Genomic DNA, 56,461 nt, shown 5'->3' with positions numbered 1-56,461 from the left:
GTTGTCTTCGCCCGGGCCCATCACCGTCTCCAGGAAATCCGCCGGACAGCATGGCAACCGGGGGCGGCGCTGCCAAGTCGCGCCCACCGCCAGCCAGCCCGGAAAAAAAAGAAGGCCCCGTTTCCGGGGCCTTCCAGGTACTACGTCAAGCTTGGATCAGAACGTCTGGGTGTAACGCAGGTACACGGTGCGGCCGTAGGCGTCGTACAGGTAGAAGTTCCACGGACGGCCGTCGAACGGCACCAGCTCCGGATAACGATCACCCACGTTGGTGGCGCCGATCGCGATCTTGCCGTTCCACGGAGCCGACCAGGCCACCTGGACGTCGTTGGTGGCGTAGCCGCCGACCTGGCTGGTCGCCGAGCTTTCCTGGCCAGCGATGTAGTTGATGTTCCAGGTGAAGTTCCAGTCGCCGAAGGCCCAGTCGTTGGCCAGGTTGGCGCGCAGGTCCGGGTAGCCCAGCAGGCCGGAGTACTCGATCAGCACGCCCTGCGGCGTGGTCACGTCGTACTTGTTGACCCAGGAAACGGTCAGGCGGTTCTGCAGGCGGCCGGCGCCGCCGAAGTCGAAGTCCGTGTTGGCACGGAAATCGATGCCGTCGGTCTCCAGGTCACCCGCGTTGGCGTAACCGGCGGTGATCTCGGTGATGCGGCCGTTCGGCAGGCGGACGATCTCCATGCCGGCCGGGATCGGACCGTAGGTGCCCGGATCGTTGTCGGAGTTGATGATGTCCTGGGCGCCGATCTGCGAGATCGTGTCCTCGACCGTGATGTTGTAGTAGTCCAGGCTCAGGTCCAGCCAGTCGACCGGGTCATACACCACGCCGACGCTGAACTGGTCGGACTGCTCCGAAGCCAGCGACGGGTTGGCGATGAAGAAGGTGTCGACCTGCAGCTGGCAGGTCGCCGGCTGGGCCAGCGCGGCGCAGGAACGCGGATCGTTGACCGGCTCGGCCGAGAAGGTCGGCGCCTGGGTCAGGATGTCCAGGCCCGGGGCGCGGAAGCCCTGGCCCCACGAAGCGCGGAAGGTCAGGTTGTCCAGCGGCTGCCAGCGGCCGGCGATCTTCGGCGAGAAGTCGTTGCCGTAGTCGCTGTACTTGTCGTAACGGCCGGCGACGGTGATGTCGAACGCGCTGGTGAACGGCAGCAGCCACTCGAAGTAGGCCGAGGTCACGTCGCGGCCACCGCCCGAGGAACCACCCGACGAACCCAGCACCACGCCCGCCTGCGACAGCGAGTCGTAGACGTCCTGGAAGCGGTCTTCGCGGTACTCGGCGCCGACCACGGCGTTGGAGATGCCGCCGCCCATTTCGAACAGGTCGAAGTTGACGCTGCCGAAGTACTCGGCGCTCTTGTAGAACGAGTTGCGGCCGATGGTGGCGGTGAAGCCCTTCACGGTCTCCTCGCTGGCACCGAACGGATCGGTGACCAGGTAGTCGCCACGGTCGGCGGCCTGCTGGGCGAGGCTCGAGATCACGTAGCCGTTGCCGACTTCGATGTACTTGTACGAGGTGCGACGGGCGCCGAAGTCCACCGAGATGGTGTCGGTCAGCTGGCCGGTGAAGCCCAGCAGGAAGTCGTTGTTGGTGGTGTCGGTGGTGTTGTCGCGGTTACCGGCCGCGGCGAAGCGGTGGTAGAAGTACGTCGGCAGGCCATCGCCCTTGACGACGTCGTTCACCGTGCCGTCGGAGACCTGGAAGATGCCCGGCACCGGCGCGTAGCGGCCGAAGGTCTCGACCTTGCTGGTGGTGGCGGTCATGTAGACCGTCCAGTCGTCGTTGATCTGGTAGTCGCCACGCACGAACACCGAGGTGTTGTCGACGGCGGCTTCGTTGGCGGCGACCGAGTTGAAGTCGAACGAACACAGCGAGACGCCGTCCGAGTTCGGCGGCAGGCTCCAGAAGCCGTTCGAGTTGCAGTCGAAGCCCGGGACCGGACGCGGGCCTTCCGCATCCCAGTCGTAGTAGTTGTTGCCGTAGGTCGACACGCCGCGGGTCTGGCCGCCGATCTGGTCGCGGGTGAAGACCATGCCGCGGCTGGAGTACGACGCGCCACCGATCAGGCGGCCACGGTCGCTGGAGGTACCGAAGACGGCGGAGACGTCTTCCAGGTCGCCGCCCTTGATCGCGGGCGAGCCGTAGCCGTAACGCAGCTCGGCGCCGTTGAAGTCCTTGCGCAGGATGACGTTGACCACGCCGCCGATCGCGTCGGAGCCGTACACGGCCGAAGCGCCGTCGGACAGGATTTCAATGCGCTCGACAGCGGCCAGCGGGATGGCGTTGAGGTCCGAGCCGGACGAGGCCGACATCGGGTTGGTCGGGGCGCGGCGGCCGTCGATCAGCACCAGCGTACGACCCGAACCCAGGCCGCGCAGGTCGACGGTGGCCAGCGACTGGGCCGAGCTGCCGGACTGCGGACGGAAGTTGCCGAAGGAGGCGAAGGTGCTGTCGCGCAGCACGTCGGCGACCGAGACGTCGCCGGTGGCGTCGATCGAGGCGCGGTCGATCACGATGACCGGCACGGCGCCTTCGATGTCGGCGCGCTTCAGGCGCGAACCGGTAACTTCGATGCGATCGAGGGTGGTCGCTTCTTCGCCTTCCTCGGCTTCCTGGGCGAAAGCGGCCGGGGCAACGACGGCGGTGGCAAGACCGGCCACCAGGCCGAAGCGCACCGCGTCGCTCAGCAGATTTCGGTTCAACTTCATCATTCTCTCTCCAGCTTTAAAGAGGGTCTCGGTACCTGTGCCGGTACCAAGGAGTGGGTTGCCGGATGGGGAGGGAGCCCGGTCCAGCTGTTCCGGACGTTATCAATTCCTTAATTTTGTCGCAAGCGCGTGTTATAGGCCCGCTTGAAACTATTCGGTACTTGCCGGTTTTTCTTTCCAATTCAAAAAGCTAGCCGCATTCGACAAGTGCCTATTCAGTTTGTGCTGCAGCCCAGCATGGTTTGCAGTGGTACCAAATGCTGCGCGTAGGTGCGCCACTGCCCCAGGTAGCGGGTGTGGATCGGCTCGCGCACCTGCACCGTGCTCGCCGTGCCGACCATCCCGCCCCGCGCCTTTTCGCCCAGTACGTCCCCGCTCCAGGGCAGGCCGCAGAAAGCAATTACGCGACGCGCCTGCGCCTCGGGGTCGGTGACCAGCGACTCGTAGCCCACTTCGAGGATCCGGCCGGGGAACATGCGCACCCAGTGCGACATCAGCCGGCGGTAGCGCAGGTAGTGGCGCGCCATGTCGGGCTGCGAATAGGTGTGCGGGTAGGCATCGCCGAACAGCGCCTTCAGGTTGGAGAAGCAGCTGTCCATCGGGTCGCGCTTCATGTGCACGATCCGCGCATTCGGCAGGGCCGCCGCGATCAGGCCCGCAAGCAGGAAGTTCGCCGGCAGCTTGTCGATGAAGTACCCGCGCCCGTCCGCGCGCCACGCGGCGTGCTCCATGTATCGACGCCCCAGCAATGCCGGGTCCACCTGCGTGGCGGCGTCGATCAGCGCCGCATCCGGATGAGGGCCTCCCATGCGGTCGCAGCACCAGCGCAACTGGCAGGCGAAATCGCGCAGCTCGCCGGCGTCGGCCACGTCGGGATGGGCGGCCAGCGTGCGTTCGAGCAGGGTCGTGCCCGAACGCGGCATACCGACGATGAACAGCGGTACCGGGCCATCGTCGGTATCGGCGCCCGTGCCGGCCGCGGGCGACCATCGCAGCAGTGCCTCGAAGAGCGCTTCCTCGGACTCCTCGGAATAGGCGACCTGCGCGCGCCTGGCCGCCATGCCGCTTTCGAGGTGCATCCATGCCGCTTCGTGCTGCCCCAGGTCGTCGAGCTCCTTGAACAATGCGTAGTGCACCAACGGGGCGAACGCATGTGCGTCACCCAGGCGGGAACGGGCAGCGCGCAGGCGATCGAGATGGTTGCGCTCGGGCGTCTGCCTGCGCAGCGTGGACAGCAGGCGCAGCGCGGGCATGAAGTCGGGCGCCCCGCGCAGGCAGTCCTCGAGCGCCTCCTCGGCCTGGTCGACCTCGCCGCAGTACATGCGCGCCAGGCCGATCAGGTAGTGGAGCCTGGGCGCGTCCATGCCATGCGCGTGCGCGCGCTCCAGGTGGACCCGCGCGAGGTCGTAGAACGACAGGTCGCACAGCATCCTGCCCGCGTCGGCGTGGGTCGACGGATCGTTCGAATCGAGGATGGCCGGGGACTGCAGGCAGCGCAGCCCCGCTTCCACCTCGCCCAGGTCGAACAGGCGGCGAGCCAGTTCCAGCACGAGTGCCGGCTCGGATTCGGGTACGCCGGCGGCAGCCAGCGCCTGCGCCGTCGCCGCGCGCAGATGGCCTTGTTCCAGGTCCAGCGCCAGCAGCCGCAGGCGCGCGGGAAACTCCAGTTCCCGAACCCCGAGCAAACCGCCGAACGCGGCCCGGGCCGCCTGCGCGCCGCTGCGTGCGGCCGCTTCCGCCCTGCGCCAGGCCTCGATCGATTGCGCTTGCATGCATGCCCCGCCCAGATCCCGGGGCATTATGTCAGCCCATCCGCTACTGCCGCAGCGCCTCGATGGGATCGAGCTGCGACGCTTTTCGCGCCGGGTAGTAGCCGAAGAACAGGCCGGTGGCCACCGAGAACGCGGCCGCCAGGGTGATGACCTTGCTGTTGAGTTCGATCGGCAGCTCGCTGTTGTACTGGCCGACCAGCAAGGCGCCGGCCACGCCGAAGGCGATGCCCAGCACGCCGCCGCCCAGCGACAGCAGCATCGCCTCGGCCAGGAACTGCCGTCGCACGTCCGACGGGCCGGCACCGACCGCCAGGCGCAGGCCGATCTCGCGGATCCGCTCCGTGACCGAGACCAGCATGATGTTCATGATGCCGATGCCGCCGACGATCAGCGAGATCGTCGCCACCGCGCCGAGCAGCCAGGACATCTGCCGGGTGGTCTGGGTGCGGGTGGCCACCAGCTGGGACACGTTGCGCACCTGGAAGTCGTCGGGGTCGCCGGGCTCGATCCGGTGCCGCTGGCGCAGCAGCGACTCCACCTCGCCCTGCACGTAGGCCAGGTCGCCGGCTTCGGCCACCGCCAGCGAGATGTCCATCACCGCCCCGGGCGGCAGCCCCATCGCGCCGAGCAGGCGCCGCCGCGCGGTATCCAGCGGCACCATCACCACGTCGTCCTGGTCGCGGCCGAAGCCGCTCATGCCCTTGGGCGCCAGCGTGCCGGCCACGGTGAAGTTGGTGCGGCCGATGCGCACCGTTTCGCCCACGCCGGTGCCGCTGCCGAACAGCTCCCGGCGCACGGTCTCGCCCAGGATCACCACCTTGTCGCCGGCGTACTGCTGCGGCTCGAACGCGGCGCCGTTCGCGACCTGCCAGCCGTTGATCTGCAGGAAGTCGGGCTGGATGCCCTGCCAGCTGGTGGACCAGTTGGTCTCGGCGTACACCACCTGGCTGCTGCCGCGCAGGGAGCCGGACACGTACTGCACTTCGGGGATCTCTTCGCGGATGGCCTCGACGTCGCCCTCGGTGAGGGTGAAGAAGCTGCTGGCGCTCATCCGCACGCCGCCCATGCTGCGCTGTCCTTGCGGTCCGATGTCCAGCTTCTGCGCGCCCAGGCCGGCCAGCTGCCGGTCGATCTCCGCCTGGGTGCCCTGCCCGACCGAGACCATGACGATCACCGCCGCGATCCCGATGATCACGCCCAGCGAGGTCAGCGCGCTGCGCATCCAGTTGCCGCGCAACGCGAACACCGCCGTGCGCAGGATGTCGAGGAAACTCATGCCAGCAACTCCGCATGCGAGGCTTCGTGCAGTTCGCCGTCGCGCATCACGCAGATGCGGTCGGCGTGCGCGGCCACGTGCGCGTCGTGGGTGATCAGGACCACGGTATGGCCCTCGTCGCGCAGGCGCTTGAACAGCGCCAGGATCTCCTCGCCCGTGCGGCTGTCGAGCGCGCCGGTGGGCTCGTCGGCCAGCAGCACCGGCGGGTGGTTGATCAGCGCCCGGGCAATGGCCACGCGCTGTTGCTGGCCGCCCGACAGTTCGTTGGGGCGGTGGTCCACGCGCGCGCCTAGGCCCACCGCTTCCAGCGCGGCGCGTGCCCGGTCGCGGCGCTCGTGCGGCGGCACCCGCGCATAGCCCAGCGGCATGGCCACGTTGTCCAACGCGCTCATCCGTGGCAGCAGGTGGAAGCCCTGGAACACGAAGCCGATGGTCTCCCGCCGCAGCGCCGCCAGCGCCTCGGCGTCGAGCGTGGCCACGTCCACGCCATTGCACAGGTACTGGCCGGCGCTGGGAGTGTCCAGGCAACCGATCAGGTTCATCAGGGTCGACTTGCCCGATCCCGACGGACCCATGATCGCGATGAACTCCCCGGGCATCACCGTGAGGTCCACGTCGCGCAGCGCGACCACCTCGGCCTCGCTCCCGGGGGAATAGACCTTGCCCAACCCGCGGGTGCGGATCACCGGGACCGCACTCCCGTCCGACACCGAGGCCATGGTCATTGCACGTTCGCCCGCTCGCCGGTGACCAGCAGGTCGCCGGCCTTCACCGCGCCGGCGATTTCGGTGCTGGTCCCGTCGCTGGCGCCGACCCGCACCTGCACCGGGACGGGCTGGCCGTTCTCCAGGCGGTAGACCGTCACCCGGCGTGCGCCGGCCAGGCCCGCCAGCTGGCGCTGCACGGCCTGGCGTTGCGCGTCGTCCAGGCTGGCGAGGAAGCCGGCGAAGTTCTGCTGGAAGCGTTCGAGCATGCGCTGGCGCATCTGCCCGCTGGCGCCGCCGCCCTGGCCTGCGCGCTGCATGACCATGCCCGGCGGCATCCCGCCGGCACTGCCACCGGCACGCTGTGCGTTCTGCGCCGCCGTTTCCATCGCCTTGCGCATTTCTTCCTGGCGCGCACGCGCGGCGGCGGCATCGGCATCGAACGCGGCCTGCTGCGCCGGCGTGAGTTCCAGCGTCGCCACGAACGTCGCCAGGTCGTCGATCATCCCCGTGCCGCCGCGCGGCCCGGCGGGCGCGGCGCCAGCCGGCTGGCTGGCCGGCTTGAAGCGCAGCGCGGCGTTGGCGACCTTGAGCACGTCGTCGCGGCGGCTGACCTCGATCTCGGCGTTGACCGTCAGCCCCGGCAGCAGGGTGCCGTCGCTGTTGTCCACGGCGACGACGACCGGGTAGGTGACCACGTTGTTGGTGGTGGTCGCGGCCAGGCGCACCTGCTGCACCTGGCCGCGGAACTGGCGGTCCGGGAAGGCGTCGACCGTGAAGGACACGCCCTGCCCCGGCTTGACCTGGCCGATGTCGGCCTCGTCCACGGCCAGTTCGATCTTCATCTGCGCCAGGTCTTCGGCGATGGTGAACAGCTCCGGCGCCTGCAGGCTGGCGGCCACGGTCTGGCCCGGCTCGATGCTGCGGGTCAGGACCACGCCGTCGACCGGCGAACGGATCACGGTGCGATCGAGGTTGACCCGGGTGGTCTGGGTCGAGGCGGTCTGTTGCTGGATCTGCGCGCGGGCGGCGGCGACCTGGGCATTGGCCTGGTCGAGCGCGGTGCGGGCGAGGTCGACGTCGCTGCGCGCGACCAGCTGCCGCTGCACCAGCTCGGCCTTGCGCTGGTAGTCGAGCGCGGCATTTCGCTGGGTGGCCAGGGCCTGCTCCAGCGTGGCCCGTGCGCTGGCGATCTGCGCATTGCCCTGCGCGATCTGGGCCTCGTAGGTCTTCGGGTCGATCCGCGCCAGCACCTGGCCCTGGGTCACCCGGTCGTTGAAGTCGACCAGGATCTCGGTCACCTGGCCGGAGATCTGGCTGCCGACGGTGACCGTGGAGGTTGCGCTGAGGGTGCCGGTCGAGGAAATCGCCACCCGGATGTTGCCGCGCTCCACCACCGCGGTGCGGAACGCACCTTCGTCGCCGGCGCTCCGCTGCTGCCTCCAGAATCCTATCCCCACGCCCAGCAGCACCAGGACGGCGATACCGGCGACGACGCGGAACAGCACGGGCCGCGATCGGCGGGCGTGCGGACGGGACGGTTGGCTCATGCGCGCATCTTGCAAAGGGGGACGCACACTCTAACGCGCGGCCTGGCGCCGGGTTGACCGGCTAAGCGCCGCCTGCAGGCGGCGGCTGCGGAAAGCGGACCGTCGCGACCGTCCCGGTATCCAGCGCGCTATCCAGCGCGATCTGCCATCCGAAGCGTTCGCACAGGCGCAGGACGATCGACAGTCCCAGGCCGGTCCCCATCGGGCGTTCCGGGGCGGCCCGGTAGAACGGCTCGAACGCCCGCGCCAGCGCCTCCGGCGCCATGCCGATGCCGGTATCGCTCACCTCGACGCTGTCGGGACCGATGGTGATGGCAACGGTGCCCCGGTCGGTGTAGCTGCAGGCGTTCCGCAGCAGGTTGCCGATGACCACGTGGAGCACGCGCGGCGGTGCGTACAGCTGCGGGCGCGCATTGCAGTGCACCTCGAGCTGGACCGGCTTGTCGCCGAGGAGCATGCGCGCGCTGTCGGCCTCTTCCTGCACGACCTCGCAGACGTCGAACCATTCGCTCTGCGGCTCGATGTCCGAGTCGCGCGCCAGGATCAGGAAGGCATCGATCACCGCCTCCATGTCGCGGCCCGAGCGCTGGATGCGTTGCAGGCTGCGCACCACCCGAGGCGACAGCGCCGGATCCTCGAGGGCCATGTCGCTGGCCACCCGGATCACGGTCAGCGGCGTGCGCAGCTCATGGCTGGCATCGCGGGTGAAATTGCGCTCGCGCTCCAGCTGCGCCTCCACCCGCCCGCCCAGGGAGTGCAATGCGCGCGCCAGCTGCCGCGCCTCGCCCTCCATGTCGGCAGGCAGGCGTTCGGGCGCCAGCGCGGCGATGTCGGGGTGGCGCGGATCCCAGCGCGACACCAGGCGCGCCAGCCAGGCCACCGGCGACACCATGCGCTTGGACGCCTTGTAGGTCAGCCAGGTGGCGCCGTAGATCGCGAACAGCGCCAGCATCGCCGGCAGCACCGCGAACCACAGCGCAACCCGGGTGGCCTGGTCGCGCAGGTAGACCAGGTACAACGTCCCGGCCTGCTGCTGGTCGACCCATACCAGCTGGCCGTCGGCCGCCAGGTCGTGGAAGCCCGGCGCCAGCGGGCGCAGGTGGGCCGGCAGCGACAGGTTCGAGTACCCCGCCTCGACCAGGTAGCCGCGCAGGGAGAAGTTGTTGGGCGGGGGTTGCGCCGGCGACGCCTCGTAGAGCTGCCAGAAGTGGCGGGCTTCGTCCTGAAGGGTGGCCTGGATGAAGCCGTACTTGAACAGGGTCGCGACGACGTAGAAAGCGACCAGGATCGCCAGGCTCGCCATGACCATCTGCACGATGAAGGCGATCCGGATCTTCCTTGGCAGACCGTGCGGCATTCGGGGTGGGCTGGGAGGTGGCTGCCGAGTCTAGGCAAAGGCGGATCGAGCCGGCGTGATTGTCCGGCCCGACCTGCGCATGGCGCCAGTCCCCGGCGGTGGCACCGGCCGCTTCGGCTGGATCAGTTCGCAGCCACCGGCTGGGCGATGTCGGCCACCCGGTAGCCCGCGCTCTGCACGGTATGCAGCAGCGGCCGGTCGAACGGCTTGTCGATCACCTTGCGCAGGTTGTAGAGGTGGCTGCGCAACGTGTCCGAGTCGGGCAGGCTGTTGCCCCAGATCTCGCGCTCGATCTCCTGGCGGCTGACCACGCGCGGCGATTCGCGCATCAGGATGGTCAGCAGCTTCAGGCCGATCGGCGACAGCTGCAGTTCCAGGTCGCCGCGCGTCACGCGCATGCTCACCGGGTCCAGCACGAGGTCGGCGACGGTCAGCACCTCGGACCCGACCTGGCGGCGCTCGCGGCGGATCAGCGCACGCAGGCGCGCTTCCAGCTCCTGGATCGCGAATGGCTTGGTCAGGTAGTCGTCGGCGCCATGGCTCAGGCCGGTGAGCTTGTCGTCCAGGGTGTCGCGCGCGGTCAGCATCAGCACGGGGGTGGACTTGCGTGCGTCGCTGCGCAACCGGCGACAGACCTCGATGCCGTCCAGCCGCGGCAGCATCAGGTCCAGCACCACCGCGTCGTAGCTGTTCTCGGCGGCGAGGCGATAGCCGTCCAGGCCGTCGGCGGCGTAGTCGACTTCGAAACCCCGGCTTTCGAGGTACTCGCCGATCATCTCGGAGATGTTTCGGTTGTCCTCGACGACCAGCACCAGCCCGGCGGTCTCTTTGCCCTGACGCATATCCCACTCCGTGTTTTCAGCTTTGTGAACCTTGCCGGTGCCCGGGTGGATGGCGTGTGAAGGCACTGCCTCGAGCGGGAGGCGCAAGCGGCCCTCCCGCGCACCGGTTCAGCCCGCGTTTCGGAATTGCGGAAGGCCGGCGCTACAGCAGCGGCTCCAGCGCGGACCAGGCGTTCTCGAGCAGGCGAGGCTGGGCCGCGGCGGTGGGATGCAGGCCGTCGGATTGCATCAGGCCGGGCTGGAGGGCCACGCCCTCGAGGAAGAACGGCACCAGTGCGACCCCATGCTGCCGGGCCAGGTCCGCATAGACCTGGCGCAGGCGCTGGCGGTAGGCCGGACCATAGTTGGGCGGAACATCGATGCCGAGCAGCAGCACCTTGGCGCCGGCATCCTCGGCCAGAACGGCCATCTTTTCCAGGTTGCCTCGCACCTGCGCCGGTGCCAGTCCGCGAAGGGCGTCGTTGCCACCCAGCTCGACCACCACCACCGAGGGCCGGTGCTTGGCCAGCAACGCGGGCAGCCGTACCAGCGCACCGGCGGTGGTTTCGCCGCTTATGCTGGCATTGACCACCTCGCGCGGCCGGTCATCGCGCGCGGCCAGCCGGCGGCCGAGCAGGCTGACCCAGCCCGAGCCCGCCGGTATGTTGTGCTCGGCGCTCAGGCTGTCGCCCACCACCAGCACCGGACCGGTGGCCGGACCTCTGGCACAGGCCAGCACCGGGGCCAGCAGCGATGCTGCCAGCAGCAGCCAGCACGCCAGCCGGCGTGGCCGCCCCGCGACCATGCCCCGCCAAGCTTCGATCATCCGCATCCTGGAGACTCCCATCGATACCCTGTCCACTACCGCCCCCAGCATAGCCACCGCGATCGCCGTGAACGATGTCGGCAAGTCGGTGGCCGGGCCGGAAGGAGAAGTGCGGATACTCGATGGCGTCGACTTGACCGTCGATGAAGGCGGCACGGTCGCCATCGTAGGCGCCTCCGGCTCGGGCAAGACCACCCTGCTCGGGCTGCTGGCCGGGCTGGACCTGCCGAGCCGCGGCAGCATCACCCTGGCCGGGCAGCGGCTGGACGCCCTGGACGAGGAGGCGCGCGCGGCGCTGCGGGCGCGCGAAGTCGGATTCGTGTTCCAGAGTTTCCACCTGCTGCCGTCGCTGACCGCCGAGGAAAACGTGGCGCTGCCGCTCGAGCTGGCCGGCCGCGAGGACGCGGCGCGGGTGCGCGAGGTGCTCGAGTCGGTCGGCCTGGACAAGCGGCGCCGGCATTACCCGCGCCAGCTCTCCGGCGGCGAGCAGCAGCGCGTGGCCCTGGCCCGCGCCTTCGTCGGCCGGCCACGGATCCTGTTCGCCGACGAGCCCACCGGCAACCTCGACCAGGCCACCGGCCAGCATGTCAGCGACCTGCTGTTCGAGCTCAACCGCCGCAACGCCACCACCCTGGTGCTGGTAACCCACGACCTGGCGCTGGCGCGGCGCTGCCGGCGGGTGTATCGCCTGGATGGCGGCCGCCTGCATGCGGTCGCGCCGCTTGTCGACGGCGAACAGGCCGGGGACCCGGCATGAACGTTCTGCGGCATGCGGCGCGTTCTCTGCGCCGTGAATTCCTCGCGGGCGACCTGATGACCGTGTTCGCCGCGCTCGCCCTGGGGGTGGCGGCGATGACCGCGGTCGGCACCCTGGTCGACCGGGTGACCCTGGCCCTGACCTCCAGCGCCGCCGAGGTCGTCGGTGGCGACCTGGGCGTGCGCGGTCGCGAGGAGCCGCCGGCGGGACTGGCCGACGAGGCCCGCCAGCGCGGCTTGCGCAGCGTCCGCATGGTCGCGTTCCCGAGCGTGCTGTTCCACGGCGAGGCCAGCCAGATGGCCACGGTCAAGGGCGTGAGCGAGGGTTATCCGCTGCGCGGACAGCTGCGCGTCGGGCACGACGCGGACGGCTCGGGTGACCAGGCCGCGGGAACGCCGGCGCCCGGCGAGGCCTACGCCGATCCGCGCCTGCTCAAGGCGCTCGGCGTGCAGGTGGGCGACGAGATCGAGTTCGGCAACGGCCGCGTGCGCATTACCGCAGTGCTGCTGGCCGAGCCGGACGCTTCCGGCGAGCTGCTGCAGATGGCCCCGCCGTTGCTGGTCAATCGCGCCGACGTCGATGCCGCCGGCCTGCTCGGCCCGGGCAGCCGCGCCTCCTACCGGCTGATGTTCGCCGGCGACGCCGCCGCCATCGACGACTTCCGCCAGTGGCTGCAGCCACGCCTGGACGGCCGCGCGCGCCTGGTCACGATCGAGGACGCGCAGCAGGGACTGCGCGGCGCGTTCGACCGCGCCGGACGCTTCCTCGCCCTGTCGGCGTTGCTCGCGGTACTGCTGGCCGGCGTGGCCACGGCACTGGCGGCCAACCGTTTCGCCCTGCGCCGGATCGACACGGTGGCGGTCCTGCGCTGCCTGGGTGCGCGCCAGCGCGACATCCTGGCGGCCCTGTCGCTGCAACTGCTGCTGCTGGCAGTCCCGGCCTGCGTGCTGGGCATCGGCATCGGCATGCTCGCGCAGATGGCGCTGGTCGAAGTGCTGGGCAGCCTGATCCCGGCGCGCCTGCCACTGCCGCAGGCGACGCCGGTCCTCAGCGGGGCCGGCATCGGCCTGCTGTTGCTGCTGGGCTTCGGCCTGCCGCCGCTGCTGCGCCTGCGCGGGGTCCCGCCGATGCGCGTGCTCAACCGCAGCTTCGCCGCGTTGCCCCCCACTTCGCTGCTCACTTACCTGGCCGCCCTCGCCGCGACAGTGGCGCTGGCCGTCTACGCCACCGGCGACCTGCCGCTGGCGGCCTGGATCCTCGGCGGCCTCGGCGCACTCGCGGTGCTGTCCGCGCTGGCCGGCATCGTGCTGTTGTGGCTGCTGCGGCGGGTGCAACGGCGGGTGGGTGGCGCATGGAAGCTGGGGCTGGCGGCACTGACCCGGCGGCGCGGCCTGGCCGTGGTGCAACTGGTCGGATTGTCTCTGTCGCTGTGCGCGCTGCTGCTGCTGGCCGTGGTCGGCCCGGGGCTGCTCGGCGAGTGGCGCGACCGGCTGCCGCCGGATACGCCCAACCACTTCCTCCTGAACATCCAGCGCGACCAGGCCGGCGCCGTGGAAAGCACGCTGCGCGGCATCGGCGTGGCCGATCCCGACCTGCAGCCGTTCGGCACCGGCCGGCTGGTGGCGATCAACGGCCGGCCGCCACGGCGCGAAGCCGACGATGGCGCTGACGGCGCCGGGGACGAGGCCAACCGGCCGGTGAATTTCTCCTGGCGCAGCACCTTCCCGCCGGCAAACACGCTGCTGGCAGGCACGTTCTGGAAGCCGGGAAGCACCGGCGCCGAAGCCTCGGTCGAGGAAGGCTGGGCCGGGCGCTACGGACTCGGCCTGGGCGACACGGTCACCCTGCAGCTGGGCGAGCAGGAGCGCACGTTCACCGTGACCAGCCTGCGCAAGGCCGATTGGGATTCGTTCCGGGTCAACTTCTTCCTGTTGCTCAATGCCGGCGCGGTCGGCGACGCGCCTTACAGCCTGATCTCCAGCTTCCACCTTCCGTCCGGCCGCACCGCGGCGCTGGCGCCGGTGGCCCGCGAGTTCCCGAACGTGTCGGTGCTGGAAATCGACGCGATCCTGCAGCGCGTGCGCGAAGTGATCGAGCAGGTGGCCCAGGCGGTACAGCTGGTGATGGGCTTCAGCCTGGCCGCCGGCGTGCTCGTGCTGCTCGCGGCGCTGCAGGCGACCGCCGGTGAGCGCCGCTTCGACAGCGCGGTGCTGCGCACCCTGGGCGCGCGGCACGGCCAGCTGCGCGGCGCGGTGCTGGTCGAATTCGGCGCACTGGGACTGCTCGCGGCGATCCTGGCGGTCGGCGCGGCCGCGCTCATCGGCACCCTCGTGTCGCGCCAGCTGTTCGAACTGGCGCTGTCGCCGCCGTGGACGTCGCTGCTCGCCGGCGGCGCGCTGGGAGTGCTGCTGAGCCTGGTGGCCGGCTGGTCGGGAACCCGGCGGATCCTGCGCACCCCGCCGGCGCTGGCGCTGCGGGAGGCCTGAGCGCCGGCCCCGTCGCGCGGGGCGATACCGTGCAGCCGGGCCTCTTCGGGAGGCCGGCGCGCGCGAGGCGATGATCGGGACGTGGCGCTGGCCTATGCTGCGCTCCCGGTTCCCACGAGTGCGCCTGCCCGATGCCCGCCCTGCCCGTCTCCAGCTATTTCGTCCCGCTGCTGCTCCTGCTGGGCAGCAACGTGTTCATGACCTTCGCCTGGTACGGGCACCTGAAGTACAAGCATGCCCCGCTGCTGACCGTGATCCTGGTCAGCTGGGGCATCGCCTTCTTCGAATACCTGCTGATGGTGCCGGCCAACCGGATGGGCAGCGCGGTGTATTCGGTGGTCCAGCTCAAGACGATCCAGGAGATCATCACCCTGGTGGTGTTCGCCGGCTTCTCGGCCTGGTACCTCGGCCAGCCGCTGAAGTGGAACCACTATGCGGCCTTCGTGCTGATCGTCGGCGCGGCATTCCTGATGTTCTACGAAGGCCCGGCCGCGGCGCGCTGAGCCGCCGGCCCGCGTCCGTAGCGCGATGCGCCCCGCGCCGCGCGGGGCGCCGGGCTCAGAAGCGGATCTTCCCGGTCAGGATGTCCTTGAACATCACCCAGTCGCCGGCGAAGGAGTAGAACGGATGGCGGAAGGTCGCCGGCCGGTTCTTCTCGAAGAAGAAGTGCCCGATCCAGGCGAAGCCATAGCCGCACGCCAGCGCGGCCAGCAGCCACCACGGGTTGCCGCGCGCGATCGCCAGGGCCAGCAGTACCAGCACGCCGCAGCTGCCGATGAAGTGCAACCGCCGCGAGGTGCGGTTGCTGTGCTCGGACAGGTAATACGGATAGAACTCGCGGAAACTGGCGAAACGGGCCATCGCATCCCCTCCCAGGGAACGCCGCGCGCTACGCGCTGCGCGGCGCGAACATGATGACGGCCATGCCGGCCAGGCACAACGCCACGCCCAGCAGGTCCCAGCGGGTCGGGCGGACGCCGTCGACCCCCCACAGCCAGAAGATCGCCAGGCTGATGTAGACCCCGCCGTAGGCCGCATAGACGCGGCCGGTCGCGGTCGGATGCAGGGTCAGCAGCCAGGCGAAGAGCGCCAGGCTCGCGGCGGCGGGCACCAGCAGCCAGGCGCTTCCGCCATTGCGCAGCCACGACCACACCAGCCAGCAGCCGGCGATCTCGGCCAGCGCGGTGATCGCGAACAGGAGGAAGGTGGCCATGGCCGGCGCTCAGTCCCGCCCGCCACGCTCGAGCCGCTTGGCGCGGTCCCAGTAGGCCTCCTGCTGGTCGAGCGCCAGCGTCGGCAACGGCGTGCCGTCGTCCTGCGCCAGCTGCTCCATGGCGCGGAAGCGGCGCTCGAACTTGAGGTTGGCCCGGCGCAGCGCGGCGCCGACGTCGACCTTGGCATGGCGGGCCAGGTTGGCGGCCACGAACAGCAGGTCGCCGATCTCGTCCTCCAGCCGGGCGCGGTTGTCCTCGACCGCACCGCGGTCGAACTCGGCACGGACCTCTTCGATCTCCTCGTGCAGCTTGGCGATCACCGGCCCTGGCCCGGGCCAGTCGAAACCGGTGCGCGCCGCCCGCGACTGCAGTTTCACCGCGCGCTGCCATTCGGGCAGTCCACGGGAAATACCGGCCAGCGCGGAGCGATCCTCTTCGCCGGCGGCGACGCGCTCGGCGCGCTTGATCGCCTCCCAGTTCAGGGTCTGCTCGTCGGCGTCGGCGAAACTGGCGTCGCCGAACACATGCGGGTGCCTGCGCACCATCTTGTCGCCGATCGCCACGGCCACGTCGTCGAAGGCGAACGCACCCTGTTCGCTGGCCATCTGCGCATGGAACACCACCTGCAACAGCAGGTCGCCGAGTTCGTCCTTCAGCGCGTCCAGGTCGTTGCGGTCGATCGCGTCGGCGACTTCGTAGGCCTCCTCGATCGTGTAGGGCGCGATGGTGGAGAAATCCTGCTCGCGGTCCCACGGGCAGCCGCCCTGCGGATCGCGCAGACGCGCCATGATTTCCAGCAGGCGGTCGATGGGGCGGGTGGCGTCATCCATGCGGGGACTCCAGGGTGGCAAGGAAGGACAAGGCGATTTTGCCGGACCCAGCACTGCAGGCGCCCTTCTTGGAGGAGCCCATCGGACGGCGACGCGGGCGTCGGGGGATGGGGCCTCACTTGGAGCGGCGGCGTCGGGTCGCCGATGAATCGGCTCCTACAACAGCCAGTCGCGCCAAGGCAGGTCCGGGTCGCCCAGCGCGATGAAATCGCCGTTGAGCAGCGACTCGCGCCGGTTGTAGCGGAACGGCTTGCCGGTGTCGGCGGCAAGCAGCGCGCCTCCGGCCGCATGCAGCACGCATTGCGCCGCGGCGGTGTCCCACTCCGAGGTCGGGCCGAAGCGCGGGTAGACGTCGAGTCCGCCTTCGGCGATCCGGCAGAACTTCAACGACGAACCCAGCGCAACCTCTTCGATCGGCCCCATCCGGTCGAGCACCGCCTGGGTGCGGGCGTCCCGGTGCGAACGGCTGGCGGCCACCCGCAGCGGCGCGGTCGCCGGCGCACGGGCGCGCAGCACGCTGTCGCGATGGCCGTCGCGGCGGTAGCCCAGCTCGCCGCGCACGGCATGCCAGACCTGGCCGCCGACCGGCGCCTGGACCACGCCCAGGGCCGGCGCGCCCTGGTGGATCAGGGCGATGTTGACGGTGAACTCGCCGTTGCGCTTGACGAACTCGCGGGTGCCATCGAGCGGATCGACCAGCCAGTAGCTGGACCAGTGCTGGCGGGTCGCCCAGGGAATGTCGGCCGATTCCTCCGACAGCACCGGCAGGTCGGGCGTCAGCCGCTCCAATCCCTCGACGATGATCCGGTGCGCGGCCAGGTCGGCGGCGGTGAGCGGGCTGGCGTCGTCCTTGTGGGCGACGTCGAAGCTTCCGGCGTAGATCTCCATGATCGCCGCGCCCGCCTGACGGGCGATCGCGATCACGGTCTCGCGCAGGTCGGCGGTGATCCTGATCATCGTGCGGCCAGCCAGGCGCGGGCGATGAACAGGGCGGCCAGCGACCGGCCTTCGGAAAAATCATCTCGCAACATCAGCTGTTCCAGATCCTGCAGTTTCCAGGGAATGCCTTCGAGCTCCTCCGGCTCGTCGCCGGGAAGCTTCTCGGGATAGAGGTCGCGTGCCACCACCAGCCAGGAGACATGGCTCATGTAGGTGGGCGCAAGGGTCATGCCGCGCAGCACATCGAGCCGGCGGGCGCCGTAGCCGGCCTCCTCCTTCAGCTCGCGGTCGGCCGCCTGTTCCGGCGTCTCGCCGGCATCGATGCGGCCCTTGACCAGCCCCAGTTCGTAGCGGTGCACGCCGGCCGCGTATTCGCGCACCAGCAGCACGGTCCCATCGTCCAGCATGGGCACCACCACCACTGCGCCGTGGCCGCGGCTGACCATGCGCTCGAAGCGCCGGCGCTCGCCGTTGCCGAATTCCAGGTCCAGGCGTTCGAGCCGGTATGGTCCGACGTCCTGGGCGGTGGTCTCGTGGATGACCGGGAGGCGACGGCTCACGGCAAGTACCCGCGGCGCGGCCGCGGCGCGGCCGATATCATGGCGGGATGCACGAACGTGATCATGAGCCGCGAATGCTAGCAGACCCGGCGACCGAACAGGCCGGCGCACGGTGGCGGGAACGCGACCTGGCCGTGCTCTGGCACCCCTGCACGCAGATGCGCGAGCACCCCGACGTCCTGCCGCTGGTGCCCATCGAGCGCGGCACAGGCGCCTGGCTGCACGGCTACGACGGACGCCGCTACCTCGACGGCGTCAGCAGCTGGTGGACCAACCTGCACGGGCACGCCGAGCCGCGAATCGCCGCCGCCATCGCACGCCAGGCCGGCACCCTGGAACAGGTGATCCTGGCCGGCTTTTCGCATGCGCCGGCGGTGGAACTGGCCGAGCGGCTCCTGGCCCTCGCGCCGCGACAGGCGGGCCGCGCGCCACTGGCGAAAGTGTTCTACGCCGACAACGGCTCCGCCGGCGTGGAGGTGGCGCTGAAGATGGCGTTCCACTGGTTCCGCAACCGGGGCGAGCCGGGTCGCACCAAGTTCGTCGCCCTCGAGAACGGCTACCACGGCGAGACGTTGGGCGCGCTGGCGGTCGGCGACATCCCGCTGTACCGGCGCATCTATGCGCCGCTGCTGGCGCAGGCCCTGTTCGCGCCCTCGCCCGACGCCTACCTCGCCACGCCCGGCCAGTCCCCGGCGCAGCGCGCCGCGCAGGCCGCCGACGCGCTGGCCGACCTGTTCGACCGCCACCCTGGCGAGATCTGCGCCGTGATCCTGGAACCAAGGCTGCAGTGCGCCGGCGGCATGCGCATGCACGATCCGGCCTACCTGCGCCGGGCGCGCGAGCTGTGCGATGCCAACGGGGCGTTCCTCATCGCCGACGAGATCGCCACCGGATTCGGCCGCACCGGCACCCTGTTCGCCTGCGAACAGGCCGGTATCTCGCCCGACCTGATGTGCCTGTCCAAGGGCCTGACCGGTGGCTTCCTGCCGCTGGCCGCGGTGCTGGCCACGCAATCGCTGTACGACGGCTTCCTCGACGATTCGCGCGAGCGCGCGTTCCTCCACTCGCACAGCTACACCGGTAACCCGCTGGCCTGCGCGGCGGCGATGGCATCCCTGGATATCTTCGAAAGCGATGGCGTGCTGGAACGCAACCGTGCCACGGCCGCGGCGATGGCGGTCCTGGCCGCGCCGCTGGCCGCGCACCGCCACGTCGCCGACGTGCGCCAGGCAGGCATGGTCGTGGCGTTCGAGCTGACCCGCGACGGCGACCGCGCCACGCCGTTCCCCGCAGCCGCGCGCGTCGGCCTGCGCGCCTACCGTGCGGCGCTGGCGCGCGGCGTGCTGCTGCGCCCGCTGGGCGACATCCTGTACTGGATGCCGCCGTACTGCGTCGACGACGCGCAGCTGCAACTGCTCGCCTCGGTCACGGCCGAGGCCATCGAGGAGGCCACCGCGTGCGCGTGACCCGCTGCCATGTCGACCTGCCCCTGCATATCGGCGCCGACCTGGCGCTGCCCGAGCGCGCGGCCAACCACCTGGTGCGCGTGTTGCGGCTGCGCGAAGGCGATGGCTGCGTGCTGTTCAACGGCGACGGCCACGACTACCCGGCGCGGCTGGCCGCCATCGGCAAGCGCGAGGCACGCGTGGAAGTGCTGGCGCGCGAGCCGGTCGCCAACGAGTCGCCGCTGCGGATCGTCCTGCTCCAGGGCATCGCGCGCGGCGAGAAGATGGACCTGATCCTGCAGAAGGCCACCGAACTGGGCGTGGCCGCCGTCGTCCCGGTCTCGGGCGACCGCACCGAGGTGCGGCTGGATGCCGAACGCGCCGGAAAGCGCCTGGCCCACTGGCGCAGCGTGCTTGAGTCGGCGTGCGAGCAGTCCGGGCGGGCGCGGGTGCCGGCGCTGGGAGCGCCGGCGACGCTGGATGCGGCGGCGCGCGCGATCGACGGCGAAGGCCTGCGCCTGGTACTCGATCCGCAAGGCGAACACCGGCTGGACAGCCTGCACTCGCCGGCAGGCGGGAACGTGTGGATCGCGATCGGCCCGGAGGGCGGCTGGTCGCCGCGCGACCGCACCATCCTGCAGGCGGCCGGCTTCAGCGGACTGCGACTGGGGCCACGGGTGCTACGTACCGAAACTGCGGGCCTGGCGGCCATTGCCGCCCTGCAGGCACGCTTCGGCGACCTGTAGGGCCGACTCGCCTGCTGCTCTTCCGCCGCCGCTGGCCACGAGTCCCGCCGTCCCAGTAGCAGTGGGGCGAGCCCCGCTCTACGCAGAGTCGGGCTTTGGCAGCGGGACAGGCCCCAGGGCGGTTTTCAGACAGGAACGGCGCGACGCGCCGGCCGGTCCGGGCGACGACGCCGGCTCGGCCTCAGGCCGCGGCGGCCATCGCCTCGCCGATCATGCGCTCCACGCCTTCCAGGTCCGGCAGCAGGGCACTCTGGTCGCCGAGCAGGACGCGCATCTGCACCCCGCGCGGCAGGTCTTCCTCCGACGCGTCGGCCAGCAGGCTGTCGCGCGGCACCGAGACCAGCTGCGGGAACGAGGCCGTCAGCAGGGCGAAATACGGCAGGGTCTCGTCCTTGCCCAGGCCCTTGAGCACGATCACGCGGTTGTTGCGCATCGCCGGCTCCTCGCCCAGCCCGGCCAGGCGCGAGAACGCCACCAGGGGCACGTTCCACCCGTGCCAGACGATCTGCCCCGGCAGCCACGCCGGCGCACCCTCCACCGGCTCGATCGCCACGCGCGCCAGCACTTCGGCCACCGTCGCATTGGGCAGGAGCAGGCGCTCTTGGCCCACCTGGATCATGACACCGCGGATTTCGTCGCTGTTATAGGCCATCTGTCCTTCGTCCTCGAACGGTCTGCCGGCTCAGGGCCAGCGCGCGGCCAGCTGTTCGGCCAGCTGCGCCGGGGCGCCGAGCTCGGCACCACCGGCCGCCATCAGTTTCACCGCCGATGCGTCGTAGCAGCCCTCTAGCGACTGCCCGGCGACATGGCCACCGCGGGTGGCCAGCGCCAGCACGGCATCGATCCGTGCCGGGTCCGCGCCGCTGAGCACGATGACCGCGCTCTCGGCCGGCGGCAACGACGCGACCAGCTCGCTGTCGCCGTCGGTGAAGGCCAGGCCCTCGTCGCTGGCTTCGATGCCGACCGCCTGGGGCAGCACGTAGACGGTGGCCGCGGAGACGGCGTCGCCCGGCATGGCCATGGCCACCGGCAGCGCCGATACGCGCGCCAGCTGCTTGACCAGGTTGTCGTAACGGCCGCCGTCGAGCTTGAGCTGGACCAGCAGGGGCCGGGTGAACCCGGCCGGGAGCGCGCCGATCAGCTTGCGTACCGCGTCCGGGCCGCCGATGCCGGCGATCACCAGGACCGCACCCTTGACGATATCGTCGGTCCCTTCCGGCTCCAGCGCCACGAGTTCGAGGCGCGAGAAGTCCGGCAGCGGGGGCGGTTCGCGCCCGGCGCGCTCGAACGCCGGCGCCGCGGCATCGTCGCTCAGCGACCAGGCGGACGGCGAGGGCGCGGCGATGGCCGGCTCGGGCAGGTTCTCGCCGGGGCGGTCCTCCGGCAGCGCCTCGGCGCGCGCGGCGGCTTCGGCCAGGTGGGTGTCGAACGGATCCTCGGCGTGCAGCTGGGCCGGCGTTGCCGGGGCACCGGGCTGCAGGTCGATCACCAGGTCCTGCTCGCGGCCGGGCGGGAGCACGTCGTCGTGGCCGTGCAGCTTGGCCGCCAGGTGGCGGATCCAGCGCTGCGCTTCCCAGCCATCACGACGCGCGGCCAGGTCGGCCTCGTCGAACACGACCAGCAGGCCGGGCGACTCCAGCACGGGCTCCAGGGCGACCAGGGCGTCTTCGACCGCCGGCTCCAGCGCGACCAGCACCGCCTGCGGCCCGGCCGCGGCCAGGGTCCCGGCGTCGAGCACGGTCGGATCTTCCTCGAGCACCACCTGGGCGCCCGCCGCATCCAGCGCCTCGCGCAGGCGGTCGCGCGCGGCACCGGCGCGCGCGAGCAGCGCCACCGGCTTGCGTGCGTCAGCCACGGACACGGGCGATCCCCAGCAGGTCGTACACGTTTCGCATCAGGTCCAGTTCCTGGTACGGCTTGCCGAGGTAGCGCTGCACGCCGATCTCGAACGCGCGCTGGCGATGCTTCTCGCCGGTACGCGACGTGATCATCACGATCGGCACGCCGCGGAAGCGGTCGTCCGCGCGCATGGCGGTGGCCAGCTCGTACCCGTCCATGCGCGGCATCTCGATGTCCAGCAGCATCAGGTCGGGCACGCGCTCCTCCAGGCGCTCCAGCGCTTCGATGCCGTCGCGGGCGACGACCACCTCGAAGTTGTGGCGCTCCAGTACGCGGCCGGTGACCTTGCGCATGGTCAGCGAATCGTCGACCACCATGACCAGCGGCACGTGGCGCGCCTGCTGCGGCTCGACCGCGGCCGGTCGCTCCGGCTGGGCCAGGTGGCGGCGCACCAGCGGGGCGACGTCGAGGATCACCACCACGTGGCCGTCGCCGGTGATGGTTGCGCCGTAGATGCCCGGGACCGAGGAGATCTGCAGGCCGACCGGCTTGACCACGATTTCGCGGTTGCCGACGACCTGGTCGATGGCCACCGCGGCGCGCAGGTCGCCGGCGCGCACCAGCAGCAGCGGCACCTGCGCCTGGCCCTCGGCCTTGGCCGCGCCCTGTCCGACCAGCAGGCCCAGGTCGTGCAGCGCGTACTCCTCGCCTGCATAGCGGTAGACGCCGCCACCGGCCTCGAAGCGTTCGCGCGAGATCCGGCCGATGCCGCTGACCGAAGCCACCGGCACCGCGAAGGTGGTCTCGCCGATCTGCACGAACACCGCCTGGGTCACCGCCAGCGTCTGCGGCAGGCGCAGGGTGAAGGTCACGCCCTTGCCGGCGACCGAGTCGATCTCGACCGTGCCGCCGAGCTGGCGCACCTCGTTGCGGACCACGTCCATGCCCACGCCGCGGCCGGCCAGCTGGCTGACCTTCTCGGAGGTGCTGAAGCCGGATTCGAAGATCACCGAGTCCAGCTCGGCATCGGTCAGCTCCGCACCCGGCTTGATCAGGTTGCGCTGTTCGGCGCGCCGGCGGATCGCGGCGCGGTCCAGGCCGCGGCCGTCGTCGGACACCTGCAGCACGATTTCCGAACCTTCGCGGCGCAGCGCGATGGTGATCGTGCCTTCCTCGTCCTTGCCGTTGCCGCGGCGGTCCTTCGGCGACTCCAGGCCATGGGCCACCGAATTGCGCAGCATGTGCTCCAGCGGCGCGACCATGCGATCGAGGACGTTACGGTCCAGTTCGCCGTGGGTGCCGTCCAGGCGCAGCTGGACCTGCTTGCGGGTGTCGTGCGCGGCCTGGCGGACCACGCGGCGCAGGCGCGGGACGATGCTGTCGAACGGCACCATGCGCGCGCTCATCAGCCCGTCCTGCAGCTCCGAACTCACGCGCGACTGCTGCTGCAGGAGCACGTCGTACTGGCGCGCCAGGTCGTCGAGCACGCCCTGCAGGCCGGTCAAGTCGGCCGCCGATTCGGCCAGGCCGCGGCTGAGCTGCTGCAGCGTGGAGAAGCGGTCCAGCTCCAGCGGGTCGAAGGTCGGGTCGGCGCTGTCCTGTTCACGCTGGTAGCGGGCGACGATCTGGGCCTCGGTTTCCAGGTCCAGGCGGCGCAGCTGGTCGCGCAGTCGAGCGTTGGTGCGGTCCAGCTCGGCCATGGCGCTGCGGAACGCACCCAGCTGCTGCTCCAGGCGCGAGCGGTAGATCGCCACTTCGCCGGCATGGTTGACCAGGTTGTCGAGCAGGTCGGCGCGCACGCGCACCTGCTCCTGCGGCGCGCGCGGCGCGCCTTCGTCCGTGGTGACCGCCGCCTCGTCCTCCACCGGCGCGGACAGGGGCACGTGCGTGCGCACGGGCTCCGGTTCCGCGGCTTCGGCGACCGACGGCGCACCCTTGGGCTCCGGAACGTCCGCAGTCGCTGGCGGCGTCGCCAGCGCGGCCACGTAGCTGGCCTCGGCGGACTCGCCGGGCACGGCCACCGCTTCGCCGCGGATCCGCGCCTCGAACTCGTCGATCAACGCCTGCGGGATGTCGGTGGCGCGATGCACGCGGGTGTGCTGCAGCAGCCGGTGCAGGGCGTCGAACCCGCGCTCCAGCAGCTGGATGTCGCCGCGCTGCAGCTCGGTGCGGTGTTCGGCCACGGCCTCCAGCAGCGATTCGATCACGTGACCGAGGTCGCCGATGCTGGCGATGCCAGCCATGCGCGCGCCGCCCTTGAGCGTGTGCAGGTCCCGCTGCAGGCCGATGATCGCCTCGCGCGAGGACGGGTCCTGGCGGAGCTCCTGGATCAGGCCATCGACATGATCGAGGATATCGACGCCTTCCTCGACGAAGATGTCGACCAGGTCGCGATCCAGTTCGTTGAAATCGAGCATCGGACCGTCGGCCACGGCCTCCTCCTCGGAGCGGAACTCGGGCAACGGCGCGCCAAGCGCCGGCATGGCGACCACGGCGGCGACGGTCGCCTCCGCTTCGGCAGACGCCACGTCGGCATCTGCGGCCGGCGCGGTCGCCGCAACGGCCTCTTCGTCCGCGATGCCCATCGGCTCATCGTCGTCGGCAGCGGCAGCAGCTGCCCCGGACGCGTCGGCGGCTCCTGCGTCGATCGCCTCGGCGGCGCCCATGTCCATCTCGAGGGCTTCGAGTTCGACTTCGAGTTCGGCTTCGGCTTGACCCTCGGCGTCTGCTTCCGCAGCTGATTCGGCGTCTGCGTCGATTGCCGGCACGCCTGCAGGCTCGCCTTCGGCCTCCGACGCATGCGCCTCCGACAGGTTGCCCGTCGCGGCTGCCGAATCGATCGCCTCCACGTCGACGAAGGCGGCATCCACCGCCTCGTCGCCGGCGTCGGTCGCGTCCGATCCGGCCGCGACACCTGCTTCAGGCGCGTCGGCCGCGACTTCGCCGGCGGCTTCGAGATCGAAGTCTTCGACGGGCTGGTCGGCCTCGTGCGCGGCGACCACCTCCGCGCGGCCGGACGCATCGCTACCCACCACCGCCGCGGCGGAAGCCGCTGCGAGCACGCCGCTGGCGGCGGCAACGCGACCTGCATCGGCGTCGGCCGGCATGGGGACATCGGCCGGTGCCTGGTCCAGGTACGCCGCCAGGTCCTCGACGCTGGTGAGCTCGACGCCCGCCTGCGGGAGCGTGTCCTGCAGCGCTTCGGCCTCCGGCTCGGCGACCTGCGGCCAGCGCGCCTCGGGCAGGCTTTCGGACAGGGTGCGCAGGCGCTCGGCCAGCGCGGTGAAGCGCGGAATGCGCGGCGACTCGGCCTGCAGCGCGCGGATGCAGCCACGGATGGCGTCGGCCATGGCCGCCAGGGCGTCGACCGCCTCGGCGTCCGGCACCCGGGACGCGGCGAGCGAGCGCTTCACGAAGGTTTCGGCCGCGTCGGTGACGCCGGTGATCTCCGGCACGTCGGTCATGGCGAACGCGCCGTTCATGGTGTGGATGGCGCGCAGCAACGCCTCGCTCGCCGGCTCCGGCGCCTGGCGCGCCGAGGCGATCCAGGCGTCGACGGTCTCCAGGTGCGAAGCGACCTCGGCCTCGAGGATCTCGCGCAGGACGCTGTCGACCGACGCCGGCGTGCCCTCTTCGACCACGAGGACCGGCTCGGCCGCGGGAGCCGCGGACGGCGCGGCAGCCGGGGTGTAGAAGACGTCCTCGCCGGCGGCGACGCGGTCGGCGACCGCCTCCATCGCGTACAGGTCGGCGGTCACGCTGCCTTCGCCGCGCAATGCCGCATCGAACTGCGGCAGCACGTCGCAGGCCTGCTGCACCATCGCCAGCACCGCCGGACCCGGGGCGCGGGTGCCGTCGAGCACGCGGTTGAGCATGCCCTCGATCTTCCAGCTGAATTCACCCAGCGCGCGCGCGCCGACCAGGCGGCCGCTGCCCTTGAGCGTATGGAACACGCGGCGGATCGGGCGGAGCCGCTCGAGCTCCTCCGGCGCCTGGCCCCAGTGCGGCACCATGCGCTGCAGGTTGGCGCGCTCCTCCTCGAACTCCTCGAGGAAGACTTCGCGTATGTCGGCATCGATGTCCTGGGTATCGTCGAAACCGCCGATGACCTCGGCAGCTTGCAGGCTGGCGATGGCCGGTGCGGGGACGGCCGGCGAAGCGACGGCCTCGAGGCCGGCGGCGGCGGCGGAAATCTCGGCGATCAGCGAGGTGGAGTCCGCATCGAGCTCGATGCGGCTGATCCGGCTCTCGTAGACCTGGGCCGGCCGGACATCCGGCTGGACCTTCATGCTCAGGTCCAGCCAGGTACCGGTCCCGGCTACCGGGGAGACGTGCGGCAGGTCGTCCGGCAATGCAGGAACGGCCTCGGGCGTGGCGCCGGCGGCAACAGCCCCGTCGGCCGCGATCGACCCGGCGGCGCTCGCCGCGCCTTCGTCGACGGCGGATACCTCCACGCCCCCGATGGCATCGGCCTGCGGCGCCGCTGCGGTCGACGGCACCGCCTCCGCGGCCTGGCCGTCGCCAGCATCGCCGACGGCGCCGCTGTCTAGTTCGGCCGCCACCGGATCGAAGCTGGTCCACTGCGCGTTGTCGACCGCAGGCGGCTCCGCGATGGCAGCCACTTCGGCGGCCGGCATTTCGATGTCGAGCGCCGGCGCTTCCAGCACCTCGCGCTCCGGCAACGCTGCCGGCCCGCTGGCATCGTCTGCCAGCGCGGCTGCATCGTCGTTCTCGGCGGCCACCGGATCCCAGGAGGAGGTCGCCGCGGCGGCGACCGGCGCAGGCGCCAGGCCGACGGCGGCCACGGCCACCGCTGGCGCGGCTGCGGCCTCGGCCCCGGCGTCGGCTTCTTCCGGCAACGGCCAGTAGTGCAGGCTTTCCAGGCTGCTGCGGGCGATCTCCAGGATCTCCTCGCGGTTCGGCCGGCGGTCGCGCAGCGCTTCGAGGTAGTACTCCAGGCTGGCCATCGCGTCGGCCAGGGTGTCGAGCTGGCGCCCGCTGGGTACACGCCGGCGCTGCAGCAGCTCGGTCGCGATGTAGCGACGCACCCCTTCCAGGTAGTCGGCCGGCTGCGGCAGGTCCAGGATGCGCAATGCGCCCGAAACCTCCGACAGCAACTGCGGTACGTCCTTCAGCCGTTCGTGGTCCCAGTTGGTCTCGATGAAGGCGACGAAGTGCTCGCGCGCGGCGGCGAAGTTGGCGATCGCCTCGTGCGCCAGCACCTCCACCGTGCGCCGCGCCTCGGCGGCCGCGGCATCCTCGCCTTCCTCGCCCGCGCCCAGGCGGGCCACCTGGTCGTCGAGCGATGCATCCACGTAGAGCAGGGCGCCGGCGATGTCGAGCAGCGCGCTCTCGCTGGCCGGCTGTTCGCCGCGCGCGATGGCGTCCAGCGCCTGGCGCTGCTGCAGCACGACGTCGCGGGCCACGCCCAGGCCGAGCATGCCCAGGGTATCGGCGACATTGGCCAGTTCGGCAGTCTGGGGCTGCAGCGAGGCGGCGTCGCCGCCGGTGCGCAGGTGCAGGTCCAGCGCGTCCTTGACCCGCAGCAGTTCCTCCTTGACCACCCCGCCGACGGTGTTGAGCAGGTCGCGGTTGCGGCCGGCCAGGCTGCCGCGCGCATGGTCGAGCTCGGCCTCGCTCGGCGCGTGCACCTCGAGGTCGAATGCATCGCGCAGCGCGTCCAGCGCGGGATGCGTCGCCCTTGCCTGGGCGATGAGGTACAGCAGCTGGCGGGTCGGTTCCTGGCTGGCCACGCCCTGCGCGTTCGAGGGCGCGGCCTCGTCCTCGTGCGCCTGGCGCACGGCGCGGGCGATGCCGGCGAACGCACCGCGCAGGGCGTCGCTGGCCGCCAGGGCGCCGTCGCGCAACGCGGTGGCGGCCGAAGACAGCACCCACAGCATGCGGCGGGTGGTTTCGTGGCGGGCGTTCTCGAGCAGGTCGGCCGCGGCCGAGGCCAGCGCCGCCGGGTCGGCCGGCGCGGCCTGTTCCGGCCATGCCGCCAGCGCCTGGTCGAGGCGCGCCTGCGCCGAGGCCACCCGGTCCTGGCGCTGGGTCCACGGCAACGGCGAGGCCTCCGGCACCTGGTCCGGCAGCGGGCCGCTGAGGTCCGGCGCGAACAGCACGCTCTCGCTCAGGACCGCCGCGCCGCGCGCGGCGCGGATGTCGTTGAGCAGCGGCAACAACACGATCGGGATGTCGCGGTGGCCGTTCTGCAGTCGCTCGAGGTAGTCGGGCAGCAGCACGGTGCCGCGCATCAGGGTCGCGCAGGCTTCGTCGCGATCGCTGGCCGCCCCCTGCTGCACCGCCTGGGCGAGCAACTCCATCTCCTCGGCGACCATCGCCGGGGCGTACAGCTCGACCATGCGCAAGGTTCCCTGCACCTGGTGCAGGTAACCGGCGCAGAAGCGCATGCGGCTGGTATCCGCCGGATCCTCGGCGAACGCCTCGACCTCGTTGCGCGCCTGGCGCAGGGTCTCGTCAAGCTCCGGCTTGACCCATCCCAGCACCGCGTGGCTCATCGCGTCGCGCAGGGCGCTCATCGGCGGCTCCCGGCGAGGCGGAGCCGGCCGGCGTTGCCGGGCGCGGGCGGGCGCTTGTTGATGACCATCCTCATCGACTCATTCCCCCGTCGCACGCTCAGGCCGGCAACTTGAAGTCGGCCACCGAGCGGCGCAGGTCAGCCGCCAGCTGCGCCAGGTGTCCGATCGAGTCGGCGGTCTGTCCCGCACCACGCGAGGTCTGTCCGGAAATCTGCTGGACCACGCCCATCGTCTTGGTGATGTCGGCCGCCGCGCCGGCCTGCTGCTGCGCCGCGACCGAGATGTTCTTGATGAGTTCGTTGAGTGCGTTGGACACGCGCTCGATCTCGGTCAGCGCGGTGCCCGCGTCCTCGGCCAGGCGGGCGCCCGACACCACTTCGGCGGTGGTCTGCTCCATCGAGCTGACCGCTTCGTTGGTGTCGGCCTGAATGGCCTGGACCAGGCCTTCGATCCGGCGGGTCGCGCCGGAGGTGCGTTCCGCCAGCCGCTGCACTTCGTCGGCCACGACCGCGAAGCCGCGGCCGGTTTCGCCCGCCGCCGCGGCCTGCACCGCGGCGTTGAGCGCCAGGATGTTGGTCTGCTCGGAAATGTCGTTGATCAGTTCCACGATCGAGCCGATCTCCTGCGAGGACTCGCCCAGGCGCTTGATGCGCTTGGAGGTCTCCTGGATCTGGTCGCGGATCTGGTCCATGCCCTGGATCGTCTCGCGCACCACGCCGGCGCCCTCGGCGGCGATGACCACCGAGCGCTGCGCCACTTCGGCCGATTCGGTCGAGTTGCGCGAGACCTGCTCGATGCTGGCCGCGATCTCGTTGATGCGCTGGGAGGCGGCGGTGATCTGCTCGGCCTGGTGGTTGGACGCCTCGGCCAGCTGCAGCGCCGTGGCCTGGGTTTCCTGCGACGAGGCCGCGACCTGCACCGAGGTGGTGGTGATGGTGGTCACCAGGTTGCGCAGCTCGTCGACCGCGTAGTTGATAGCGTCGGCGATGGCGCCGGTCATGTCCTCGGTCACCGAGGCCTTCACCGTCAGGTCGCCCTCACCGAGCGAGCTGATTTCGTCCAGCAGCCGCATGATCGCCTGCTGGTTGCGGCTGTTGAACTCGACCTGCGCCTGGTAGCGGATCTCCTGCTCGCGCGAGCGGCTGCGCACCGACGTCCAGACGAAGCCGATCAGGGAGATCAGCGCCAGCGCACCGGACACGATGCCCAGCCAGAAGTTCGGGAACAGGCGCGTGTCGCGAACCGATCCGAACGCGGAGAACGCGTCGAACAGCTTCTTGCTGGCCTCGAGCATCTCGTCCGAGCCGGCGGCCAGGCTGGCCGCGGCGCCCTGCGCGGCGAACAGGTTCTTGGAGCTGCCCAGGATCGCGTCCAGGTCCTTGCGCATCTCGCCCCAGAGCGCCTGCGACTGCTCCAGCGCGGCCAGCGCGGCGGCGTTGCGGACGGGGGCCACGCCCAGTTCCTCGTTGCCCTGGGCCAGGCCTTCGAGCACCTGGCCGAACACCACGGCGTCGCGCGCCAGCGCGTCGCCGGCGGCGGCGGCGGTCGGGCCGCCTGCGCGGATTTCGGTCACGCGGCGGGCCATGGTGCCGGCCACCACGACCTGCTGCAACGCGCTGAACACCTGAGATGCCGGCGCACCGCCGGCGGTCATCGCGCGCACCACTTCGTTGAGCTGCGCCTGCAGCTGCGGGACGCGGCCGGCGAAACGGTCGGCGTTGCCGGCCAGCGCGAGCACCGCCGGCTCGCTGGCCACGATCTGCGCGGCGCTTTCGCCCAGCGGCGTCCACACCTCTACCAGCTGGCCGAGCTGGCCGGACACGCCGGGTTCCGCACCGAAGCGGCCCTGCAGGTCCGACACGGTGCTCTCGATCTGGGCCTTGGTCTGGCGGAAATCCTTGAACGCCTCGGCGTTGCCCGACACCGCGTCACGGCCTTGGTTGGCCAGCTGCTGCGAGAGCACCTGCAGGTCGGCCGCGCCGGTGCCGGCGCCGGCCAGGCGGCTGCCCTGCCAGGTGGCCACGCCGGTGTTCAGGCCGAACACGATCACCGAAAGGGCCAGCAGGACGAGCCAGAAGCCTGTGCTGACGCCACCCAGGCGGCTGGTCTTGGCGGTGTCCGGTGCGGTGCTCATGCGTTGTAACCTCGGTTCGGTGCAGGGCCGGCCGGCTCAGGCGGCGGCTTGGCGGAATTCGGGGGTGCGGGCCAGGCGCGACAGGGAGAACACGCCCCAGTCGGCGCCGTCGCTGTGGAAGGCGCGATCGACGAAGTGGCCGTAGCGGCCCTGCGCCAGCGGCGCCGGGTCGATCGCCTGTTCCTCGCCGAAGCTGCGCTGGCCGTAGAGTTCGTCGATGGTCAGGGCGACGTCGCCGCCCTGCTGGCGCATCACCAGCACGCGCTGGCCTTCGTGCAGCACGGTGCGCTCGCCCTCCAGGAACAGCTTCAGGTCGACCACCGGGAACAGGTTGCCGCGCAGGTTGCCGATGCCCAGCAGCCAGGGCTGCGCGCCGGGGACCGGGGTCACCGGCGGCATCGACAGGATTTCGACCACCTCGCCGAACTGCGAGACCAGGCGGCGGTCGCCGACGCGGTAGCCCACCCCGCGCCAGGTCTCCGGACCCAGTTCGCGCGCGGGCAGCTGCACGGCGTGCAGCAGGCTGCGCTGCTCGTAGTCGGCGAGGATGTCGAACGGAGTGCGCATGTCAGGCGGTCACCAGCTGGTTGATGCGCTCGAGGAGGTCTTCCTCGCGCGGCGGCTTGACCACGTAGTCGACCGCACCCTGGCGCATGCCCCAGGCACGGTCGGTCTCCATGCTCTTGGTGCTCACGATCAGCACCGGGATCTTGCTCGTGGCCGCGTCGCGGGTCAGCGCGCGTGTGGCCTGGAAGCCGCTCATGCCCGGAAGCACGACGTCCATCAGCACCAGGTCCGGCAGCTGCTTGCGCGCGATTTCGATGCCGTCCTCGGCATTGGTGGCGAGGATGACCTGGTGGCCACCCTTCTGCAGCCACTGGGTGAAGACCGCCCGATCGGTCGGCGAGTCTTCGATCAGCAGGATTCGAGCCATGTTGTTGCCTGCCCCCCGGTCAGGCGTTGACGTACGTGCGGATGGCGCCCAGCAGTTCTTCGCGGGTGAATGGTTTGGTCAGGTACTGCTCTGAGCCGACGATGCGGCCGCGCGCCTTGTCGAACAGGCCGTCCTTGGAGGACAGCATGATCACCGGCGTGCCCTTGAACTTCTGGTTGCCCTTGATCAGCGCGCAGGTCTGGTAGCCGTCCAGCCGCGGCATCATGATGTCGACGAAGATGATCTGCGGCTGCTGGTCGGCGATCTTGGCCAGCGCCTCGAAGCCGTCGCTGGCGGTGACCACCTCGCAGCCCTCGCGCTTGAGCAGCGTTTCGGCCGTCCGGCGGATGGTCTTGGAGTCATCGATGACCATGACCCGCAAGCCGGCCAGTGCCCCGGTCGGGGCCGTGTTGTCAGTCATTACCCTAATTCCCCATGCGCGCGGCGCTTCTTCCGGCGCCACTGCGAAGGTGTCTATATCCCAGTCCGGCCAGAGACTGTCAAGCCCGGCGGCATAATGGCGCCCACCCTGAACGGGCAGGATGCAGGAGCGGCCGCATTCCCTGACGGGCGTCGCATTTTTGACGCGCCGGTGCCGGCGGCCGGATCGGCTACCATCACCGGTCCCTCCCCTGCGGCACCCGCCTGCGCGCCATGACCGCCCCCCTCGACGTCATCGTGGTGATGGACCCGATCGGGTCGATCAAGATCGCCAAGGACACCACCTTCGCGATGCTCCTGGAGGCGCAGCGGCGCGGGCACCGGCTGCACTACGTGCGGCCGGGCGGGCTGTCGGTGCGCGACGGCCGCGCCGTGGCCCGGACCGCGCCGCTGGCGGTGCGCGACGACAAGGACGGCTGGTTCACCCTGGGCGACTTCGCCGAGCGCGCCTTCGGCCCGGGGCAGCTGGTGCTGATGCGCAAGGACCCGCCGGTGGACGCCGAGTATGTCTACGACACCCAGGTCCTGGACCTGGCACGGCTGGCCGGGGCGCAGGTGGTCAACGACCCGCGCGGGCTGCGCGACTTCAACGAGAAGCTGGCCTCGATGCTGTTCCCGCAATGCTGCCCGCCGACCCGGATCAGCCGCGACGCGGCCGAGCTGAAGGCGTTCGCCGCCGAGCAGGGGAAGGTCGTGCTCAAGCCGCTGGACGGCATGGGCGGGCGCTCGATCTTCCTCAGTCAGGCCGGCGACCCCAACCTCAACGTGATCCTGGAGACGCTGACCGACGGCGGCCGCAAGCTCGCGCTCGCGCAGCGCTACCTGCCGGAGATCGTCGCCGGCGACAAACGCATCCTGCTGGTCGACGGCGAGCCGGTCGACTACTGCCTGGCGCGGATCCCGCAGGGCGACGAGTTCCGCGGCAACCTGGCCGCCGGCGGCCGCGGCGAGGGCCGTCCGCTGAGCGACCGCGACCGCTGGATCGCCGCCCAGGTCGGCCCGGAGATGCGCCGGCGCGGCATGCGCTTCGTCGGCCTGGACGTGATCGGCGACTACCTCACCGAGGTCAACGTCACCAGCCCGACCTGCGTGCGCGAGCTGGACGCGCAGTTCGGCCTCAACATCGCCGGCCTGCTGTTCGACGCGATCGAAGCCGGCCCGCCGGCCGACGCCGGCGCATGACCGCCGCGGCCGCCGCCCCGCCGCCGCCCATCGGCCCCCGCCAGCGCCTCAACGCCACCGCGGTGCTGTCGCTGCTGGTCCACGGCATCGTGATCCTGGGCCTGGGCTTCGCGTTCAAGGAGGAGGCGCCGCTGGTGCCCACGCTGGACGTGATCTTCAGCCAGACCCGGACCGAGCTGACCCCGGAACAGGCCGATTTCCTGGCCCAGGCCAGCAACCGTGGCGGCGGCGAGCACGACAAGGCCCAGCGTCCGCGCGACCTGCAGGCCGGCGCGATCCCGCTGGCCGAACCGGGCGAGGAGCCGCTGCCGCAGCGGCAGAGTGCGGCGGTGGAAGCGCCGCCGCCGCAGGCGCGGGTGGTCGCCAGCCGGCGCGGCGAAGAAGCCGTGGTCGCGGCGCAGCCGCGCGAGCCGCTGCACGTGCCCGACTTGCCGCCAGTGAGCGAAGCACGGGCCGCGCGCGACGCCGAGATGGCGCGACTGGCGGCCGAGGTCTACCTGCGCTCGGAGCTGTACGCCAAGCGGCCGACGCGCAAGTTCGTCTCGGCCAGCACGCGCGAGTACGCCTACGCCAACTACCTGCGCGCCTGGGTGGACCGGGCCGAGCGGATCGGCAACCTCAACTATCCCGACGAAGCGCGCCGCCGGCGCCTCGGCGGCCAGGTGGTGGTCAGCGTCGGCGTCCGCCGCGACGGCAGTGTCGAGAGCACGCGGATCCTGCGTTCGAGCGGCACGCCGCTGCTGGACGAGGGGGTGCTGCGCATGGTCCGCCTGGCTGAACCGTTCCCGCCGCTGCCCGACACCGGCGACAAGGTCGACATCCTGCACGTCACCCGCACCTGGGTGTTCGTGCCGGCGGGTACCGTGCGGACCGAGTAGCTCAAGCCACAGCCACAGCCAAAGCCATTCCAAGCAGAAGCGCTGGCCCGCTTCGGAAGGGAGTCCGCCGTCGCCTGGGGATGTCCCATCCCTCGGGTGCGCCCCCTCCGCGCAGGACGGCGGACTCCTGCCGAAGCCGACGCAACCTGTTGCCGTTGTCGTTGCGTATCGCGGACAACAAGAAACGCCGGCACAAGGCCGGCGTTCCTTCATGGCGTGCTCGCGATGGCGATCAGCCCTCGCCCTGCCACTGCCCCAGCGCGGCCCGGGAGTTGTCGCGGGCGCGGGCGAATACGGTGTCCTGCGCCTTCCGGAAGTTGGCATCCATGTCCTTGGCCCACAGTTTCAGCGCGGCCTGCTGCATCGCCCGACCGTAGGAGAAGCTGAGCGTCCACGGGTTCGGCCCCAGCCGGTTCATGGCGTCCAGGTGCGCCGTCGCGTCCTCGTCCTCCTGCCCGCCGGAGAGAAAGACGATGCCGGGCAGGATCGCCGGCACCGTGCTCTTCAGGCACATCAGGGTGGACTCGGCCACTTCCTGCACGTCGGCCTGTTCCGGGCAGTCCTTGCCGGCGATGACCATCGAGGCCTTCAGGATCGTGCCTTCCAGCAGCACGTTCTGCTCGTACAGCGCGGCGAACAGCGAGCGCAGCACCGCCTCGGTGACCTCGTAGCAGGTCTCGATGTCGTGGTCGCCGTCCATCAGCACCTCCGGCTCGACCATCGGCACCAGGCCCTGCTCCTGGCACAGCGCCGCGTAGCGCGCCAGCGCATGGCTGTTGGCCTCGATGCAGGTGCCGGTCGGGATGTCGTCGCCTATGTTGATCACCGCACGCCACTTGGCAAAGCGGGCGCCGAGCCGGTAGTACTCCTCCAGGCGCGGGCGCAGGCCGTCCAGGCCCTCGGTCACCAGCTCGCCGGGGAAGCCGGCCAGGGCGACCGTGCCCTTGTCGACCTTGATGCCGGGCAGGATGCCGCTGTCGGCCAGGTACCGGGCGAACGGCACGCCGGCCCGGGTCGACTGGCGCAGGGTCTCGTCGTAGAGGATCGCGCCCGAAATATGCTGGGACAGCTTCGGCGTGGTCAGCAGCAGCTCGCGGTAGGCGCGGCGGTTGTCTTCCGTGTTCTCGATCCCGACCGCGGCAAAGCGCTTGCCGATGGTGGTCGTGGATTCGTCGATCGCGATGATGCCCTTGCCGGGCGCGACCATCGCCAGGGCGGTTTCGGCAAGCTGCTCGATGCTCATGGTAATGCGGCGCCGCGGAGGGGGCCGCTGATTATAGCCGCGCGCTCGTGCACGGCCGGCTAGGCGGGTCGCCGCTGCGTGGCCCGCAAGCAGCCGCGGCGGCGCGGCGCGCGGCGGGGCCTGCGCCCCGCCGCCGGTCCCTCAGAGGTCGCCCAGGCCGCTGGCGCGGCCGTCTTCGCCCACTTCCAGCAGGCGCAGGGTGTTGGTCGCGCCGTGGGTTTCCATGTGCTCGCCGCTGGTGAAGACCACGCGGTCGCCGGCGGCCAGCAGGCCGGCTTCGACCAGCAGGCGGATGCTGCCGCGGGCGGCCTCGCGCGGGGTCAGGCCGCGGCTGTCGAAATTGATCGGGAACACGTCGCGCATCAGCGCCATCTGCCGGCGGGCGCCGTCGTGGCGGGTGATCGCGTAGATCGGCGCCGAGGCGCGGAAGCGCGACAGGTAGCGCGCGGTGCCGCCGGATTCGGTCATCGCCACGATCGCGCGCACGCCGATGTGCTGGGACAGGAACATGGTGCCCATGGCGATGGCCTGGTCGGCGCGCTCCAGGCCGCGGGCGGCCTTGCCGAAGTCGGTCTCGGTCTGGAACTGGCGTTCGGCGCCCAGGCAGATGCGGGCCATCGCCTCGACCGCCTTCACCGGGTAGGCGCCGGCGGCGGTCTCGGCCGACAGCATCACCGCGTCGGTGCCGTCGATCACCGCGTTGGCCACGTCCAGCACCTCGGCGCGGGTCGGGATCGGGTTGTCCACCATCGACTGCAGCATCTGGGTGGCGGTGATGACCACTTTGTTCTGCCGCAGCGACTCGCGGATGATCTTCTTCTGCAGTCCGGGCAGCTCGGCGTCGCCGATCTCCACGCCGAGGTCGCCGCGGGCGACCATCACCACGTCGGAAGCCTCGACGATCTCGACCAGGTTCTCGATCGCCTCGGTGCGCTCGACCTTGGACACGAGCGCGGCGTCGCAGCCGTGCGAACGGGCGATGGCGCGGGCGTCGTTCATGTCCTGCGCGTTGCGGCAGAACGAGACGGCGATGAAGTCCACGCCGATCTTGGCGACGATCCCGATCAGCTCCTTGTCGCGCTCGGTCAGCGCGCCGAGCGACAGGCCGCCGCCCTGCTTGTTCAGGCCCTTGCGGTCGGACAGCACGCCGTCGGTGAGGACGGTGTTGATGATCCGCTCGCCCTGCACCTCGGCCACCTGCAACTGCACCAGGCCGTCGTCCAGCAGCAGCACGTCGCCGGGCTTCACGTCGCCGGGCAGGCCGAGGTAGCTGACGCCCACCTGGGTCGCATCGCCGGCCGGCGCGGCCGGATCGGCGACCAGGTCGAAGCGGTCGCCGGCCTTGAGCGTGATCTTGCCTTCGGCGAAGCGCTCGATCCGGATCTTCGGGCCCGGCAGGTCGGCCAGGATGCCGACTTCGGCACCGACCCGTTGCGCGGCCGCGCGCACTTCGGCGGCGCGCTTGGCCTGGCCGGAGGGGTCGCCGTGCGAGAAATTGAGGCGGACGACGTTGACGCCGGCGCGGAACAGCGCCTCCAGCACGCCCGGCGCATCGGTGGCCGGTCCGAGGGTGGCGAGGATCTTGGTGCGGCGCAGATGGTCGGTCATGTGGGGATTCGGTGGCGTGGTCGGTGAGCGCGAAAAGGCAGCGAAACCTAACACATCGGCACCTCGCTTAGGCAGCGCTGTCATCGCGGCCGTGCAGCGCGGCGCCCGGCAACGATGACGCGCCCGGACATACGCGGGCGCAGGGTCGAGGAAGGTTGCATCGCCAACCGTGTCCTCGCCCGCGCTGCGTGCAGACGCCCGCGTGCGTGCAGGCTACGATGGACAGTCCTCCCTGTCCCCAAGCCATTGCACATCCCGATGACCGCCACCGATACCGTCTCCGCCCCGTCCCGCCTGCAGCAGCTGCGCGAACTGTCCGTGGTCGTCGCCGACACCGGCGACTACGACGCCATCGTCCGCCTGCGCCCGGTCGACTGCACCACCAATCCGACCCTGGTGAAGAAGGCGCTGGGCCTGCCGGTGTACGCGGAGCTGATCGAGCGCGAACTGGCCTGGGCACGCACGCAGGCGTCCACCGACAAGGGTGTCGTCGACGAGGTCGCCGACCGGCTGACCGTCGGCGTCGGCGCGATGCTGACCGGCCTGGTCCCGGGCCGCGTTTCCACCGAGGTCGACGCCGACCTGGCCCACGACACCGCCGCCACCGTGGCCAAGGCGCGCAAGTTCGTGGACATGTACGCGCAGCGCGGCATCGGCCGCGACAAGATCCTGATCAAGGTCGCCGCGACCTGGGAAGGCGTGGAGGCGGCGCGCCAGCTGCAGGCCGAGGGCATCGACTGCAACCTGACCCTGATCTTCAACCCGACCCAGGCCATCGCCTGCGCCGAGGCCGGCGCGTTCCTGATCTCCCCGTTCGTCGGCCGCATCCTCGACTGGTACAAGGCCCACGGCCAGGTGCCGGCGAGCATCGACGAGGATCCGGGCGTGGTGTTCGTGCGCGGGGTCTACACCGAGTTCAAGAAGCGCGGCGCCGCCACCGTGGTCATGGGCGCCTCGTTCCGCTCGGTCGAGCAGGTGCTCGCGCTGGCCGGCTGCGACCGTCTGACCATCTCGCCGGACCTGCTCGAGCAGCTCGACGCCTCCACCGGCACGGTCGAGCGCAAGCTCGTGGCGCCGGCGCGCGAGCAACGGGTGATCGCACCGGTCGACCAGGCCCGCTTCGACGCCGACCTGGCTGCCGACGCGATGGCCAGCGAGAAGCTGGCCGAGGGCATCGCCGCCTTCGCCAAGGACCTGGACGCGCTGCGTTCGGACATCGCCCAGCGCCTGGCCTGACGCCGGGGCGCCCGGTGACGCTCAACCGGGTGCTGCTGGCCTGCCTGCTGCTCGGCCTGGCCGGCTGGTGGTTCTCCGCCCGGCCGGGCCGCGGCGAGGCCCTGCCGGCGGCCGTGCATGCCGGCAGCAGTGGCTGCCCCCTGCCGCCGTCCATCACCCGCAGCGGTCCGCCGCTGCAGAGCGATGTCCCCGGCGGGCTGGCGCCGTTCCCGATGGCCGGGTCCAGGCTGGTGCCGCTGGCCGGCTTCAGCCTCGACGGCCGGGTGCTGTCCCGCAAGGACTACCGCAGCGGCCGCGAGGCGGACTGGTCGCCGACCGACCTGGCGCTGGGCTGGGACGGCATGGCCCGCGACGAGGTGCTCGATCGGCTGGACATCCGCCAGTCCGGCCGCTGGTACCACTACCGCTGGCGGGACGACCCGCCGTTGCCGCCGCGCGAGATCGCCAGCAGCAGCGCCAACATGCACATGATTCCGGCGTCCACCGAGGTCGCGCGGACCCTGGCGGGAATCCGCGCCGGCCAGCAGGTCCGCATCGACGGCTGGCTGGTCGAAGTCCAGGCGGACGACGGCTGGCGCTGGCGCAGCTCCACCAGCCGCACCGACACCGGCGGCGGCGCCTGCGAAGTGGTCTATGTCTGCGGCCTCTCGGCCTTGTAGGAGCCGATTCATCGGCGACCCGGGACGGCTCGGCCTGCCTGCAGCGCCTCGCGATCCGGCTCGCCCGGTCGCCCATGAGGATGGGCTCCTACAACAGGAGGACGCAGGTCAGATCGCGCAGGACACCCCGGTTCCACCGAGCCCGCAGTAGCCGTTCGGGTTCTTCGACAGGTACTGCTGGTGGTAATCCTCGGCGTAGTAGAACGCCGGCGCCGGGTAGGCGATCTCGGTGGTGATCGGCGGATAGCCCGAGGCCTCCAGCGAAGCCTGGTAGGCGTCGCGGCTGGCCAGCGCCGCCTCGTACTGGGCCTGCGTGCGGCAGTAGATCGCCGAGCGGTACTGGGTGCCCACGTCGTTGCCCTGGCGCATGCCCTGGGTGGGGTCGTGGCTTTCCCAGAAGGTCTTCAGGACCGTGGTGAAGTCCACCTGCGCCGGGTCGTAGACCACGCGCACCACCTCGGCATGCCCGGTCTGTCCGGAGCACACTTCCTCGTAGGTGGGGTTCGGGGTGCCGCCGCCGGCATAGCCGACCGCGGTGGTGTACAGGCCCGGCAGGTTCCAGAACTTGCGTTCGGCGCCCCAGAAGCAGCCCAGGCCGACATCCACCACCTCCATCCCGGCGAACTCCCCCTGCAAGGGCCGGCCGCTGACGTGATGGATGTTGTGCAGCGGCAACGGCTGGTCGCGGCCGGGCAGCAGGTCGGCGTCGCGAGGCAGGCGCTGTTTCCAGGCGCCAACGCCCAGCATCGATCCGAGGGTCATCGCGAGCTCCGTCAGGCCGGCAGGAAGCCGGGGTCGCCCATGGAGATGGGGTCGCCGTCGCCCTCGGGCAAGTCGTTCCCGGTCGAGTCCCCGCCCAGGCCGGCGGCTTGCAGTGCCGCGCTGGCGTCGGGCATCAGCGGATCCGGCACGCAGACCCGCAGCACCCCGAAGAGCGGCAGCTCGCCGGCCCCGCCGAGCAGGTTCTCGCCGAAGACGAAGGCCGGGATGCCCGCGTCTTCCAGCACGTGCCGGGCCAGGTGGGCGTCGATCAGGTTGTGGGCGCGATAGGCGACCTGCATGGCGGAAGCTCCTGGCCGGCGGACGCCGTCCGCCCATCCGGAACGAGCATACGCCTGACTTCGCGCCGCTGGCCAAGGCGGCGCGCAATCGCGCAACCCGTTCAGGCCGGCCGGTCGCGCGCTGCGTGGGCGCCTGCAGCGGGCGGCTCGGCTAGACTTGCAGTTTGCCTCCGCCGCCCCCGCCCCATGTCCGACGCCCCCGCTTCCGCAGACGCCCCCATCCCCACCGAGGCCCAGGCTCCGGAGAAACGCGATTTCATCCGCCAGATCGTCCGCGAGGACCTGGCCAGCGGCAGGCACGCGGCCATCCGCACCCGCTTCCCGCCCGAACCGAACGGCTACCTGCACATCGGCCATGCCAAGGCGATCTGCCTGGACTTCGGCGTGGCCGCCGAATTCGGCGGGCGCTGCAACCTGCGCTTCGACGACACCAACCCGGCCAAGGAAGACCCCGAGTTCGTCGCCGCGATCCAGGACGACGTGCGCTGGCTGGGCTTCGACTGGGCCAGCCTGCGCCATGCCTCGGACTACTTCGGCGTCTACTACCTGGCCGCGCAGAAGCTCATCCGCGATGGCAAGGCCTTCGTCTGCGACCTGTCGGCCGACGAGGTCCGCGCCTACCGCGGCTCGCTGACCGAGCCGGGGCGCAACTCGCCCTACCGCGACCGCAGCGTCGAGGAGAACCTGGGCCTGTTCGCGCGGATGCGCGCCGGCGAGTTCCCGGATGGCGCCCGCACCCTGCGCGCCAAGATCGACATGGCCAGCGGCAACATCAACCTGCGCGACCCGGCGCTGTACCGGATCAAGCATGTCGAGCACCAGAACACCGGCGCGGAGTGGCCGATCTACCCGATGTACGACTTCGCCCATGCCCTGGGCGACGCGATCGAGGGCATCACCCATTCGCTGTGCACGCTGGAGTTCGAGGACCACCGCCCGCTGTACGACTGGTGCGTGGACAACGTCGACCTGGCCGGCAACCCCGACCTGCTCGCGCCGCTGGAGCGGCACGGCCTGCCGAAGGAAGCGGGCAAGCCGCGGCAGATCGAGTTCTCGCGGCTGAACATCAACTACACCGTGATGAGCAAGCGCAAGCTGACCCAGCTGGTCGGCGAGGGCCTGGTCGACGGCTGGGACGACCCGCGCATGTACACCCTGCAGGGCCTGCGCCGGCGCGGCTACACCCCGGCCTCGCTGCGCCTGCTGGTGGACCGGGTCGGCATCAGCAAGCAGAACTCGGTGATCGACTTCTCGGTGCTGGAAGGCTGCCTGCGCGAAGACCTGGACGCGACCGCGCCGCGGCGCATGGCGGTGGTCGAGCCGCTCAGGCTGGTGCTGGCGAACCTGCCGGAGGGCCACGAGGAGTCGCTCACGTTCCCCAACCATCCCAAGGACGAAGCGCAGGGCGAGCGACAGGTGCCGTTCGCGCGCGAGCTGTGGATCGAGCGCGAGGATTTCGCCGAAGTCCCGCCCAAGGGCTGGAAGCGCCTGGTGCCGGGCGGCGAGGCGCGCCTGCGCGGCGCGGGCATCGTCCGCATCGACGAGGTGGTGAAAGACGACGCCGGCAACGTGACCGAACTGCGCGGCTGGCTGGATCCGGAATCGCGCCCGGGCATGGAGGGCGCCAACCGCAAGGTCAAGGGCACGATCCACTGGGTCAGCGCGAAGCATGCGGTGGCCGCCGAGATCCGCCTGTACGACCGCCTGTTCTCGGTGGAGAAGCCCGACGACGAATCCGACGGCAAGACCTACCGCGACCATCTCAACCCGGAATCGAAGAAGACCGTGCAGGGCTGGATCGAGCCGGCCGCCGCGCAGGCCGCGCCGGAGCAGTCGTTCCAGTTCGAGCGCACCGGTTACTTCGTCGCCGACCGCCGCGACCATGCCCCCGGCAAGCCGGTGTTCAACCGCAGCGTGACCCTGCGCGATACCTGGGCGGCGGGCTGAGTACGAACGCCATGCTGTACGCACAGGTCCACCTCACCCTGCCCGCCTGGATCCACGACGCGATCGAACCGGGCGCGACCTTCGCCTCCGACGAGGACAAGGTCGCGCTGGCGATCGAGCTGTCGCGGCGCAATGTCGAGGCGCGCAGCGGCGGGCCGTTCGGCGCGGTGGTGTTCGGCCCGGATGACCGGGTGGTCGCCGCCGGCGTGAACCGGGTGATGCCGCATACCACCTCGCTGGCGCACGCCGAGAACATGGCCTACATGCTGGCCCAGCAGCGCCTGCAGACCCCGCGCCTGAACGACGTGCTGTCGCCGGTCACGCTGGCCACCTCGTCCCAGCCCTGCTGCCAGTGCTACGGCGCCACGATCTGGGCCGGCATCGACCGGCTGCTGATCGGCGCGCGCGCCGAGGACGTGATGGAGCTGACCGAGTTCGACGAAGGCCCGCTGCCGGCGGACTGGATCGGCGAGCTGGAGCGCCGCGGCATCGCCGTGCAGCGCGACCTGCTGCGCAGCGACGCTCGCGCGGTGCTGCGCGCCTACGGCGAAGGCGGCGGCGAGCGCTACTGAGCGCCGCCAGCCCATCCATGCACGGACTGCTCGGCTACTGCCGCCAGGGCTTCGAACCGGAACTGGCCGCCGAACTGGGCGAGCGCGCCGCGCGGGCGGGCATCCCCGGATACGCCCGCGCCAGCCGCGACGACGGCTACGTGATTTTCGCCACGGGCGAGGAGGCCGGCGCGCAGGCACTGGCACGCGCCCTGCCGTTCCGCGAACTGGTCTTCGCCCGGCAGAAGCTGCGCCTGTTCGCCGAACTGCGCGGCATGGATCCCACCGACCGGCTCACGCCCTTGCTGGCGGCGATGCCCGGGGGCGCGCGCTTTGGCGACCTGTGGGTCGAGCATCCGGATTCGGATGCCGGCAAGCCACTGTCGGGGCTGGCGCGCAGCTTCGGCAATGCACTGCGCCCGGCGCTGCGCAAAGCCGGCGTGTTGGCAGCGAAGGAAGACGCGCGCCTGCCACGCCTGCATGTCTGCTTCCTGGCCGGCGACCACGCGCTGCTGGCGCTGGCCGACCCGCGCGACAGCGCGCCCTGGCCGCTGGGGATCCCACGCCTGAAGCTGCTGCCCGAGGCGCCGTCGCGCTCGGCGCTGAAGCTGGAAGAAGCGTTCCTCGCCCTGCTGACCGCCGACGAGCGAGAGCACCTGCTGCGCCCGGGCATGACTGCCGCCGACTTGGGCGCTGCGCCCGGTGGCTGGACCTGGGTACTCACCCGCCAGCACCTGCGGGTGACCTCGGTCGACAATGGACCGCTGCGCCAGCACGTACTCGACACCGGCCTGGTGGAGCACCTGCGCGCAGACGGCTTCCACTGGCATCCGGCCAAACCGCTGGACTGGATGGTGTGCGACATGGTCGAACAGCCGGCCAAGGTCGCCGCGCGCATGGCGAAGTGGTTCGCCGAAGGCTGGTGCCGGCATGCGGTGTTCAACCTGAAGCTGCCGATGAAGAAGCGCTGGCAGGAAACCCGGCTGTGCCTCGACCTGTTCGAAGAGCAGGCCGGAACGCCGCTCACGGTGCGTGCGAAGCAGCTCTACCACGACCGCGAGGAAATCACGGTCTTCGCCACCTTGGCGAAGTAAGGCGCACGCTGGCCGCACGAGGATCCGGGCTCGCCCACTCCCCTTCGGCACCTTTCGTAGATCGGGGCTTGCCCCGCTGCCTTTGCCGACGATCACAAGCAGCGGGGCGAGCCCCGCTCTACGAGGGCGCAGGCCCGGGCCAATGCCGCCCTACAGGAACGGGAAGGCCAGCTTCAGCAGGCTCTTCAGTCCACCCTCGGCCGTACTCGACACGGCCTTGGCGCCGAGGCTGTTGAGCGCATTGCGCGCATCCTCCCAGCGCAGCTTCGTCACGTCCTTCTCCAGCAGGTCGGCCAGTTCCTCCGATGCCGGGGCCAGCTTGCGCAACGCCTTCACCACCGCCTCGGTGTCCGGCTGCAGGAAGCCGCTGCGCTCGGCCAGCGCGACCAGCGTGTCGAAGCGCACCGCGAGCACTTCGCGGTTGCGCTCGTACACCGGCAACGCGCCGGCATCGAGGATCGCCTGCTCCAGTTGCAGGCGGTCGTCCGGGTGCTCCACGCGCACCGCGAGGAAGCCGTCCTTGCGGCTGCGCTCGCTCACGTGGCGGCTGCCGGCACGCAGGTTGGAGTCGGTGAGCACGTGGCCGAGGATGCGGCGCAGGGCCACGTCGGCCGGCTCGGCCACCAGCTGGCGCCAGCGTGCATAGCCGTCGCTGCGCAGCGCGCGCAGCTTGGCCGGGGTGATCCGCAGCAGCGAGGCGGCGGCATGGTTGCTGGCGTTGCGGTCGATCGCGCCGTCGCGTTCGAGCAGCACGTAGACCAGCAGCTCCAGGTCGCGCTTGCTCAGCGCGCCGAAGCCCTGCAGTTGGGTCTGGCGCAGGAATTCCGCGGCGAACGCCGCCGGGTCCTTGAGTTCGAGCTGCTGCATGGGTCGTGCCTCCTCCGGTGCGCCAGTATCGCCGGTGGCAGTCGCAGGGGCCGGGACTGGGTGCCGCCGCCTGCCCGGCGGTGTCAGCGCCCGTATTCCCGGCCAGGGCGGTCGCTGCGGAACACTTCGATCGCGCCCCGGTCCTGCAGGGTGACATAGACATCACGGCCGTCAGCGCCACCGAAGGCGACATTGGTCGGCTTGGCCCCGCGCAGCGGCACCTCGCGCAGCAGCCCGCCCTGCGGCGACACCACCGCGACCAACCCGGCGCCGTAGCGGGCGATGTACAGGTTGCCATCGACGTCACTGCGCATGCCATCCAGGCCATGGTCGGCGAAAGCGATGAGCAGGCGCTTGCTGGACAGGTCGCCCACGGCGTCGATGTCGTAGACCCAGACGTTGCGCTGCACGCTTTCGTTCACGTACAGGCGGCGGCCGTCCGGGCTGACCTCGATGCCGTTGGTCGTGCCCATGTCCGCCTCCAGGCGCCGCACCTGGCCGTCCGCGCCGATGCGCCAGAGCTGGCCGCTGTTGTTGGCCCAGTCGGGGTCGCTGGCATAGAGCGCTCCGTCTGGCGCCAGCGCGATGTCGTTGGGCTGGAACGCGCCGCCGAGATGGGCGAACACCTCCGCCTGGCGCGTGTCCATGTCGATGGCCAGCACGTTGTGGCCGGTGTAGTCGGCCACGTACATGGTGCCGTCGGCGCCGAAGCGGATACCGTTGCCGGTGCTTCCGTCGGGCAGGGTGGCGAACAGCGAGGCCTTGCCGCTGCCATCGGCCTGTCGATGGACCTGGCCGATGGTGCCGTCGCGGCCGTAGCTGACCGCGTAGAGGACGCCGCCGGGTCCGGTGGCCGGCCCCTCGATGCCGCGGGAGAACACGCCGTCGGCGACGAAATCGCGCGCCACGAACAGCGCCTCCACGCTGGCGCCGGGCGCCGGGTCGGCCGCGGCCTGCGGCGCGAACGCGGGCATGGTCAAGGCCAGGGCCAGGTATCGGAACGGGATCGGTCGGATGATGGCGGCGTCCTCGACGGCGATGCGCGCGCCAGTGTGCCAGAGAGCCGCCCGCTATTCGTCCGCGGCATGCCTCGCATGCCGTCGCCGGGGTGGCGGAGCCGGCGCCGCCGCCCTAAGGTGCGAGGGCATCGGCGCCAAGGGCGCGAACGGAGGCAAGCGCATGACCCTGGAGTTCACCCGCCGCCAGCTGCTGGCTGCGATGGCCGGCGCCGGCATCGGCGCCTCCCTTCCCCTGCGCGCGGAGTCTGCGATGGACAACAACGGCAAGCGCACCCGGCGCAAGGATTCGGTCGGCGTGGCCCTGGTCGGGCTCGGCGGCTACGCCACCCACCAGCTCGCGCCCGGGCTGCAGCTTGCCGAGCACTGCCACCTGGCCGGGATCGTGACCGGCTCGCCCCACAAGATCCCGGCCTGGCAGGAGAAGCACGGCATCCCCGACCGCAACGTCTACAGCTACGACGACTTCGATCGCATTGCCGACAATCCCGACATCCAGGCGGTCTACATCGTCACCCCCAACGACCTGCACATGACGCTGACCCTGCGCGCGGCCAACGCCGGCAAGCACGTGTGGTGCGAGAAGCCGATGGCGATGGACGCGGCCGAGGGCCAGAAGATGGTCGACGCCTGCCGCCGCAACAAGGTGCAGCTGACCATCGGCTATCGCCTCCAGCACGAACCCAACACCCGGCGGCTGATGGCGATGGCCCGCGAGCAGCCTTACGGCCGGATCCTCAAGATCCGCGCCGACGCCGGCTTCAATGCCTACGACGACGTCGATCCGGCCCACAAGCCCTGGCGGCTGCTGCCGCAGCACGGCGGCGGCGCGATGTATGACATGGGCGTGTACTCCCTCAACGCCGCGCGCTACACGAAGGGCCAGGAACCGGTGGCGGTGACCGCGCGGCAGGAGGTCCGGCGTCCGCAGCTGTTCGACGGCGTCGACGAGACCATGCATTTCACGCTGGAGTTCGCCGACGGCAGCGTCGCCGAATGCGCGACCAGCTTCGGCGAGGACATGAACACCCTGCGCGCCGACTGCGAGCGCGGCTGGTACGAGTTGTCGCCCTTCCAGACCTACGACGGACTGAAGGGACGCACCAGCGACGGCCAGACCTTCGCCGACGCGGTGCCGCACCAGCAGGCCAAGCAGATGGACGACGATGCGCTGGCGATCCTGCGCGGCACCGCACCGCTGGTGCCGGGCGAGGAAGGGGTGCGCGACATGCGCGTGGTCGATGCGATCTACGCCTCGGCGCGCGATGGCGGCCGGCGCATCGTCCTGTAGGAGCCCATCCTCATGGGCGACACGGGCGTCGGAGGAACGAGGGAGTCGCCTGTGCCGATGGCGTCGGGTCGCCCGCAGGGATGGGTTCCTGCATACGCGCAAGCGCCAGCGGTTCAACACCGCTTCACCCGGCCGCCCCTAGCGTTGCCGGCAATCCCGCGCTGTCCCGGACGCCCATGACCCGCACTGCCCTGTTGACCGCCGCCCTGCTCCTGGCCTCGCTGCAAGCGCAGGCCACGCGCGGAACGCCAGCGACGACGCTGCCGCTGCCGCCACCGGCCGCGACCCCGGCCGACGCACCGCTGCAGCGGCAGACCGGCATGACCGTGCTCGAAGGCTCCCATGGCGGACCGGTGATCATCCGCTCGGTCGAACCGGACAGCCTGGTCGGCGGCGACCGCCTGGACTTCACCGTGCTCGATGCCGATGGCGATGGCGCGGTCGACCGGCGTGAGGCCGCGTCGGACGCGAGCCTGCGCGCCGAGTTCGACCGCGTCGACGCCAATCGGGATGGCCGGCTGGATCGCGACGAACTGGCCGGTTGGATCCTGTAGGAGCCCGGCTTGCGGGCGACTCGGGCGTCGGAACCGCGCGGGTGCCGCCGGCGCCGACGGTGCCGCGTCGCGGGCGCCTTTCCACGGACGCCGGCCTCCCTCGTTTCCTACACCCCGGCGGCGTGCCGCCACAGCGCGCGCTGCAGCGGCGGCAGCCGCCCGGCCAGCCCCAGCAAGGGTCCGCGGGCCAGTACCGCGAGCGGATCGGCATTGGAGAACAGCCGGTTGATCCCCTCGAAAGCGTAGGCCGACACGGTGTTGTCGCTCTGCCGTCGCCGCGCCCAGCGCTGCAGCCGGTGCGGGGCGGCCCAGTCGGCGCGCCGCGCGCGGGCGGCGGCGATTTCGGCGGCCAACGCGGCCACGTCGCGCAGCCCCAGGTTCACGCCCTGCCCCGCCAGCGGATGCACCACGTGCGCCGCGTCGCCCAGTACCAGCACGCGCCCTTCCACCTGCTGGCGGACCAGCTGCCGGCGCAGCGGGAAGGCCACGCGCGCGGAGGCCGGCACCGCCTTGCCCAGGCGCGCGGCGCTGGCGTCGGTGAGTTCGACGGCGAAGCGCGCGTCGTCCAGCGCCAGCACGCGCTCGGCATCGGCTTCGGGCAGGGTCCATACGATCGAACTGCGCCCCTGCGCGAACGGCAGCAGCGCCAGTGGCCCGGTCGGCAGGAAGCGCTGCCAGGCGGTGTCTTCGTGCGGCGCCTCGGTCTCGATGAAGGCGACCACGCCACGCTGGTGGTAATCATGGGCGTCGATGTCCAGCCCGGCCAGGCGCCGCAGGTCCGACGCGGCGCCGTCGGCGGCGACCGCGATTCGCGCATCCAGGCGCGCACCGTCTTCCAGCCGCAGGCGCACGCCGGCCGCGTCCTGCTCCATCGCCTCGACCCTCGCCGGGCAATGCAGCTGCACGCCTGCAGCGGCCAGCGCCGACCACAGGCGGTCGACCAGCAGGTCGTTCTCGACGATCCAGCCCAGTTCCCCGCGCGCCATCGCCGCCGCGTCGAACGCCAGTTCGCCGCCGCCGGCCGCATCCCACACCCGCATGCGCCGATACGGCTGCACCCGCGCGGCGGCGACCTGCGGCCATACGCCCAGGCGGTCGAGCAGGCCGGCGTTGTCGGGCGCCAGCGCATACACCCGCAGGTCCGGCCGCTCGGCCAGCCAGCGCGCGACCGGCCGTGGTTCGACCAGGGCCACCTCCAGGCCGACCTGGGCCAGGGCCAGCGCGCAGGCCGCGCCGACCACGCCGCCACCGGCCACGGCCACGTCCAGGCGCGCGCGGCTTTTCACGTACCCCGTCACCGGCACAGCTCCGGCACGTCGCCGCGGAAGCCCATCGCCCCGCCGACCAGCCACGACTGCAGCCAGCCGGCGCGATCGGCGGCCAGCAGGCCGAGGCTGCGCAGCGGACGCAGCAACGGCGACGGATTGGCGGTCATGCGCGCCAGCCCGTCGGAGAAGGCCAGGGTGCGATCCCGGTCCTCGCGGCGGTGTTGCGCGTACTGCTGCAGCAGCGACGCCGCGCCCGGGTCGCCGGCATGCATGCGCAGGCCTTCGGCCAGGGTCAGCGCATCGCGCAGGCCCAGGTTGAAGCCCTGCGCGCCGACCGGATGGATCGTCTGCGCGGCATTGCCCAGCAGCACCGCGCGTGGCGCGACCAGCGCATCGGCGATGACCGAGGCGATCGGATAGGCGCTGCGCTCGCCGGCGCCGAGGAAACGCCCGGCGCGCCAGCCGAACGCCTGCTGGATCCGCGCCAGCCAACCGGCCTCGTCCAGCGCGGCCACGGCGGCAGCCTGTCCGCTCGGCACGCCATGGACCACGCCCCAGGCGCGATCGCCGCGCGGCAGCAACGCGGTCGGCCCGCTGTCGGTGAACCGCTCCCAGGCGGTGCCGTCGGGCGCGCGCTCGCCGCGCATCCGCGCCACGAACAGGGTCTGGCCGTAATCGTGGGTGCGGCTGGAAGTCCCCAGCGCCTCGCGCAGCGCGCTGCGCGTGCCATCGGCGGCGACCAGTAGCCGCGCCTGCAGCGCCAGCTCGCCATCGGCAGTGGCCAGGCGCACCCCGCGCGCGTGCCCGTCATCGCCGTCCAGGCCGACGAAACGCGCCGGCCGGTAACGGGTGAGCCGCGGCAGTTGCGCCAGGCGGCCTTCCAGTGCCTCGCCGAAATCGCGCGCCACCACCACCTGGCCGAAAGCCTCGCGGCCGTAGTCGGCGGCCTCCAGCCGCACGCTGCCGAAATCGCCGGCGCGGCTGACGTGGATGCGGCGGATCGGCCCGGTGGACGCGCGCAACTGGCCCATGACGCCCAGTGCGTCCAGTGCATTGACCGAGGCGGCCGCCAGGCTGAGGTTGCGCTGGTCGAACACCGCCGGCAGGTCACCGGGCGGGGTCGCCTCGACCAGGGCCACGTCCAGCGGCAGGCCGTCCAGGGCGATCGCCAGGCTGGCGCCGACCAGGCCGCCGCCGACGATGAGCACGTCGTGGGTTCGCTTCATCGGCACATGATACGCGGCCGTGCGTGGCCGCCCGGGGCCGCGGCACGGCGGCCGGCGCCGGGCTTCGGCTAGAATGCGGGCCTGACTCCGCTTCGCGTGCGCCATGAACGCCACTACTTCCCGCCTGTTCATCCTGTTCGTCCTGGCCCTGCTCATGGCCGCCTCGCGCGCGCATGTGTTCGACCATTTCTCGCCGCCGGACGCGAGCTGGGCGGTGTTCTTCATCGCCGGCTTCCACCTGCGCGGCTGGGGCCGCTGGGCCTTCCCGGCGCTGATGGCGCTGGCCGTGGGCGTGGACTGGTGGGTGATCACCGGCCAGGGCATCGACTTCTGGAACCACTACTGCGTCTCCGCCGCGTACTGGTTCCTGGTGCCGGCCTACGCCGCGATGTGGGCCGGCGGCGCCTGGCTGCGCCGCCGCTACGCCGGCGCCCGCTGGGACGCGCTGGGCCGCCTGGCCTTCGCCTTCGTGCTGTCGGTGCTGGCCTGCCACCTGCTGGCGCAGGGCAGCTTCTACTGGCTCAGCGACTCGGTCACCGACCCGACCCTGGCCGGCTGGTGGAAGAACTACACCGACTGGCTGGCGCCGTACCTGGTCACCGCCGGCACCTACGTCGCGATCGCCGCGGGCCTGCAGGTGGCCGCCGAACGCATCGCGCCCATGGTCGGCCGCGGCGGCCGCACCGCGCACTGACCGGGCACGCCCGCAGGCGCCGACCGGCACGCTTCGACCCACATGGGCAACCGCCTCTCGAAGATCTACACCCGCACCGGCGACGACGGCAGCACCGGGCTGGGCGACGGCAGCCGGACCGGCAAGGACTCGCTGCGGGTCGAGGCCTACGGCACCGTCGACGAGGCCAACTCGGCCATCGGCGTGGTCCTGGCCGCACCCGGCGTGCCGGCCGGCGTGCGCGACCTGCTGACCGCCGTGCAGCACCAGATGTTCGACCTGGGCGGCGAACTGTGCATCCCCGGGCACGCGGCGATCCAGGCTGCCGACATCGACGCCCTGGAACGCCATCTCGACCACCACAACGCGGACCTGCCGGCGCTGAAGGACTTCATCCTGCCGGCCGGTGGCGAGGCCGCCGCGCGCTGCCACCTCGCCCGCACCATCGTCCGCCGCGCCGAGCGCGCGACCGTGGCCCTGTCGCGGGTCGAACCCGTGCGCGGCGAAGCGGTGCGCTACCTCAACCGCCTCTCCGACCTGCTGTTCGTGCTGGCCCGGGTCCTGGCCCGCGCCGACGGCCAGGGCGAGGTCCTGTGGCGGCACGAGCGGCGCAACGCCGGCTAGGACCGTCCCGGCGCACACCCGGGACCGGGCCGGCCGCTTCCCTTGCCCGGGAAACGCCAGACAAAATGCGGATGGCAGCCGAACGCCGGCCGCGCTACGTTGGCCGCATGCTCGCCTGGACCCACGCCGCCTGCCTCGACCACGACCCCGGGACCGAACACCCGGAGCGCCCGGCACGCCTGCGCGCGGTACTGGACGCGCTGGACCGCGCCTACCCTGACCTGGACTGGCGGGAGGCGCCGATGGCGCGACGCGGCGACCTGCTGCGGGTCCATGGCGACACCCTGATCGACGAGGTCCTTGCGCCGGTCGCCAGCGGCCTGCAGCGGCTGGACCCGGACACCGCGCTCTCGCCCGGCTCGGCCCGCGCCGCCCTGCATGCCGCAGGCGCCGGCCTGGCCGCGGTCGACGCGGTGATGGCCGGCGAGGCGCAGACCGCCTTCTGCGCGGTCCGCCCGCCCGGGCACCACGCCACGCCCGACACCGCGATGGGCTTCTGCCTGTTCAACAACATCGCCGTCGCCGCCGCCCACGCCCGCGACCACCATGGGCTCGAGCGCATCGCGATCGTCGATTTCGACGTGCACCACGGCAACGGCACCCAGGCGATCTTCCAGGCCGAGCCGCGGATCGCCTACCTGAGCAGCCACCAGTCGGGGCTTTACCCGCACAGCGGCAGCGTCCACGAGCGCGGCGCCGGCAACCTGCACAACGCGCTGCTGCCACCGGGCAGCGGCGGGTTCCGCTTCCGCAACACCTGGCTCGACTCCCTGCTGCCGGCGCTGGATGCGTTCCGACCGCAGCTGGTGCTGGTGTCGGCCGGTTTCGACGCGCACCTGGCAGACCCGCTGGCCGACCTGATGCTCGACGCCGAGGACTTCGCCTGGATCACGTCCGAGCTGCGCACGATCGCCCGGCGCCATGCCAGCGGCCGGGTCGTCTCGATGCTGGAAGGCGGCTACCACCTCGACGCCCTGGCCGAGTCGGCGGTCGCCCATGTCGGCGCCTTGCGCGACTGACCGCGGCGGCGCCTACCGCCGCGCGGATGAACCCCGCCTGCGGCCGGCCAGCCGCTTTCATTGCCCGCATACACCCGCATCCGGCAAGCTACCGGCGATTTTCGCCCCGGATGGCCCCTGCCTGTGCGTCTACCCCTGCGCCTGCTCCCGCTGTCGCTGAGCATCGCCGCCTGCCTGCCGGGCACGGCGCTGGCTGCCAGCGACAAACCGCTGAACTGGGCGTTGTGCCCGGCCGGCGACATCATTCCGCCCTTCGAAGGCGCGCCCCCGGCGGCGCAACCCGGCGACCCGGCGCGCGACCAGCAGCCGACGGTGATCGAAGGCGACAAGCAGGAAGGCACCCGCACCACGCCCCAGTTCCAGGGCAACGTCGCCCTGGTCCGCGGCGACCAGTTCCTGGGCACCGACCGCATCGCGATGGACACCGAGGCCGGCACCTACGTGGCCGAGGGCAACGTCCGCTACCAGGACTCGGGCATCCGCATCGTCGCCGACCGCGCCGAGGGCAACCAGAACACCGACACCCACACCATCACCAACATCCGCTACCAGCTGGTGGACAGGCGCGGCAACGGCGGCGCCGATTCGATCGAACTGACCGGGCCGCTGGGACAGATGCACCACTCCACCTACAGCACCTGCGACCCCTCGCAGCGGATGTGGGAGCTGCGCGCGCAGCAGATCGACGTGGACAGCGACGAGGGATTCGGCGTGGCCCGCAACGCGGTGCTACGGATGGGCAAGTTCCCGGTGCTGTACGTGCCGTGGTTCAAGTTCCCGGTCGACGACCGCCGCCAGACCGGGCTGCTGTACCCGGCGGTGAGCATGTCCTCGCGCAACGGCTTCGATTACCGCCAGCCGATCTACCTGAACCTGGCGCCCAACTACGACATGACCCTGGAACCGCGCTGGATGAGCCAGCGCGGCCTGCTGCTGGACACCGAATTCCGCTACCTGTACGAGGGTGGCCGCGGCACGGTCAATGCGTCCTACATGCCCGACGACGACCTGCGCGACCGTGACCGCGGCCGCTTCCTGTTCAGCGGTTACCACAACCTTGGCCAGAACTGGCAGGCGCGTGCCAACGTCGGCTGGGTCAGCGACGAGCGCTACGTCGAGGATTTCGCCAACCGGCTCGCGGGGATCTCGGCCTCCTACCTGCAGAGCACCGCCGGCATTTACGGCCTGGGCCAGCACTGGAGCGCCGGGGCGATGGCGGAGCACTTCCAGCTGACCGACTACACGCTCACCGACGCCAACCTGCCATACAGCCGCCTGCCGCGGCTCTACTTCAACTGGGAACAGCCGCTGGGCCACTGGTTCGACGCCGGCGTGTGGGCGGAGACCGTGCGCTTCGAGCACAGCGAACGGCCCGGTGGCAGCCGCCTCGACGTGAAGCCCTATGTCTCGGCGCGGCTGGGCGGGCCGGCGTGGTACATCACCCCGACCCTGGCCTGGCGCTACACCGCTTACGACCTCGAGCCGGCCCTGGCGCAGCAGCTGGGCGGCGACACCTCGCCGACCCGCAGCCTGCCGATCACCACCTTCGACGCGGGCGTGTACTTCGACCGCGACACCCGCATCGGCGGCGCCGACTACCTGCACACGCTTGAACCGCGGCTTTTCTACCTCAATACCCCGTACCGCGAGCAGGACGGGCTGCCGCTGTTCGACACGCGACCGTTCACCTTCAGCTGGGGCCAGCTGTTCCGCGACAACCGCTACTCCGGCGCCGACCGCCAGACCGACGCCAACCAGCTGACCGTGGCCCTGAGCACGCGCCTGATCCGCCAGGCCGATGGCCGCGAGAAGCTGTCGGCCAGCCTCGGTCAGATCCGCTACTTCGAGGATTCCCGCGTCGTGGCCCCCGGCGAGCTGCCGGTGGAGGAAGGCAAGTCGGCCTGGGTGGCGGATGCCAACTACGCGATCAACGACCGCTGGAACCTGGGCGCCTCCTACCAGTGGGATCCCAAGTTCCGCCGCGAGGACCTGGCCAGCGTGCGCGCCCGCTACCTGTGGCCGGGCGACGGCGTGGTCAACATCGGCTACCGCTACCGCCGCGACCTGCTCGAACAGGCCGACTTCAACTTCCTGTACCCGATCAACCCGGTCTGGAGCGTGGTCGGCCGCTACTACTACTCGATGGACGACGACAAGCTGCTGGAGGCCGTCGGCGGGGTGCAGTGGGACAGCTGCTGCCTGGCGGTCCGGGCGCTGGCCCGGCGCTACGTGCGCAACCGCGAGGGCGAGCTGGACAATTCCATTCAGTTCGAATTCGTGCTCAAGGGCCTAGGGTCGGCGGGCCAGGACACGGAGCGGACTTTGCGCCGTGCTATTCTCGGCTACTACCGCGACGACCTGTACCTGGTCCCGCCCAGCAACACCACGCCCGATCCGGACGATTACGATCCGAACCTGATTCCGTGAGTCCATGAGCCCACGCCTTTCCGCGACCCTCCTGGCGGTTGCCGCCGCCCTTTCCCTCCCGTTCGCCGCCCCGGCCCAGCAGCTGCAACCGGTCGAGCGCATCGCCGCGATCGTGGACGAGGACGTGGTGCTGCAGAGCGAGCTGGACCTGGCGATGCGCAACATCGTCGCCCAGTACGCCGGCCGCGAAGACCAGCTGCCGCCGCGCGCCGTGCTCGAACGGCAGGTGCTCGAGCGCCTGGTGCTGACCAAGCTTCAGGTCGAGCGCGCGCGCGGCAACGGCATCCGCATCAGCGACCAGGAACTGAACCAGGCGGTCGCCGCGATCGCCCAGCAGAATGGCCTGACGGTCGACGGCCTGCGCCAGCGCCTGGCCGCCGACGGCCTGTCCTTCGAGGACTTCCGCCGCTCGCTGGCCGACGAGATCATGACCCAGCGGCTGCGCCAGAGCTTCGCGCAGAGCCGTATCAACGTCAGCGAGAGCGAAGTCGACGCCGCCATTGCCCAGGAAGCCAGCGGCGGCATGCAGTACCACCTGGCGCACATCCTCGTCGGCGTGCCCGAGGGCGCTACCGCCGAGCAGCTGGCCACCGGCCAGCGCAAGATCGACGGCATCAAGAGCGTCATCGAACGCGGCGAACTGACCTTCAACGCGGCGGCGGTGCGCTATTCCGACAGCCCCAACGCGCTGGAGGGCGGCGACCTGGGCTGGCGCAGCCTGGACGAGATCCCCAGCGCGTTCTCGCGCATGATCACGGACGCGCAGCCCGGCCAGATCATCGGGCCGATCCGCGGCCCCAGCGGGTTCCAGCTGTTGCAGCTGGTCGAGGTGCGCGACGCGTCGACCGCGGGCGGCCCGGCGCAGACCGTCACCGAATACAACGTCCGCCACATCCTGGTGCGGGTCAACGACCGCCAGGACGATGCCACGGCCAAGGCCCGCATCGACACCCTGCGGGCGCGCATCGCCGGCGGCGCCGAGTTCGACGCCGTGGCGCGCGAGTCGTCCGAGGACACCAACACCCGCGGCCAGGGCGGCGACCTGGGCTGGTTCCCGGCCGACGCCTTCGGCCCGGATTTCGGCAGGCAGGTCACCGCGCTGGCCGACGGCGGCGTGTCCCAGCCGTTCCGTACCGAAGCCGGCTGGCACGTGATCCAGCGCATCGGCGAGCGCCAGACCGACGTCACCGACACCAACCGCCGCGCCCAGGTCCGCGAGACCATCGGCCGGCGCAAGCTGGAAGAGGAATTCAACCGCTACCTGGCGGAGCTGCGTGGCGAAGCCTACGTGGTGTTCCGCACCGGCGCCGGCGCGACCGACGCGCAGGCCCCGGCCGAGGCGCCGGCGGCACCGGCCGCGACGCCCTCCGGCGGCTGACGTGACCGGGCCGCGGCTCGCGCTGGTTCCAGGCGAACCGGCGGGGGTGGGCCCGGAATTGTGCGTGCGCCTGGCGCAGGCGCCGCGCACGGACTGCTCCCTCGTCGCCTTCGCCGACCCGGCCACGCTGCGGTCGGCCGCCGATGCCCTGCGTCTTCCGCTGAACCTGCTGCACGAGGACGAGCCGGCGCGGCGCCCCGGCGACATGCCGCTGCGCATGTTTCCCAACGCCAACGCCGTGGTGTTCGGGCACCCGGATCCGCGCAACGCCGGGGCGGTGGTCGGTGCCCTGCTCGATGCCGCGGACGCGTGCATGGCCGGCCGTTTCGACGGCATGGTCACCGGCCCGGTGCAGAAGGCCACGATCAACGAGGGTGGGATCGCCTACACGGGAACCACCGAGCTGCTCGCCGGCCATGCCGGGAGCGACGTGGTGATGATGCTGGCCAACGATGTCGTCCGCGTCGCGCTGGCCACCACCCACCTGCCGCTGCGCAACGTCGCCGATGCGATCGACGCGGAACTGCTCGTCCGGGTGTTGCGGGTTACCCATGAGGCGCTGCGCACCGGCTTCGGGATCCAGGAACCGGTCATCGCGGTGCTGGGGCTGAATCCGCACGCCGGGGAGGCCGGTCACCTGGGCAGCGAGGAGATCGAGACCATCATTCCGGTCCTCGATCACTTGCGGGCACAGGGCATGCACCTGGTCGGCCCGCTTCCCGCCGATACCGCCTTCCTGCCGCGCAAGCTGGCCGGCTTCGACACGGTGCTGGCCATGTACCACGA

Annotated in this window: 48 protein-coding genes and 2 pseudogenes (2 of these 50 only partly in view); 20 read left to right on the top strand and 30 right to left on the bottom strand. The window is 71.1% G+C overall.

Annotated elements, in window-relative coordinates:
• The 9 genes from ABKA19_RS11870 to ABKA19_RS11830 form a co-directional block, all read right to left on the bottom strand.
• Positions 1 to 21 carry the 5' end (the start) of a class I SAM-dependent methyltransferase gene (locus tag ABKA19_RS11870; RefSeq protein WP_353689079.1) on the bottom strand. It extends 972 nt beyond the left edge of the window, so only the first 21 of its 993 coding nucleotides appear in the window; it begins with the start codon at positions 19 to 21; the stop codon falls past the left edge of the window.
• Between the two features lie 135 nt (positions 22 to 156).
• Positions 157 to 2,703 carry a TonB-dependent receptor plug domain-containing protein gene (locus ABKA19_RS11865; protein ID WP_353689078.1) on the bottom strand — a complete coding sequence of 849 codons (2,547 nt, stop codon included), beginning with the start codon at positions 2,701 to 2,703 and terminating at the stop codon, positions 157 to 159.
• Between the two features lie 215 nt (positions 2,704 to 2,918).
• On the bottom strand, positions 2,919 to 4,475 hold the full coding sequence (locus ABKA19_RS11860) for a tetratricopeptide repeat-containing sulfotransferase family protein (RefSeq protein WP_353689077.1): 1,557 nt from the start codon (positions 4,473 to 4,475) through the stop codon (positions 2,919 to 2,921).
• A gap of 43 nt (positions 4,476 to 4,518) precedes the next feature.
• Positions 4,519 to 5,751 (bottom strand): ABC transporter permease, encoded by a 1,233-nt coding sequence (locus ABKA19_RS11855; RefSeq protein ID WP_353689076.1) that lies wholly within the window; start codon positions 5,749 to 5,751, stop codon positions 4,519 to 4,521.
• The gene (locus ABKA19_RS11850) at positions 5,748 to 6,476 is read right to left on the bottom strand and encodes an ABC transporter ATP-binding protein (protein ID WP_353689075.1); all 729 of its coding nucleotides are present in this window, start codon (positions 6,474 to 6,476) and stop codon (positions 5,748 to 5,750) included. The genes ABKA19_RS11855 and ABKA19_RS11850 overlap by 4 nt, the downstream gene beginning before the upstream one ends.
• Positions 6,473 to 7,963: an efflux RND transporter periplasmic adaptor subunit gene (locus tag ABKA19_RS11845; protein WP_353689074.1), complete on the bottom strand. Its 1,491-nt coding sequence runs from the start codon at positions 7,961 to 7,963 to the stop codon at positions 6,473 to 6,475. Before ABKA19_RS11845 ends, ABKA19_RS11850 begins: the two co-directional genes overlap by 4 nt.
• 103 nt (positions 7,964 to 8,066) lie before the next feature.
• Positions 8,067 to 9,362, bottom strand: coding sequence for a sensor histidine kinase (locus tag ABKA19_RS11840; protein ID WP_353689073.1), 1,296 nt, complete (start codon positions 9,360 to 9,362; stop codon positions 8,067 to 8,069).
• Between the two features lie 122 nt (positions 9,363 to 9,484).
• Positions 9,485 to 10,204, bottom strand: a complete 720-nt coding sequence (locus ABKA19_RS11835; protein WP_162376693.1) for a response regulator transcription factor — start codon at positions 10,202 to 10,204, stop codon at positions 9,485 to 9,487.
• A gap of 142 nt (positions 10,205 to 10,346) precedes the next feature.
• Entirely contained in the window at positions 10,347 to 11,009 is a 663-nt protein-coding gene (locus ABKA19_RS11830) for an arylesterase (RefSeq protein ID WP_502945778.1), read from the bottom strand.
• On the opposite strand from ABKA19_RS11830, the gene ABKA19_RS11825 reads away from it, so the two are divergent.
• From ABKA19_RS11825 to ABKA19_RS11815, 3 genes are all read left to right on the top strand, one after another.
• Complete coding sequence (locus tag ABKA19_RS11825; RefSeq protein ID WP_353689071.1) at positions 10,987 to 11,766, top strand: ABC transporter ATP-binding protein; 780 nt, start codon at positions 10,987 to 10,989, stop codon at positions 11,764 to 11,766. The genes ABKA19_RS11830 and ABKA19_RS11825 overlap by 23 nt on opposite strands.
• Positions 11,763 to 14,252 (top strand): ABC transporter permease, encoded by a 2,490-nt coding sequence (locus ABKA19_RS11820; protein WP_353689070.1) that lies wholly within the window; start codon positions 11,763 to 11,765, stop codon positions 14,250 to 14,252. The genes ABKA19_RS11825 and ABKA19_RS11820 overlap by 4 nt, the downstream gene beginning before the upstream one ends.
• A gap of 131 nt (positions 14,253 to 14,383) precedes the next feature.
• Complete coding sequence (locus ABKA19_RS11815; protein ID WP_162376690.1) at positions 14,384 to 14,755, top strand: DMT family protein; 372 nt, start codon at positions 14,384 to 14,386, stop codon at positions 14,753 to 14,755.
• A gap of 55 nt (positions 14,756 to 14,810) precedes the next feature.
• On the opposite strand, the gene ABKA19_RS11810 is transcribed toward ABKA19_RS11815, so the two are convergent.
• The 5 genes from ABKA19_RS11810 to nudE form a co-directional block, all read right to left on the bottom strand.
• The gene (locus ABKA19_RS11810) at positions 14,811 to 15,113 is read right to left on the bottom strand and encodes an Mpo1-like protein (protein ID WP_162376689.1); all 303 of its coding nucleotides are present in this window, start codon (positions 15,111 to 15,113) and stop codon (positions 14,811 to 14,813) included.
• 28 nt (positions 15,114 to 15,141) lie between these two features.
• Complete coding sequence (locus ABKA19_RS11805) at positions 15,142 to 15,465, bottom strand: YnfA family protein (RefSeq protein WP_353689069.1); 324 nt, start codon at positions 15,463 to 15,465, stop codon at positions 15,142 to 15,144.
• Between the two features lie 9 nt (positions 15,466 to 15,474).
• The gene (gene mazG, locus ABKA19_RS11800) at positions 15,475 to 16,296 is read right to left on the bottom strand and encodes a nucleoside triphosphate pyrophosphohydrolase (protein WP_353689068.1); all 822 of its coding nucleotides are present in this window, start codon (positions 16,294 to 16,296) and stop codon (positions 15,475 to 15,477) included.
• A 156-nt stretch (positions 16,297 to 16,452) separates the two neighbouring features.
• A complete protein-coding gene (gene cysQ, locus ABKA19_RS11795) occupies positions 16,453 to 17,253 on the bottom strand; it encodes a 3'(2'),5'-bisphosphate nucleotidase CysQ (protein WP_353689067.1) in 801 nt (266 codons plus the stop codon).
• Entirely contained in the window at positions 17,250 to 17,795 is a 546-nt protein-coding gene (gene nudE, locus ABKA19_RS11790; protein ID WP_353689066.1) for an ADP compounds hydrolase NudE, read from the bottom strand. The genes cysQ and nudE overlap by 4 nt, the downstream gene beginning before the upstream one ends.
• 47 nt (positions 17,796 to 17,842) lie before the next feature.
• Between nudE and bioA the strand changes: the two genes are divergently transcribed.
• A complete protein-coding gene (bioA, locus tag ABKA19_RS11785) occupies positions 17,843 to 19,261 on the top strand; it encodes an adenosylmethionine--8-amino-7-oxononanoate transaminase (protein WP_353689065.1) in 1,419 nt (472 codons plus the stop codon).
• The gene (locus ABKA19_RS11780; RefSeq protein ID WP_353689064.1) at positions 19,252 to 19,986 is read left to right on the top strand and encodes a 16S rRNA (uracil(1498)-N(3))-methyltransferase; all 735 of its coding nucleotides are present in this window, start codon (positions 19,252 to 19,254) and stop codon (positions 19,984 to 19,986) included. The genes bioA and ABKA19_RS11780 overlap by 10 nt, the downstream gene beginning before the upstream one ends.
• A gap of 181 nt (positions 19,987 to 20,167) precedes the next feature.
• Here ABKA19_RS11780 and ABKA19_RS11775 read toward each other — a convergent pair whose 3' ends face one another.
• The 8 genes and pseudogenes from ABKA19_RS11775 to pilG form a co-directional block, all read right to left on the bottom strand.
• Entirely contained in the window at positions 20,168 to 20,638 is a 471-nt protein-coding gene (locus ABKA19_RS11775) for a chemotaxis protein CheW (RefSeq protein WP_162376682.1), read from the bottom strand.
• Between the two features lie 30 nt (positions 20,639 to 20,668).
• Complete coding sequence (locus tag ABKA19_RS11770) at positions 20,669 to 21,847, bottom strand: chemotaxis protein CheB (RefSeq protein WP_353689063.1); 1,179 nt, start codon at positions 21,845 to 21,847, stop codon at positions 20,669 to 20,671.
• A complete protein-coding gene (locus ABKA19_RS11765) occupies positions 21,834 to 27,860 on the bottom strand; it encodes an Hpt domain-containing protein (RefSeq protein ID WP_502945795.1) in 6,027 nt (2,008 codons plus the stop codon). Before ABKA19_RS11765 ends, ABKA19_RS11770 begins: the two co-directional genes overlap by 14 nt.
• A gap of 69 nt (positions 27,861 to 27,929) precedes the next feature.
• Positions 27,930 to 28,364 (bottom strand): annotated as a pseudogene (locus ABKA19_RS15720) (Hpt domain-containing protein); the annotation flags it as partial.
• 97 nt (positions 28,365 to 28,461) lie between these two features.
• Positions 28,462 to 30,498 (bottom strand): methyl-accepting chemotaxis protein, encoded by a 2,037-nt coding sequence (locus tag ABKA19_RS11760; protein ID WP_353689061.1) that lies wholly within the window; start codon positions 30,496 to 30,498, stop codon positions 28,462 to 28,464.
• Between the two features lie 36 nt (positions 30,499 to 30,534).
• The gene (locus ABKA19_RS11755) at positions 30,535 to 31,065 is read right to left on the bottom strand and encodes a chemotaxis protein CheW (RefSeq protein WP_162376679.1); all 531 of its coding nucleotides are present in this window, start codon (positions 31,063 to 31,065) and stop codon (positions 30,535 to 30,537) included.
• A gap of 1 nt (position 31,066) precedes the next feature.
• Positions 31,067 to 31,432, bottom strand: a complete 366-nt coding sequence (locus tag ABKA19_RS11750; protein WP_162376678.1) for a response regulator — start codon at positions 31,430 to 31,432, stop codon at positions 31,067 to 31,069.
• 19 nt (positions 31,433 to 31,451) lie between these two features.
• On the bottom strand, positions 31,452 to 31,853 hold the full coding sequence (gene pilG, locus ABKA19_RS11745) for a twitching motility response regulator PilG (protein ID WP_162376677.1): 402 nt from the start codon (positions 31,851 to 31,853) through the stop codon (positions 31,452 to 31,454).
• Positions 31,854 to 32,086: 233 nt separating this feature from the next.
• Here pilG and gshB point away from each other — a divergent pair, with 233 nt between their 5' ends.
• Positions 32,087 to 33,055: a glutathione synthase gene (gshB, locus tag ABKA19_RS11740; RefSeq protein WP_353689060.1), complete on the top strand. Its 969-nt coding sequence runs from the start codon at positions 32,087 to 32,089 to the stop codon at positions 33,053 to 33,055.
• Positions 33,052 to 33,933, top strand: coding sequence for a TonB family protein (locus ABKA19_RS11735; RefSeq protein ID WP_353689059.1), 882 nt, complete (start codon positions 33,052 to 33,054; stop codon positions 33,931 to 33,933). The genes gshB and ABKA19_RS11735 overlap by 4 nt, the downstream gene beginning before the upstream one ends.
• Before the next feature lie 232 nt (positions 33,934 to 34,165).
• Here the strand turns inward: ABKA19_RS11735 and ABKA19_RS11730 are convergent, their stop codons facing one another.
• Both ABKA19_RS11730 and pyk read right to left on the bottom strand, forming a co-directional pair.
• Positions 34,166 to 35,176 (bottom strand): class I fructose-bisphosphate aldolase, encoded by a 1,011-nt coding sequence (locus ABKA19_RS11730; RefSeq protein ID WP_353689058.1) that lies wholly within the window; start codon positions 35,174 to 35,176, stop codon positions 34,166 to 34,168.
• A 141-nt stretch (positions 35,177 to 35,317) separates the two neighbouring features.
• On the bottom strand, positions 35,318 to 36,784 hold the full coding sequence (gene pyk / locus ABKA19_RS11725; RefSeq protein WP_353689057.1) for a pyruvate kinase: 1,467 nt from the start codon (positions 36,782 to 36,784) through the stop codon (positions 35,318 to 35,320).
• A 258-nt stretch (positions 36,785 to 37,042) separates the two neighbouring features.
• Here pyk and ABKA19_RS11720 point away from each other — a divergent pair, with 258 nt between their 5' ends.
• Both ABKA19_RS11720 and ABKA19_RS11715 read left to right on the top strand, forming a co-directional pair.
• Positions 37,043 to 38,020, top strand: a complete 978-nt coding sequence (locus tag ABKA19_RS11720) for a transaldolase (RefSeq protein WP_353689056.1) — start codon at positions 37,043 to 37,045, stop codon at positions 38,018 to 38,020.
• A 14-nt stretch (positions 38,021 to 38,034) separates the two neighbouring features.
• On the top strand, positions 38,035 to 38,679 hold the full coding sequence (locus ABKA19_RS11715; RefSeq protein ID WP_353689055.1) for a hypothetical protein: 645 nt from the start codon (positions 38,035 to 38,037) through the stop codon (positions 38,677 to 38,679).
• A 108-nt stretch (positions 38,680 to 38,787) separates the two neighbouring features.
• Here ABKA19_RS11715 and msrA read toward each other — a convergent pair whose 3' ends face one another.
• Both msrA and ABKA19_RS11705 read right to left on the bottom strand, forming a co-directional pair.
• Complete coding sequence (msrA, locus tag ABKA19_RS11710; RefSeq protein WP_353689376.1) at positions 38,788 to 39,426, bottom strand: peptide-methionine (S)-S-oxide reductase MsrA; 639 nt, start codon at positions 39,424 to 39,426, stop codon at positions 38,788 to 38,790.
• Positions 39,427 to 39,521: 95 nt separating this feature from the next.
• A pseudogene (locus tag ABKA19_RS11705) lies at positions 39,522 to 39,740 on the bottom strand (putative signal transducing protein); the annotation flags it as partial.
• Positions 39,741 to 39,926: 186 nt separating this feature from the next.
• On the opposite strand from ABKA19_RS11705, the gene ABKA19_RS11700 reads away from it, so the two are divergent.
• From ABKA19_RS11700 to rlmM, 3 genes are read left to right on the top strand one after another with little or no spacing between them, the layout of a single operon-like run.
• Positions 39,927 to 41,687: a glutamine--tRNA ligase/YqeY domain fusion protein gene (locus ABKA19_RS11700; protein WP_353689053.1), complete on the top strand. Its 1,761-nt coding sequence runs from the start codon at positions 39,927 to 39,929 to the stop codon at positions 41,685 to 41,687.
• 11 nt (positions 41,688 to 41,698) lie between these two features.
• On the top strand, positions 41,699 to 42,259 hold the full coding sequence (locus ABKA19_RS11695; protein WP_353689052.1) for a nucleoside deaminase: 561 nt from the start codon (positions 41,699 to 41,701) through the stop codon (positions 42,257 to 42,259).
• Positions 42,260 to 42,276: 17 nt separating this feature from the next.
• The gene (gene rlmM, locus ABKA19_RS11690; RefSeq protein ID WP_353689051.1) at positions 42,277 to 43,332 is read left to right on the top strand and encodes a 23S rRNA (cytidine(2498)-2'-O)-methyltransferase RlmM; all 1,056 of its coding nucleotides are present in this window, start codon (positions 42,277 to 42,279) and stop codon (positions 43,330 to 43,332) included.
• Between the two features lie 150 nt (positions 43,333 to 43,482).
• Here rlmM and ABKA19_RS11685 read toward each other — a convergent pair whose 3' ends face one another.
• Positions 43,483 to 44,199 (bottom strand): hypothetical protein, encoded by a 717-nt coding sequence (locus ABKA19_RS11685; protein ID WP_353689050.1) that lies wholly within the window; start codon positions 44,197 to 44,199, stop codon positions 43,483 to 43,485.
• Between the two features lie 83 nt (positions 44,200 to 44,282).
• Complete coding sequence (locus tag ABKA19_RS11680) at positions 44,283 to 45,173, bottom strand: SMP-30/gluconolactonase/LRE family protein (RefSeq protein WP_353689049.1); 891 nt, start codon at positions 45,171 to 45,173, stop codon at positions 44,283 to 44,285.
• A 205-nt stretch (positions 45,174 to 45,378) separates the two neighbouring features.
• Between ABKA19_RS11680 and ABKA19_RS11675 the strand changes: the two genes are divergently transcribed.
• Complete coding sequence (locus ABKA19_RS11675; protein WP_353689048.1) at positions 45,379 to 46,506, top strand: Gfo/Idh/MocA family protein; 1,128 nt, start codon at positions 45,379 to 45,381, stop codon at positions 46,504 to 46,506.
• A 176-nt stretch (positions 46,507 to 46,682) separates the two neighbouring features.
• Complete coding sequence (locus tag ABKA19_RS11670; protein ID WP_353689047.1) at positions 46,683 to 47,060, top strand: EF-hand domain-containing protein; 378 nt, start codon at positions 46,683 to 46,685, stop codon at positions 47,058 to 47,060.
• A 107-nt stretch (positions 47,061 to 47,167) separates the two neighbouring features.
• Here the strand turns inward: ABKA19_RS11670 and ABKA19_RS11665 are convergent, their stop codons facing one another.
• Both ABKA19_RS11665 and ubiH read right to left on the bottom strand, forming a co-directional pair.
• A complete protein-coding gene (locus tag ABKA19_RS11665) occupies positions 47,168 to 48,346 on the bottom strand; it encodes a UbiH/UbiF family hydroxylase (RefSeq protein ID WP_353689046.1) in 1,179 nt (392 codons plus the stop codon).
• An 8-nt stretch (positions 48,347 to 48,354) separates the two neighbouring features.
• Complete coding sequence (gene ubiH / locus ABKA19_RS11660; protein WP_353689045.1) at positions 48,355 to 49,554, bottom strand: 2-octaprenyl-6-methoxyphenyl hydroxylase; 1,200 nt, start codon at positions 49,552 to 49,554, stop codon at positions 48,355 to 48,357.
• A 103-nt stretch (positions 49,555 to 49,657) separates the two neighbouring features.
• Between ubiH and ABKA19_RS11655 the strand changes: the two genes are divergently transcribed.
• From ABKA19_RS11655 to pdxA, 6 genes are all read left to right on the top strand, one after another.
• Positions 49,658 to 50,248: a hypothetical protein gene (locus ABKA19_RS11655; protein ID WP_353689044.1), complete on the top strand. Its 591-nt coding sequence runs from the start codon at positions 49,658 to 49,660 to the stop codon at positions 50,246 to 50,248.
• Positions 50,249 to 50,290: 42 nt separating this feature from the next.
• The gene (locus tag ABKA19_RS11650) at positions 50,291 to 50,851 is read left to right on the top strand and encodes a cob(I)yrinic acid a,c-diamide adenosyltransferase (protein ID WP_162376660.1); all 561 of its coding nucleotides are present in this window, start codon (positions 50,291 to 50,293) and stop codon (positions 50,849 to 50,851) included.
• A 107-nt stretch (positions 50,852 to 50,958) separates the two neighbouring features.
• Positions 50,959 to 51,870, top strand: coding sequence for a histone deacetylase family protein (locus tag ABKA19_RS11645; RefSeq protein ID WP_353689043.1), 912 nt, complete (start codon positions 50,959 to 50,961; stop codon positions 51,868 to 51,870).
• A 123-nt stretch (positions 51,871 to 51,993) separates the two neighbouring features.
• Positions 51,994 to 54,297, top strand: a complete 2,304-nt coding sequence (lptD, locus tag ABKA19_RS11640) for an LPS assembly protein LptD (protein WP_353689042.1) — start codon at positions 51,994 to 51,996, stop codon at positions 54,295 to 54,297.
• Positions 54,298 to 54,301: 4 nt separating this feature from the next.
• A complete protein-coding gene (locus ABKA19_RS11635) occupies positions 54,302 to 55,675 on the top strand; it encodes a peptidylprolyl isomerase (RefSeq protein WP_353689041.1) in 1,374 nt (457 codons plus the stop codon).
• Between the two features lies 1 nt (position 55,676).
• Positions 55,677 to 56,461, top strand: partial view of a 4-hydroxythreonine-4-phosphate dehydrogenase PdxA gene (gene pdxA / locus ABKA19_RS11630; RefSeq protein WP_353689040.1) — the 5' portion only. 196 nt of this gene lie beyond the right edge of the window; only the first 785 of its 981 coding nucleotides appear in the window; its start codon is at positions 55,677 to 55,679; its stop codon lies beyond the right edge, outside the window.

The organism is Pseudoxanthomonas sp. Soil82 (assembly GCF_040446535.1).
In the GTDB taxonomy this organism is placed as follows: domain Bacteria; phylum Pseudomonadota; class Gammaproteobacteria; order Xanthomonadales; family Xanthomonadaceae; genus Pseudoxanthomonas; species Pseudoxanthomonas kaohsiungensis.
The sequence above is the reverse complement of the archived record's forward strand: the minus strand, read 5'-3'. Positions and strand labels throughout refer to the sequence as shown.

What these genes read in the sequence shown, in the direction of transcription:
- ABKA19_RS11810 (WP_162376689.1), bottom strand. Translation starts at nt 15,113, where the DNA reads ATGGCCCGTTTCGCCAGTTTCCGCGAGTTCTATCCGTATTACCTGTCC.
- ABKA19_RS11755 (WP_162376679.1), bottom strand. Translation starts at nt 31,065, where the DNA reads ATGCGCACTCCGTTCGACATCCTCGCCGACTACGAGCAGCGCAGCCTG.
- ABKA19_RS11865 (WP_353689078.1), bottom strand. Translation starts at nt 2,703, where the DNA reads ATGAAGTTGAACCGAAATCTGCTGAGCGACGCGGTGCGCTTCGGCCTG.
- ABKA19_RS11840 (WP_353689073.1), bottom strand. Translation starts at nt 9,362, where the DNA reads ATGCCGCACGGTCTGCCAAGGAAGATCCGGATCGCCTTCATCGTGCAG.
- ABKA19_RS11855 (WP_353689076.1), bottom strand. Translation starts at nt 5,751, where the DNA reads ATGAGTTTCCTCGACATCCTGCGCACGGCGGTGTTCGCGTTGCGCGGC.
- ABKA19_RS11735 (WP_353689059.1), top strand. Translation starts at nt 33,052, where the DNA reads ATGACCGCCGCGGCCGCCGCCCCGCCGCCGCCCATCGGCCCCCGCCAG.
- cysQ (WP_353689067.1), bottom strand. Translation starts at nt 17,253, where the DNA reads ATGATCAGGATCACCGCCGACCTGCGCGAGACCGTGATCGCGATCGCC.
- bioA (WP_353689065.1), top strand. Translation starts at nt 17,843, where the DNA reads ATGCACGAACGTGATCATGAGCCGCGAATGCTAGCAGACCCGGCGACC.
- ABKA19_RS11850 (WP_353689075.1), bottom strand. Translation starts at nt 6,476, where the DNA reads ATGACCATGGCCTCGGTGTCGGACGGGAGTGCGGTCCCGGTGATCCGC.
- ABKA19_RS11670 (WP_353689047.1), top strand. Translation starts at nt 46,683, where the DNA reads ATGACCCGCACTGCCCTGTTGACCGCCGCCCTGCTCCTGGCCTCGCTG.
- ABKA19_RS11645 (WP_353689043.1), top strand. Translation starts at nt 50,959, where the DNA reads ATGCTCGCCTGGACCCACGCCGCCTGCCTCGACCACGACCCCGGGACC.
- ABKA19_RS11700 (WP_353689053.1), top strand. Translation starts at nt 39,927, where the DNA reads ATGTCCGACGCCCCCGCTTCCGCAGACGCCCCCATCCCCACCGAGGCC.
- ABKA19_RS11815 (WP_162376690.1), top strand. Translation starts at nt 14,384, where the DNA reads ATGCCCGCCCTGCCCGTCTCCAGCTATTTCGTCCCGCTGCTGCTCCTG.
- ubiH (WP_353689045.1), bottom strand. Translation starts at nt 49,554, where the DNA reads ATGAAGCGAACCCACGACGTGCTCATCGTCGGCGGCGGCCTGGTCGGC.
- ABKA19_RS11635 (WP_353689041.1), top strand. Translation starts at nt 54,302, where the DNA reads ATGAGCCCACGCCTTTCCGCGACCCTCCTGGCGGTTGCCGCCGCCCTT.
- rlmM (WP_353689051.1), top strand. Translation starts at nt 42,277, where the DNA reads ATGCACGGACTGCTCGGCTACTGCCGCCAGGGCTTCGAACCGGAACTG.
- ABKA19_RS11775 (WP_162376682.1), bottom strand. Translation starts at nt 20,638, where the DNA reads ATGGCCTATAACAGCGACGAAATCCGCGGTGTCATGATCCAGGTGGGC.
- ABKA19_RS11680 (WP_353689049.1), bottom strand. Translation starts at nt 45,173, where the DNA reads ATGCCCGCGTTCGCGCCGCAGGCCGCGGCCGACCCGGCGCCCGGCGCC.
- gshB (WP_353689060.1), top strand. Translation starts at nt 32,087, where the DNA reads ATGACCGCCCCCCTCGACGTCATCGTGGTGATGGACCCGATCGGGTCG.
- ABKA19_RS11655 (WP_353689044.1), top strand. Translation starts at nt 49,658, where the DNA reads ATGAACGCCACTACTTCCCGCCTGTTCATCCTGTTCGTCCTGGCCCTG.
- ABKA19_RS11860 (WP_353689077.1), bottom strand. Translation starts at nt 4,475, where the DNA reads ATGCAAGCGCAATCGATCGAGGCCTGGCGCAGGGCGGAAGCGGCCGCA.
- ABKA19_RS11825 (WP_353689071.1), top strand. Translation starts at nt 10,987, where the DNA reads ATGCCCCGCCAAGCTTCGATCATCCGCATCCTGGAGACTCCCATCGAT.
- ABKA19_RS11830 (WP_502945778.1), bottom strand. Translation starts at nt 11,009, where the DNA reads ATGATCGAAGCTTGGCGGGGCATGGTCGCGGGGCGGCCACGCCGGCTG.
- ABKA19_RS11805 (WP_353689069.1), bottom strand. Translation starts at nt 15,465, where the DNA reads ATGGCCACCTTCCTCCTGTTCGCGATCACCGCGCTGGCCGAGATCGCC.
- ABKA19_RS11675 (WP_353689048.1), top strand. Translation starts at nt 45,379, where the DNA reads ATGACCCTGGAGTTCACCCGCCGCCAGCTGCTGGCTGCGATGGCCGGC.
- ABKA19_RS11820 (WP_353689070.1), top strand. Translation starts at nt 11,763, where the DNA reads ATGAACGTTCTGCGGCATGCGGCGCGTTCTCTGCGCCGTGAATTCCTC.
- mazG (WP_353689068.1), bottom strand. Translation starts at nt 16,296, where the DNA reads ATGGATGACGCCACCCGCCCCATCGACCGCCTGCTGGAAATCATGGCG.
- msrA (WP_353689376.1), bottom strand. Translation starts at nt 39,426, where the DNA reads ATGCTGGGCGTTGGCGCCTGGAAACAGCGCCTGCCTCGCGACGCCGAC.
- ABKA19_RS11750 (WP_162376678.1), bottom strand. Translation starts at nt 31,432, where the DNA reads ATGGCTCGAATCCTGCTGATCGAAGACTCGCCGACCGATCGGGCGGTC.
- ABKA19_RS11685 (WP_353689050.1), bottom strand. Translation starts at nt 44,199, where the DNA reads ATGCAGCAGCTCGAACTCAAGGACCCGGCGGCGTTCGCCGCGGAATTC.
- ABKA19_RS11695 (WP_353689052.1), top strand. Translation starts at nt 41,699, where the DNA reads ATGCTGTACGCACAGGTCCACCTCACCCTGCCCGCCTGGATCCACGAC.
- ABKA19_RS11720 (WP_353689056.1), top strand. Translation starts at nt 37,043, where the DNA reads ATGACCGCCACCGATACCGTCTCCGCCCCGTCCCGCCTGCAGCAGCTG.
- pyk (WP_353689057.1), bottom strand. Translation starts at nt 36,784, where the DNA reads ATGACCGACCATCTGCGCCGCACCAAGATCCTCGCCACCCTCGGACCG.
- ABKA19_RS11650 (WP_162376660.1), top strand. Translation starts at nt 50,291, where the DNA reads ATGGGCAACCGCCTCTCGAAGATCTACACCCGCACCGGCGACGACGGC.
- pilG (WP_162376677.1), bottom strand. Translation starts at nt 31,853, where the DNA reads ATGACTGACAACACGGCCCCGACCGGGGCACTGGCCGGCTTGCGGGTC.
- ABKA19_RS11760 (WP_353689061.1), bottom strand. Translation starts at nt 30,498, where the DNA reads ATGAGCACCGCACCGGACACCGCCAAGACCAGCCGCCTGGGTGGCGTC.
- ABKA19_RS11730 (WP_353689058.1), bottom strand. Translation starts at nt 35,176, where the DNA reads ATGAGCATCGAGCAGCTTGCCGAAACCGCCCTGGCGATGGTCGCGCCC.
- ABKA19_RS11835 (WP_162376693.1), bottom strand. Translation starts at nt 10,204, where the DNA reads ATGCGTCAGGGCAAAGAGACCGCCGGGCTGGTGCTGGTCGTCGAGGAC.